Below are 57,671 nucleotides of genomic sequence, written 5' to 3'. Positions count from 1 at the left end.
GGGCGGAGCCAGCACGTGATTTCGAATGAGACCTACCGGCATATGCTGACCTTCGCGATCGTAGGGTCACTGGCCTTCGTCGTAGACGCAGGGGTGTTTACGGCTTTGGATACGCTTGGCGCTGGCACGTTTTTGTCGCGCTGCATGTCCATCCTGACGTCTGTGACCTTCACCTGGTATTTGAACCGGACGTTCACGTTTAAAACCCAAACCCCACCCAGTTTCATCGAATTTCTCAGCTATCTGGGCGGCATGCAGTTGGGCCTGATCACCAACTTCACCACGTTCTTTGTCGTGCTCTATATCTCAGAATTTGCGAATACCTATCCAATCATCGCGCTGGCGATTGCGACACTTGCCGGGATGACGATCAACTTTCTGATTTCGAGAAAGATTTTGCAGAAATAGTCACACCACTATAAAACTCAGATATTGCCACGCGAGTACGCTTAATCCACTTGAATACGCCGTTTGTCAGTTGAACTAAATTAATCAGTTGGGGAAACCCGTTCGTGCTTAAAAACTTCTTCCTCATTTGCCTTAGTACGCTGATCAGTCTGGCGGTGCTTGAAGTGGCACTGCGCATTTTTGACCCCTTGGGTTTTCAACCGCATGTCAGCCGCGATCTGGCAAATGTTCCTCTGGTCAATGACGAGAATTATTTCTGCACAGGTGGGCCAAAGCGTCTGATCCCGCATCCGGTGGTGTACTCACGCGAAACGCCCAACCAGTCCTATTTTGAGTTCCGCAACGAAATCGCCACATTCGTCAAGATCAACGAACAGGGCTTTCGCGGTGTGTTCGACCCAGGTGATGGGCAAGAGCGTGTGATCGTGCTTGGGGATTCCTTCATTCGCGGCAGCTTATCTGACGAGACGGAAACCATCCCTGCCCTATTGTCCGAATGGTCTGCAGATACACATTTTGTCAATCTGGGCACCGGCGGCCACGGCACGCTGCAACACGCGCTGACCTATGATGAGTTCAAAAGCCAAATACAGCATGAAACGGTGCTATTGTTCATCTTCAATCGCAATGATCTGGTCGACAACATACGGTTCCAAAAGTGGCAGCAAAACCCAAAGCCGATCTCGCGTGAGCCGACGGCTACACAGAGACTGAAGCGGGCCTTTGCAAAGCTATACGTCGGCAAACTGGTACTGAGTTTCAAAAACGCGCTGTTTGATCAGAACCTGTACCCGTCGGTACCGAACGAGATGGAAGAGACGCTTTTGCTTCAATCCCTTGCGGACCTTTCGCAGTCCGTCGCAGATCAAGGCGCAGAGTTGATTGTATTTTCACTGCCCGATATCTCGGAATTCCTGGGCAAGGATACAATCACCTTCCGGGATGACCCGGTTGGCTATTCTGACGCGGTGCGTCACCTGATAGCGGAGGCGGCTGAACAGAACGGATTTGCCTATCTGAACCTGAAACCGGGCCTTATAGAGATATCCGAAGATCTGAACCTACCTACAGCAGAGCTGTACGGCACACCGGACCACCATCTGCGGGAAATTGGCAGTTTTGCAGTGGCAAATCTGGTAGCCCAATTCCTTCAGGACAGCAACGTTGCCGCGTTTACCCCGGATGCTGAATTTGTGGATCGCATGCATGTCGATCCAGCCAATGTCGCCTGCCCTTAGGCCTCATCAGCTTCACCCTGCAGCGCAAATTTGCGCCCATGCAAAACGATATGCAGCGGGTATTCCGGCAGATGCATAGAATGCAGGCGGCGCTCGAACTCCTCGGCGTCAATATCCACCGGCAATTGCTGCATGGCTGAAAGCTCTTTCATCCTGCGCGCCTCACCGCGCCAGGCTTCGTTGACCGAGGCTTTGATCTGATCCGCGAGGTAAGTTTCGCCACCGGCTGCGACCCCACCAATCACCTCTTGCAGCAGGTGGTAGAGATAGAGATGCGTACGCGCCAGAACAGATCGCAGCCCATCCTTTGGCAATAACGGAAACCGCAACGCTTTTATGATCGTACCGTTATCGACCTTGGTGTTGATCAGATGGGCCGTCACACCATACTGATCCGCCCCTTCATACAGCGCGAAGTTGATACAACCGCTGCCGGGGTATTCCGGCGGGCCCGGATGGAAGTTTATCGCAGCGACCGAGGCCGCCTCGATCATCGCCTGATCCAGAATAAAGTAGCTGCGAAAACAAAAGATATACTCACCCCGCCAGTCACGCACCCAGGTCGGCAGGCCCTGCCCCAGACCTTTGGATTCAACATAGCTGACGTCAAAGCCTGCAAAGTTCAGAAATTCCAGCGCCTTTTGGGTGCCTTCACAATTCTCGCGGCCAAAGAACAGGACTTTGGCGCCATTGGTATGGGTCTTTTGCTGAGTTTCGTTCGTCATCACGTCCACGCGTCCAAATCACGCCCCGCCTTTGTTGGGGTCTTGTTGGTCGGGACTATGACATACAAAAATCGCCTGCTCTAGGGCAGGTTTGGAAAGGCCCGCACCGGTTTGGCGCGGGCCTGTTTGTTTAGTCAATGATAGCGTTCAGCGTGGCGCTGGGGCGCATTACAGTTGCCGCCTTTGCCGGGTCGGTGTGATAATACCCACCCAGATCAGCCGCAGCACCTTGGGCCGCTGCCAGTTCGGCCAGAATCTGCTCTTCCTTGGCCGCCAGTTCTCTGGCAACCGGTGCAAATTCTGCGGCCAGATCGGCATCGTCACTTTGCGCTGCCAGCGCTTCGGCCCAATAGCGGGCGAACCAGTAATGGCTGTCGCGGTTGTCAGGCTGGCCAACTTTGCGGCTGGGCGACTTGTTGTTGTCCAGAATACCCTGGGTTGCAGCCTCGGTCGCTGCGCCCAACACGCCGGCCTTGGCGTTGCCTTTGCTATCAGCCAGGAAGTTTAGCGATTCACCCAAGGCGCAGAATTCACCCATGGAATCCCAGCGCAGGTGGTTTTCCTCAACCAACTGTTGCACGTGTTTCGGGGCCGAGCCGCCGGCGCCTGTTTCGAACAGACCGCCGCCATTCATCAGCTTGACAATGGACAGCATCTTGGCCGAGGTGCCCAGTTCCAGGATCGGAAACAGGTCAGTCAGGTAGTCGCGCAGCACGTTCCCGGTAATAGCAATCGAGTCTTTGCCCGCAGTAATCGTCTCCAGCGACTGACGGGTCGCTTCTCGCGGGGCCATGATCTGGAACTTGTCGGCAACGCCTGCCGCCTCAAGCGCGGGTTCGACGTATTTGATCAGCTCGGCGTCGTGGGCGCGGTTGGCGTCCAGCCAGAAAATGGCTTCGGACTCCGTCAGGCGCTGACGGTCCATGGCCAGCTGGATCCAGTTTTCAATGGGGGCCTTCTTGACTGTGCAAGACCGCCAGATATCGCCCTGCTCGACGTCGTGCGAATGCAGCATCTCGCCATTAGCCAGAACGATACGGATAGTGCCGTCGGCAGGGGCCTGGAACGTGGTCGGGTGCGAGCCATATTCCTCGGCTTTCTGAGCCATCAGGCCAACATTGGCCACGGCTCCGGCAGTTGCTGGGTTCAGCGCACCATTGGCTTTGAAGAACTTGATCGATTCATCATAAACCGGCGCATAGCAGCGGTCGGGGATCACGCAGTTGGTGTCGCCCTTGGCACCGGTCTCGTCCCAGCCCTTGCCGCCCGCGCGGATCACGGCGGGCATCGAGGCGTCGATGATCACGTCCGACGGGACGTGCAAGTTGGTGATGCCTTTGTCGCTGTCGACCATATACATGGACGGGCGGTCGCCCTTGATCGAGTCAATGGCGGCCATGATGTCGGCATTGCCCTGAACACGCTCCAGCAGATCACCAAGGCCTGAGTTCGGGTTCACGCCCAGTTCGTCCAGCTCGGCGCCGAACTTCTCGAACACCGGGGCCAGCCACGCCTTGACCGCATAGCCAAAGATGATCGGGTCACTGACCTTCATCATGGTGGCCTTCATATGCAGCGAGAACATGGTGCCGTCTTTTTTGGTGTCCTCGATCGCGTCCGCCAGGAACGCAGACAGCGCCTTGACCGACATGAAGGTCGCGTCGGCCACGGTGCCCTCAGCGAGCGGCCAGCCGTCTTTCAGAACGGTCACGCTGCCATCCCTGCCGACAAATTCGATCTTCGCATCGCCGGCCTGAGCCGCCGTGATGGTCGCCGATTTCTCGTTTGCGTAAAAGTCGTTGCCCGGCATGGACGACACTTTGGTTTTGCTGTCCGAGGACCAATCACCCATCGAATGCGGGTTCTTCTGGGCGTAATTCTTCACCGCCCGCGCCGCACGGCGGTCGCTGTTGCCTTCACGCAGAACCGGGTTCACCGCCGAGCCCTTGATGGCATCATAGCGCGCACGGATCGCCTTTTCTTCGTCGGTTGAGGGTTCTTCGGGGTAGTTCGGAATGTCATAGCCTTGCGATTGCAACTCTTCGATGGCCGCAACCAGCTGGGGCACCGAGGCCGAGATGTTCGGCAGTTTGATCACATTGGCATCCGGCGTCTTCACCAGCTCGCCCAAAGCGGCCAAATCATCGGTGATGCGCTGCGCGTCTGTCAGGTTCTCGGGGAAGGTCGCCAGAATACGACCTGCCAGCGAAATATCCTTGGTTCCCACACTGACACCCGCCGCCGAGGCGAACTTGCGAATGATGGGCAGAAACGACGCGCTGGCCAGTTCGGGCGCTTCGTCTACAATGGTATACAATATGTCGAAGTTCGATTTATCTGCCATATTCTTTTACCTTTTTTAAGCCTTTCGGGGCGTGCGATCCAAGAGTTGTGGCCACATCATCGCGGCGAGAGAGAGGCAGATCAATGCTATTGCCCCTGGGTGACTCTGATTTGACAGGGCCTCCCTTAAATCAGGTTGTCATGGGAATCAATCACTCAAGGACGCGCGATTTGCCACGGGTGGCAGGATCAGGTCGCGAAGGACGTCGGATGCAAGCAACGGGCCCGCTGCTTACCTAAACCGAAGCCCCGTCTCAGGATCAAACACCATAACCCGGTCGGGATCGACCGTGATGCCGATCCGCTCACCGTTGGAGCTGCGCTGATCGTCGCGTTCTTCGACGATCAGTTTGTCGCCATTTGGCGTCAGCAAATAGGAATAGGAGACCCCACCCAGCGCCTCGGTCAGATCAACCGTACAGGTTTCGGCGGAACGGTCGATCTGGATATGTTCAGGCCGCATACCCAATGTCACCTTGTTCAGGCCAGCGGGAACGTTGGCTGAAACCGGCAAAGGTCGGCTCAACGCGGGATGCGTCACATGACCATCGGAGTAGTCACATTCTAGAAAGTTCATCGCGGGCGATCCGATGAACCCGGCAACAAAGCGGTTGTCAGGATCGCGGTACAGGTCCATCGGGGCACCCACCTGTTCGACCCGTCCGTCTCGTAGCACGACAATCTTGTCGGCCATGGTCATCGCTTCGACCTGATCATGGGTCACATAGATCATCGTGGCCCCGATTTCCTGATGCAGACGGGCAATTTCCACGCGCATCTCAACCCGCAATTCGGCGTCTAGGTTTGAGAGTGGTTCGTCAAACAGAAACACCTCGGGGCCGCGCACGATCGCGCGTCCGATGGCCACGCGCTGACGCTGACCGCCGGACAGGGCCTTGGGTTTGCGTTTCAGGTATTGATCCAGCTTCAGGATGTTCGAGGCTTCCTGAACCTTCTTGTCGATCTCACCCTTGGCCACACCGTTCATGCGCAGGCCAAACCCCATATTCTCGGCCACGGTCATGTGCGGGTAAAGCGCATAGGTTTGAAACACCATTGCCACGCCGCGCTTGGCCGGATCCACATGGGTCACCTCACGCGCACCGATATGGATTTGACCTTCGGACGTTTCTTCAAGCCCCGCAATCATCCGCAACAAAGTGGACTTGCCACAGCCCGAGGGGCCGACAAACACACAGAACTCTCCATCTTCGATCTGCAGATCAATGCCGTGAATGACCTGAGTCTGGCCATATCGTTTGATCGCTTGGTTCAGAGTTACACCTGTCATGTCCCTTGCATCCTGTCGTCCAGAGTGTTCGGGCGGGTCTCGGGGAACCGCCACGCCTGTGCCTCGGCCCCGATCTGTTCGGCAACGCGCCGAACCCGGGGAACCCAGGCTTCCAATTGTTCGAAATTCATTCGGTCGGTTGAGCCTGTCACAGAAATCGCACCCAACATCCGCCCACCGGTCGTGAGAATCGGGCAAGCGATACAGATGATGCCAGGCTCATGCTCTTCGTCATCCACGGCAAAACCGCGCGCGCGAATACGGTCGAGATCAGCGCGCAGGGCCTGCTCTGACGTCAACGTCTTGTCGGTGAAACGGTGGTAGCTTTGCTGCGACACCGCCTTGTTCAGCGCTTCTTCTCCTAGAAAGGCCATCATCGCTTTGCCGACGCCGGTGCAATAGGCTGGTCCGACTTTGCCGGCCTGCGAATACATCTCGACCGGCTGCGCGGCGTTGCGTTTGTCGACATACAAAACCTGGCTGGAATCGAGCTGTGCCAGATGTACTGTCTCGCCTGTTTCCCGGCTCAGAGAATCCAGGAATGGCCGCGCGATTGGGGCCAAAGAGCTTTGCGTCCAGGCCACATGGGCCAGACGCACCAACCGCAAACCGGGCGTATAGGTCTGCCGATCCGGGTCGTAGGAAAGCATGCCCTGATTGGTCAGGCTTTGCAGAAACCTGTACAGCGTCGCCTTGGGGAAATCGCTGCGGTCCAGCAGTTCCGCAAACCGAACCGGGCGTTCGAACGACGCCACCTGATCCAGCACATCACATGCTTTGCCTATTGTTCCGTCACCTGCCACGGGTGCGAGATCTCCTCCGTTTGACCCTCTCCATCCTCACGAGGGTCTTGACAAGACTAGCCGAGTCGATGTGTAGTTTTCAATATATAAAACTAGGTTTCAATATATGAAACCAAAATGGAAGCTTAAGGGAGGAAACCATGCATTCCATGTTCAAGCGCACTGCGGCTGCTCTAGCGGCTAGTGTGGCACTTGCTGCGCCCGTAGCGGCCGAGCTGACCGGCGAGCTGCGGATTTTCCTCGATACATCGAACCCGGCGCCCCGTGCGACGATGGAGGCGATGATCGAGCGGTTTGCGGCCGAGCACCCGGGGCTTGAGATCGAGACCACCGTGATCGACCGCGAAGCCTACAAGACCCAGATCCGCAACTTCCTGACGGCGGACACGCCTGATGTGGCAACATGGTACGCGGCCAACCGCATGAAGCCTTATGTCGAAGCTGGTCTGTTCGAAGACGTCTCGGACCTTTGGGCCGAGCCTGAAATTGCTGATAACCTTGCCTCGACCAAAGGCGCGATGACCATCGATGGCAAGCAATGGGGCGTACCCTATACCTACTACCAGTGGGGTGTTTACTACCGCAAAGATATCTTTGATGAGCTGGGCCTGAGCGAGCCGACCACTTGGGAAGAAGAACTGGCGAACTGCCAGAAGATCGTCGACTCCGGCCGTGCCTGCTATACCATTGGCACCAAGTTCCTGTGGACCGCCGGTGGTTGGTTCGACTACCTGAACATGCGCACCAATGGCTATGACTTCCACAATCAGCTGGCCAATGGCGAAATCAGCTGGGAAGACGACCGGGTCAAGCAGACCTTCGCCAACTGGAAGCAGTTGATCGACATGGGTGCCTTCATCGACAATCACCAGACCTATAGCTGGCAAGAGGCCCTGCCCTTCATGGTCAACGGCGAAGCCACTGCTTACCTGATGGGCAACTTTGCCGTAGCACCGCTGCGCGAGGCTGGCCTGACCGATGATCAACTGGACTTCTATCAGTTCGTTGCCATCAACCCCGATGTCGAATTGGCAGAAGACGCACCGACCGACACCTTCCACATTCCGGCCAACGCCTCGAACAAGGAAGCCGCGCGCGAGTTCCTGCGCTTCGTTGTTTCGGCGGATGAGCAGACCGAAATCAACAATGGTGCAAACCTGGGTCAGCTGCCTGTGAATGCGCAATCCTCGGTGGATGACGACAAGTTCCTGCAGCAGGGCTTCACCATGCTGTCTTCGAACAGCCCAGGCGGCGTTGCTCAGTTCTGGGATCGTGACGCGCCTGCGGAAATGGCCAAAGTGTCGATGGAAGGTTTCCAGGAGTTCATGGTCAAGCCGGACGATGCTGACCGTGTTCTGGCTAAACTGGAACGAGCGCGCCAGCGCATCTACGACAACTAAACGGATCAGGCCGGGCTGAAGCCCGGCCTACCCAAAATGCTATCGCAAGGCGGGCGTCGGCCCGCCTTCACCTCACCAAGCCCGGAATGCCGACATGACCATCGCCGCAGACGCCCCAGAGCAGGAAAGCTGGTTCCACCGCAACCAACAGCGCATCGCGCCGTGGCTGTTTCTGGCCCCGGGTCTGTTGTTCTTTATGGTCTATGTGATCATCCCGGTCTTTCAGTCCTTCAACCTGTCGCTTTATGAATGGGACGGTTTGGGCGCGGCCGAATATGTCGGCTTTCGCAACTACGAGGACCTGTATTGGGAATGGGTTGATCGGGATGCGTTTTACATCTCACTGAAGAACAACCTGATCTGGCTAATCCTCTATCTGGCTGCGATCCCGGCGGGCCTGTTCATTGCGCTGTTTCTGAACCAGACAGTCTGGGGCATCCGACTGTACAAGTCATTGTTTTTCTTTCCTTTCGTTATCTCGCAGGTTGTCGTTGGCCTTGTTTTCACATGGTTCTACGACCCGACATTCGGCTTGTTGAACGAGTTTCTAGGCTTCTTTGGCATGGGCCCTCTCAACGTGCTGGGCGATGAGAGGTTCGTGACCTATGGCATCATCTTTGCAGGCCTTTGGCCCCAGACCGCATATTGTATGATCCTCTACCTGACCGGCCTGAATGCCGTCGACCCTGAACAGATCGAAGCCGGACGTCTAGACGGTGCCAAAGGCTGGCGCATGCTGTGGCACATCATTCTGCCGCAACTGCGCCCGGCGACATTTATTGCATTCGTCGTCACCATCATTGGAGCATTGCGGTCTTTCGACCTGATCTCGATCATGACCCAGGGCGGTCCGTTCGGGTCGTCCCGCGTGCTGGCCTATTATATGTTCGAGGTCGCCCTGTCGGAATACGGTTTCCGCATGGGGTATGGCGCTGCCATCGCGGTGATCCTGTTCTTGATCATGCTCTGCTTCATCGCCTACTTCCTGTGGTCGATGTACCGCGAAGAAAAGGGGCACTGAAATGTTTCCCAAACCCATCGAAAAACAACCCCGCGCGACGCAGATCACCTATCAGGCCATGTTGCCATTGGCGTTGCTACTGTGGCTAGGGCCGCTGCTGGCAGTTGCTCTGTTCTCGGTCAAACCCGCCGCGGATTTCACCAACGCAAACTACTGGGGTATGCCCTCCAGCTTTGAAGGCGCGTTCAACTACGGGCAGGTTTTCTTCAACTCGGATATGCCGCGCTATCTGATGAACTCATTCCTGATCACGGTGCCAACGGTGATCGGGTGCGTGGCGCTCAGTAGCATGACCGGCTTTGCGCTGGGGATCTACAAGTTCAAATCGAACCTCTGGATTTTCTTCATGTTTGTTGCGGGCAACTTCGTGCCCTTCCAGATTCTGATGGTACCTGTGCGCGACCTGACGCTGGAGCTGGGTCTCTACAACACAAAAACCGGGCTTGTGCTTTTCCACATCGCCTTCCAGACCGGGTTCTGTACCCTCTTTATGCGCAACTTCATCCGCGCCCTGCCCTTTGAACTGATCGAGGCCGCACGGGTCGAGGGCATCAGCGAATGGCGCATTTTCTGGTACGTTGTGCTGCCGCTGATGAAGCCTGCAATTGCCGCGCTTAGCGTGCTGATTTTCACCTTCATCTGGAACGATTACTTCTGGGCTGTCGTGCTGACCCAAGGGGCAGAAAGCCAACCTGTCACCGCAGGCATCACCAGTTTCAACGCGCAATTCCGCGCCGCCTATCAATTGATGAGTGCCGGTTCTATCGTAGCGGCCCTGCCGCCGGTGGCCATGTTCTTTCTAATGCAGAAACACTTCATCGCGGGTTTGACCCTCGGTGCCGTAAAATAACGTCAAACCAAAGGTTTGCCTCAATGACAAAGATCGCCTTCATTGGTGCGGGCTCCACGATCTTCATGCAGAATATCGTGGGCGACGCGCTGCTCACCCCTGCGCTGGCCGATAGCCATTTCGCGCTGATGGACATCAATCCAGAACGTCTGGCCGAAAGCGAATCCGTGGCCCGCGCTATGATCCGCTCGGTCGGCACGGGTGCGACCGTTTCCACACACACCGACCGCCGCGCGGCGCTGGACGGGGCGGATTTTGTGATCACCGCCTTCCAGATTGGCGGGTACACGCCTTGCACGGTCGCCGATTTCGAGATCCCAAAACAATACGGTTTGCGCCAGACTATCGCTGATACGCTGGGTATTGGTGGCATCATGCGCGGATTGCGCACGGTTCCGGTTCTGTGGGACGTCGCGCGCGACATGATGCAGCTCTGCCCCAACGCGACACTGCTGCAATATGTAAACCCGATGGCGATCAATACATGGGCGCTGGCTGAACGTTTCCCGACCCTGAAGCATGTTGGCCTCTGCCACTCGGTCCAGAATACCGTCGAAGAACTGGCCCATGACCTGGACCTGCCCAAGGATGAATTCCGCTACAAGGTCGCGGGCGTCAATCACGTCGCGTTCTTCCTGAAACTGGAACATCAGGGCCGCGACCTTTACCCGGCTCTGCGACAAGGATATGCCAGCGGGCGCTTGCCCAAAGCTCCACTGTTGATGCCCCGCTGCCCCAACAAGGTGCGGTACGAGGTAATGGATCATCTTGGCTACTTTTGCACCGAAAGCTCAGAACATCTTGCCGAATACGTTCCGTGGTTCATCAAGGACGGACGCGAAGATCTGATCGAGCAGTTCTCGATCCCGCTGGACGAATACCCCACCCGCTGCATCGAGCAGGTTGCAAGCTGGAAAGAACAAGCCAAGACATTGACCGATGGTCGGGATATCGAAGTCTGCCGCAGCCATGAGTTCGCCGCCGACCTGATGAACGCCATCGTCACCGACGCGCCCTATGTGGCCTATGGCAACTTGCCCAACACTGGCCAAATCCCACAATTGCCCTTGGGTGCCGCGGTCGAAACCCCCTGTCTGCTAGACAGCAACGGCGTGCAGCCTTCAGTGGTTACCGATATCCCGCCTCAATTGATTGCCCTGATGCGGACCCAGATCAATGTGCAGGAACTGACGGTGCGCGCACTGGTTGAGCAAAACCCAGAACACATCTATCACGCCGCAATGATGGACCCGCACACCGCCGCCGAACTGGACTTGCGGCAAATCCGCAGCCTTGTCACCGACCTGCTGACAGCTCATGCCGACTGGCTGCCGGATTGGTGCCGCCCGGCCCGCGCCGCTTGAAAGGCCCCGCATATGACGAAGAAACGCCGTTCACAGCATTGGTACGGAAAACTCGACAAGGATGGCTTCATCCACCGATCGTGGATGAAGAACCAAGGCTTTCCCGACCACGCCTTTGACGGGCGTCCAGTTATTGGCATCTGCAACACCTGGTCCGAGCTAACCCCCTGCAATTCGGGCCTGCGTGATCTGGCCGAGGGCGTCAAACGTGGCGTTTGGGAGGCCGGGGGCTTCCCGGTCGAATTCCCGGTCATGTCGCTAGGCGAAACCCAGATGAAGCCCACCGCCATGCTGTTTCGTAACCTGCTGGCGATGGATGTCGAGGAATCGATCCGCGCCTATGGCATCGACGGCGTCGTGCTGCTGGGCGGCTGTGACAAGACCACACCGGGGCAGTTGATGGGCGCGGCCTCGGTCGATCTGCCCTCGATTGTCGTCAGCTCTGGACCGATGCTGAACGGCAAATATCGCGGTCAGAATATCGGCTCGGGCACCGATGTCTGGAAGTTTTCCGAGGCCGTCCGGGCCGGAGAGATGACCCTGCAGGACTTCATGAACGCCGAATCCGGGATGTCCCGCAGTGCAGGTGTCTGCATGACCATGGGTACGGCCTCGACCATGGCCTCTTTGGTCGAGGCGATGGGCATGTCCCTGCCCACCAACGCCGCCCTGCCCGCCGTCGATGCGCGCCGTATGGCGCTGGCGCATCTGACCGGCAAACGGATTGTCGAGATGGTGGACGAAGACCTCAAACCGTCGGACATTTTGACGAAGGAAGCATTCGAGAACGCCATTCTGGCGAACGCTGCTGTGGGCGGTTCGACCAACGCTGTGGTCCACTTGTTGGCTTTGGCGGGTCGTGTCGGTGTGGATCTAACCCTGAAAGACTTTGAAATTGGGTCGGAAATCCCACTGCTGGTCAACTGCATGCCTTCGGGAAAATACCTGATGGAGGATTTCTGCTATGCAGGCGGTGTGCCAGTTGTTCTGAACGAGCTCAAATCCTTCCTGCGACCGGCTAAGACAGTTTTGAATAGGGACATCTCGGCCCATTACGATGGGGCTGAATGCTTCAACACCGACGTCATCCGCGCCTTCAACGATCCGGTAAAACCTGCAGCAGGCTTGCGTGTTCTACGCGGCAACCTTGCACCCAACGGGGCCATCGTGAAGCCTTCGGCAGCCACTGACGAACTGCTCGAAACAGAGGCCGAGGCCTATGTGTTTGAGAACATCGAAGACCTCAAAGCCAATATCGACCGCGACGATCTACCGGTGACACCCGAGACCATTCTGGTCCTAAAAGGCTGCGGCCCAAAGGGCTATCCCGGCATGCCTGAGGTCGGCAACATGCCGATCCCGGCAAAGCTGGTGAAAGAAGGCGTGCGCGACATGATCCGCATATCCGATGCGCGCATGTCGGGCACTGCCTATGGCACCGTCATCCTGCATGTCAGCCCCGAAGCGCAGGCGGGCGGCACCTTGGCGCTGGTCAAAACCGGTGACCGCATCCGTATCTCGGCCAGCAAGGGCGAGATGGAACTGCTGGTCGATGAAAAGGAACTGGACGCCCGCCGCGCCGCGTGGCAACCGGACGAACCTCACTATACCCGCGGTTATGCGAAACTTTATGTCGACCACGTTCTGCAAGCCGATCAGGGCGCTGATCTTGATTTCCTTGTCGGCAAAGACACCCGCCTTGTGACCAGAGAGAGCCACTGATGACCCAACCCGCTACATTCCACGATCTGAACGGGGCCTCGGTCTATATCACTGGCGGCGGCTCGGGCGTTGGTGCGGCGCTGACCGATGGGTTTCTTGCGCAAGGTGCAAACGTGGCCTTTATCGGCCGCTCGGATGCCAGCGCCTTTGTTGAGGAGATGCGCGAGAAACACGGGCGCGCGCCGCTGTTTATGCAGGGTGATATGACCGACACAGAACTGCTGCATGCCACGATGCAAAAGGCAGCCGAGGCGCATGGCCCCTTGGACGTTCTGATCAACAACGCCGCCAACGACAAACGTCATTCGCTAGACGAATCCACAACCGAGTTCTGGGACTGGATGATCGAGGTGAACCTCAAAGCCTATTACTTTGCCTGCCAGGAGGCAGCACGCCAGATGCAGGACAAAGGCGGTGCGATCGTCAATTTCAGCTCGATCAGCTATATCATGGGCAATGCGGGCTATCCGATCTACACAACCTCGAATGCGGGCATCACGGGCATGACACGGTCGCTGGCGCGCGAATTGGGCCCGCAAAACATCCGCGTAAACGCGCTGGCCCCCGGCTGGGTCCTGACGCAGAAACAACTTGATATGTGGGCCACGCCCGAGGACCTTGCCGCCCATCTGGACCGCCAGTGCCTGAAAGAACATCTGACACCTGAGGACATGATTGCACCAACGCTGTTTTTGGCCTCAAACGCAAGCCGCGCCATGACCGGTCAGTGTATGGCCGTTGATGGTGGCGTGGTCGTATCGGGGTGAGGAAATGAAGTCGGAGTGGATTGCTGTCGATTGGGGAACGTCTCACCTGCGGGCTTGGGCCATACAGGGCGACAGGGTTGTGGATCAGGCGCAGTCCGATCAGGGCATGTCGCGCTTGGCGAAAAATGGGTTTCAGGCTGCACTTCTGTCTCTAGTCGAGCCATGGTTGGGCGATGCTCCGGTCGACGTCATCGCCTGCGGCATGGTCGGCGCGCGGCAAGGTTGGGTCGAGGCCCCTTATGCCACCATACCATCAGAACCGGTGGCCAGTCTTCCAGTGCGGGTGCCGGACACTGACCCTCGCATTCGCGCCTTTGTTGTACCCGGCCTGAAACAGACGACACCGCCAGATGTCATGCGCGGCGAAGAGACACAAATCGCCGGCTTTCTGGCTGCACGACCCAATTGGGATGGGGTTTTGTGCTTGCCCGGCACGCACACCAAATGGGTACAACTCAGCGCGGGTGAGGTTGTCAGCTTTCGCACCTTCATGACAGGAGAGATGTTTGAACTGCTGCGCAGGCAATCCGTTCTGAGGCACTCGGTTGGTGAAGGGTGGGATGATGCCGCCTTCGCCGAAGCGCTGGCGGACACCCTGTCTAAGCCCGAAAACCTTGCGGGTCGCCTGTTTGGGTTGCGTGCTGCGGATCTGCTGCAAGGGCAAGACGGGGCAATCGCAAGAGCGCGGTTGTCAGGCTTGCTGATCGGCGCTGAACTGGCTGCCACACGAGCCTATTGGCTGGGGCAACAAATGGCCATTATCGGCGCCGATCATATCGCCAATATCTATGCGCAAGCCCTGCAACAACAGGGCGCGTTTGTGGAAACCGCCGATGCCACAGAGGTCACCCTGGCCGGGTTGGCGCAGGCCCGCAACCTGACGAGGCAAACCGCATGAGCCGCCCTATCATCGCCATTCTGCGCGGATTGAAACCGTCCGAGGCCGAAGCGGTTGGCCGCGTTATCATCGATGCGGGTATCGACCAGATCGAGGTACCGTTGAATTCGCCCGACCCGCTTGAAAGCATCGGCCAATTGGCATCAGCCTTCGGAGACACAGCACTGGTTGGCGCCGGGACAGTCCTGACTGTCGAACAGGCCGAAGACGTTGCCCATGTGGGCGGCAAACTGATCGTTTCACCAAACTACGATGCCGAAGTGATTGCGCGCAGCGTAGCATTGAACATGCAAAGCTGGCCGGGCGTCTTCACCCCTACCGAAGCTTTTGCGGCGCTGAAGGCAGGTGCGACCGGGCTGAAACTGTTCCCCGGCGTGATGGCCGGGACAACGGGCCTGGCCGCATTGCGCCCTGTTTTGCCAAAAAGCACGCTGGTTTACGCTGTCGGCGGTGCGGGTCCTGAGAACTTCGGCGACTGGATCGCGGCTGGTGCGGATGGGTTTGGCATCGGCTCGGCGCTCTATAAACCGGGGATGAGTATCTCAGAAATTGCAGAGCGCGCGCAGCAGATCGTCAGCGCCTATGACGCGACCATCGGATGAGTCAGGTATTTGACAACCGCCCCTGTGATTTGGGGGAAGGGCCTTTATGGCACCCGGAACGGCAGCAGCTTTTCTGGTTTGATATCAACAACAAACGTCTGATGACCCGCGAGGCGGACGAACAAAACAGCTGGGATTTCGCGGAACATGTCTCGGCAGCGGGTTGGGTAGACAAAGATACTCTGCTGATCGCATCCGAGACCGGGTTGTGGCGATTTTCGCTAACTAACGGTGAGAAGAAGCACGTCTGCCCATTGGAAGCGGATAATCCCATTACCCGTTCCAATGATGGGCGCGCTGATCCGTGGGGCGGGTTCTGGATTGGAACCATGGGCAAACAGGCCGAGCCACAAGCCGGGTCGATCTATCGGTTCTGGCAGGGTGAGCTGCGCCGTCTGGTTCCAAACGTCACGATCTCAAACGCGATCTGCTTCGCGCCCGACCGCTCTTGCGCGTACTATGCCGATACGACGACACAGCAGGTCATGCGTTGGGGGCTAGACCCTGAAACCGGCTGGCCAGAGGGTGAGGCTTCGGTTTTTCTGGATCTCCGTAGTGAAGCCCTGAACCCGGATGGCGCAGTTGTCGACGCAGCGGGCCATATCTGGATCGCACAATGGGGCGCGGCGCGGGTTGCGTGCTATGATCCTTCGGGGCGGTTTCAGCGCGCGGTGACATTTGACGCCGCACATACTTCGTGTCCCGCCTTTGGCGGAGACGATTTGAACACGCTTTTCTGCACAACGGCCCGCGAAGGGCTGAGTGCCGAGGCGCTTCGAGACCAACCCACGAACGGAATGACCTTCTTTGCCCCGAATGCGGGGCAAGGCCAGGCAGAACACAGAGTCCTTTTATGAAACCCGAACTTGGCGTTTGCTATTACCCCGAACACTGGCCCGAGGCTGTTTGGGCCGAAGATGCCGCACGCATGGTTGAGACTGGCCTGCGCTGGGTCCGGATCGGAGAATTCGCCTGGAGCCGGATGGAGCCGCAGCCCGGCAATCTGCAGTTCGACTGGCTGGACCGCGCAATCGAAACACTGGGTGCGGCAGGGTTGAAGGTAGTTCTTGGCACACCGACGGCCACGCCACCCCGCTGGATGTTGGACAAGCACCCCGACATGCTGGCGGTCGATGCGCAAGGCCAGCCGCGCAAGTTCGGGTCGCGCAGGCATTATTGTTTCAGCCATGCGGGCTATATCGACGAATGCGCCCGCATTGCCCAGATCATGGGTGAACGCTACGGTCAAAATCCGCATATCGCCGCCTGGCAGATCGACAATGAATATGGTTGCCATGACACGACGCTCAGCTACAGCGCGTCTGCTCTGGGTGCGTTTCAGCGATGGCTGGCAGATCAGTACGGCACAATCGAAGCGCTGAACGAGGCGTGGGGCAATGTGTTCTGGTCGATGGAGTATAACCACTTCAACCAGATCGACCTGCCCAACCTGACCGTGACCGACCCAAATCCGGCTCATGTGCTCGCCTTCCGCCGTTTCAGCTCGGATCAGGTTGTGGCCTTCAACAAGGCTCAGGTGGATGTGCTTAGGCCGCTAACGGATGCATCTTTGCTGCACAATTACATGGGCCGCGTGTTGGAGTTTGATCATTTTGATGTCGGGGCTGATTTGGATATCGCCACATGGGACAGCTACCCGATTGGGTTCCTTTCGGATCGGCTGGAGGATGATCTGGACCACAAGACCAGATATCTGCAACAGGGTGATCCCGATATGCAAGCGTTTCACCATGACCTGTATCGCACAGTCGGGCACGGACGCTGGTGGGTGATGGAACAACAGCCCGGCCCTGTGAATTGGGCCCCCTACAACCCCGCGCCCCTGCCCGGAATGGTCCGCCTATGGTCGCTGGAGGCTGTGGCGCACGGGGCCGAGGTGGTCAGCTATTTCCGCTGGCGGCAGGCCCCCTTTGCGCAGGAACAGATGCATGCGGGTCTGTTGACTTCAAACAATGCGGATGCGCCTGCGTTGGCCGAAGCGCGCCAGACCGCCGATGATCTGACCGCGTTGGGCGCGGTGGAACAACAGCAGGGGCAGGTTGCCATTCTGTTCGATTATACCTCGGACTGGGCCTGGACAGCACAGCCGCAAGGGGCTGGGTTTGACTATTTCTGGCTTGTGTTCTCGGCCTATCGTGCTCTGCGACGGGCTGGGCTGTCGGTGGATTTTGTCTCGACGGCAGAAGTTCCGCACGGCTACAAGCTGATCCTCGCACCGGGTCTCGCGACATTCGATGGGGATCTGGAACAGCGCCTGACAGATGCTTGCGATCTTGCCATCCTTGGCCCCCGCAGCGGAGCGATTACCCGCGACTTTCAAATCCCCACAACCGGACGGCCCGGCTTGGCAGGTTTGGATTGCGAAGTGGAACTGGTCGAGACAATTCCGCCCAACATACACCGGCCCGTGGCCGGAGGCGGCACCGCGCAGCATTGGATCGACCGACTGACGGGGAACGCCACGGATGTGCTGATTTTCGAGGATGGCAGCCCCGCGCTGAAAGGGAAAGGCGGATTGTGGTATCTGGGCGGGTTCCCGGATACCGAGCTTTGGGACCGTGTTGTAGCGATGGCCGCCGATCAAACCGGCCTGACCCTTATACCCATGCCAAAAGGGCTGCGCCGCCGCGACACGACGGAACACACGTTCCTGATCAACTACAATTCCGATGCGGTGGAATGGGACGGGCACGACATCGCGGGTTGCGATGTGGCGATCCTGAAACGCATACCGCCCGAACAGAGCTAAATCCATTCGGGCGGCAGCAGGTTTGCTTAGGCTCCGCGCCTAGTCGTTCTGCAGGCTGTTGGGGTCAAAGACCCCACCAAACCCATCGTTATTCGACGGCTCACTTTCGGAATCAGAGCTTTCTTCACCACCCAGCGTGTTGGGGGCAAAGACATTCCCAAAACCACTGTTGTTCGATGGTTTCGGTGCGGTTTGCGTGCCGCCTTGCTCGGCCTCGTCCGCCTCGCGCTGCTTGCGACGCTCCTCGCGTTCCTGACGCAGCTTTTGGATACGCTGTTCGGCCTCCAACTGCTTTTGCGCACGCACGTCGGCGATACACTGACCCGGATCATAGGCGGTTGCGGTACCAACCACAGTGATCGTCGCCACCGCAAACACCACAACCAGAACCGCAGCCATATTCCCCGAGAAGAAGCCCGGCAATTTGATCTTGCCTGCCAGTTCTTCCACAGTGGCCTTTTTGCGCGCTGCTGCCACCAGTTCCTGACGTTTCAGCTTGGCTTCGTTCAGCAGGGCGAAGAACACGGTCAGCGCCACGATGATAAAGGCCAAGGCCGAGATCGAAGGCGTAATACCGTACCGTACCTTCTGGGCCAGCTCGATAGTCAGCGTCGGATATTCACCAAAGGTGAATGTGGTGGTGTTGTAGTTCTCGAACGAAGCGAGGAACGCCAGCACCGCCGCTGATGCAATCGCCGGGCGCATGAACGGCAGTAAGATCTTACGAAACGCCTGTGCATGGCTGGCACCCAGGTCCAGTGCGGCCTCGGTCAGCGCGATGTCATAACGCTGCAGCCGCGCCACCAGCACCAGCATGCAATAGCTGGCGATAAAGGTGGATTGGCCAATCACCGTCAGGAAGATGCCATTGGACAGGAAGCTATCCGCCCCAAGCCCCAGCATCCGGTTGATCCGGTCCCAAAAGACCAGTGTCGAGATACCCAAGACAACGCCCGGTATCAGGATCGGTGCGATGATGACCGTGTAATAGGTCGCGCGCAGCTTGGGCCAAATCTGCGTCAACATCAACGCGCCCGCCAGACCCATCGCCACCGACAGAACAACTGTCCCGGCCCCAATGATCAGCGAGTTCTTGATGCCGTTCAGGATACGTTGATCCTGAAACAGCTCACTGAACCACTGGAAGGTCAGGCATTCCCACGGGGTCATCCTTGGAAAGCTGGGAGAGTTGAAGGCTGTGATCGACATGATCACCAGCGGCCCCAGCAGGTACAGGAAGAAGATTGCCAGATAGACCCAGATGCTTATGCGGAGGAAGGAATTGTTCATTTCCCGATATCCCCCATATTCACCTTGAACAGGCGCATCACCGCCAGCACGAACAGGATACAGGTCACCAGCAGCACGATGGCGTAGGCGGCCCCTTGCGGCCAGTCATTGTTGTCGTTGAACTGCTGATAGATCAGTTGCGTGAACCACAGACTGGACGGCCCGCCCAAGATTTGTGGTGCGGCCAGCGCCCCCGCAGACAGCATGAACACCATGGTACAGCCCGAACTGATCCCTGGCTTGGCATAAGGAATGACTACACGCCAATGTATCCGCCACCAGGGCGCGCCCAGATCCCGTGCAGCCTCGATCTGATTGCCGTCTAGGCTTTCGATCACGTTGTACATCGGGAAGATCATCAACAGGATGTAGGCGTAGCCCAGCCCGGCATAGAGCGCGATGTCGTTGCGGATGAAATCGAACGGCGTATCCCAGATGCCCAGACCCATGAACAATGTGTTCAGTACGCCGGTTTCACCGAAGATAATCCGCAGAGCAAAAGCCCGCAGAATCTCGTTAATCCAGTAGGGAATGATGAGCATGATCGCAAAGATGCGGATGTGATTGCCTTTGGATTGCCCCAGATAATAGGCAATCGGATAGCAGATGATCAGGTTAAAGATCGTCACGCAGACCGCGGCCAGCAAGGTGCGGAAAAACACCCTTAGGTCGACTGCGTTGTAATCCTGGCTACCACCTTCTGGCCCGTAGATCAGGTACTTGTAGTTCTCAAGCGTGTAAACGTCCTTGGGCCCACCGATCTCGGGCGGGGGCAGGTTTGGACGGAACGAAAAGTCCAACATCGACAGTTGGGGCAGGATGATCAGGCCGATGGTCCAGAACAGGACCAGACCCAGGATCATCAACCCCATGCCGGTGCCATTGCGGTTGAAGAATTCTTTCAGAAACTGGGGCATTTGTCTGACCCCTTACTCTGCTGCCAATTCACCCGCTGGAACCAGAACCGCGTTGCGGGTCTCGTATTCCAGCGTGATCATCTGGCCGGTGTGGTCTTCGAAGGACTGGCCCAGGTTGGGCAGCGAGACTTTGATCTCTTTACCGCCATCCCCTTCGGTGAAGATGTTGAAGACATTGCCTTCAAATTCTTCATGCTTCACTTGCGCGGTCACGAAATGATTGCCAGTGCTTCCTTCAGGCGCGATGGCAAACGCCTCGGGCCGGACGAACATCATTGCGTCGTCCCCCTCTTTCAGCTTACCCTGATTTGCGGTCGAGATGCGGGCCACCAGATCGCCGGACCGGTTGGTCGCGATCATCGCCTCATTGCCCATGACCTGCTTGATCTTACCACGGAACACATTGTTTTCGCCGACAAAAGAAGCCGCAAAAGCCGTGTTGGGATCATTGTAGATGGTCTTGCCATCCGCGATCTGGTCGATCACTCCGGCACGCATGACGGCGATATTGTCCGACATGGTCAGCGCTTCACCTTGGTCATGAGTGATATAGATAAAGGTAATGCCGACGCGCTGCTGAATTTCGCGCAACTCCGTCCGCATATGTTGGCGCAGCTTCAGGTCCAGCGCAGAAAGCGGTTCGTCCAACAGCAGAACATCAGGTTCCGCGCACAGCGCGCGCGCGATGGCAACCCGTTGGCGCTGACCACCGGAAAGCTCACTTGGCAGCTTGTCGCCCTGCCCCGGCAGAGCAATCATGTCCAGCAGCTCATCCGCGCGCTTGCGGCGTTCGGCGGCGCTGGCGCCATTGATCTCCATCGAAAAGGTGATGTTCTCCCAGACTTTCATCAAGGGAAACAGCGCGAGGTTCTGAAAGATCAGAGCGGTCGGGCGCTTGTTCGGCCCGATACCGCGCATGTCATTGCCACCGATCAGAACCTTGCCTTCGCTGGGGTCCAAAAACCCCGAAACCGCGCGCAGTATCGTGGTCTTGCCACAGCCCGAGGGGCCAAGGAACGAAAAGAAATCGCCCCCGTTGATATTCACATTGGCATCACGCACGGCGACAAAATCACCGAAACGGATCCACAGGTTTTCCAGATCTACTCCGACCCCTGCACTCATCTTAGATATCTCCGACTGGCGCGCGTCGTGCTGGCACGCGGATAGGGCCTGAGGCGACATAGCGACGCTCAGGGGTTAGTCCCTCGCCCAATGGCGAGGGACCAGATGTTACGCAATCAGGCGCTTTTGAACTTGTTGACGAACTCGGTCCGCGTTTCTGCGTACCAGGGTGCTTCGGCCGGCCACGGGTTAAGGTTAGCAAGCGAGTCACCCGGATAGGCTTCTGCAAAGTTCTTCTTATAGGTGTCACCCGAATACTGGTCGGCACCCAGAACAGGCGAATTGTAGCCGTGGCTATCAATCGCAACGCCTGCTGGTTTCGCCTGATAGGCAAAATCGATGAAGGCATAAACCTGTTCGACATTCTGTGCACCGGTCGGCATCGAGATACCATCGACCCAGGCCATCGCACCTTCGACCGGTGCCTGATAATGCACAGGCTCACCTGCGGATTTCAACGCCAGCGGCGGACCGTCCCAGGTCTGGCCAACGACCACACCTTCGTTCAGTAGGCCGTTCTTTTGGGTATCGGCGTCGTTCCAGATCAGTTTGATGCGATCCTTGCGGGCAACGCACCAGTCCGTGATCTGACCCCAGACCTTGCGCATGGTGTCTTCGTCACCATAAGCCGCCCAGACCGAACCAGGCTCCATCTCGCCCGCGCGCTCCATGTAAAGACCAGCGCCCAGCATCATCGAATGCGCGCGGCCCATGGTTTTGCCCGCATTCGCTTCGGACCAGACATCGCCATAAGATGGCGCATCACCTTCCGGCAGCCACAGGTCGGTGCGGTAAGCGATACCTTCCGTTCCCCAGATATGCGGCAGCCAATGCGCACCGCTGTCGCCGAAGTTCCACGCATCCGTACCAATTTGCGCCATCGCCGGGTTCACCAGATCAACCGGCACCTTATTCATGTCGAATGGCTGCAGCAGCTCCAGCGGCTCCCACTGAAGCGAGCGGTTGTTGGTGGGCGACACGATGTCAAAGCCCTGACCTTTGGTGGCCTTCATCTTGTTGATGATTTCTTCGTTCGATCCGATACCGGTATAGTTCACCTTGATTCCGGTGAGCGTTTCAAACTCTTGAATGAAGCTGGGCGGCAGGTAGTCCGACCACATCAGAATGTTTATTTCGCCCGACGATGCAAGCGCAGATTTGCTGTAAAGCGGGGCAGCCAAAGCAGCAGCGCCTGCGCCTTTCAGCACCGTACGTCTGGAAAGATTTTTCCGATCGACCATTTTGTATCTCCCATGGTTAGTCGTTAGATTTTTTTGTTTTGATTGCAGGCCAGAACTTCGCGGCAGAGCTGTCTACTCAAAAGTGACAGTTGGAAATTTTAATAAGTCCAGTTTGCAACCCCGTCCTGCTTCTTTCGCTTCCGAGTATGAAAATACACCGGACGGCCTCACCTTAGGCTGTGATTGTGAAAGCACCAACAAGATACTTATGTGTTGTAAAAAATGAGGGGTATTGCAGCCTTGATAAAGGTCTGGCACTCGCGCGGGCCATCCCACCATCAAGCTGCCCCGACATATAAATCATTGAAAATAAATGGGTAAATACTATAGTCTGATAGCGCTGCGGCCAGATGCCTCAATCTGCACCGATTTTTCGAATCGATTCACGCGAAAAGCGCTCAAGTGTGGTGGCTCACCATATATTGGTAGCTTTAGTGGGCACATGCTTGAAATCGACCGTGAAGTCTCGTGCCGACAACTCGCTCCCATGCGCTCGATCTGGCACTAAAAAAGCGTCGGCACCCCACAAATCAGCGCGCTATCGCGATGCGTTACAAGATCAGGCTGAATGCCGGCGCATCGACACGCCATTGTGGAACAGATGCACCTTGTCCGGCGCCGCCGTTACTGAAACGGACTGACCACGCAGATTACGCTGCACGCCGGGAAGCTTTGCAATGACAGACTCGACCCCCTCGGATTTCTCGAAATAAAGCAATGTCACCTCACCCAACGCTTCGGTGAAGTCTACGGTACCAGTCAGAATCGGAGACTCTTCGGTCAGCACAAAATCTTCGGGACGTACGCCGATATTCACTTCTCGTCCTTCGTCACTGGCCTCAGTCGGGATCGATGAAACTGCAGTGCCCCCTGACGCCAAAGCAATCGTGGTTGTTGCCCCGGTGCCGGTGATCCGCCCAGGAAGCAGGTTCATCGAGGGCGATCCAATGAATTGCGCGACGAATTCATTGTCCGGTGTCTCATACAGCTCCAGCGGCGTACCAACCTGTGCGATACCCTTGTTTGCCAGCACAACGATGCGACTGGCCAAGGTCATCGCCTCAACCTGATCATGGGTCACATAGATCATCGTGCTGTCTGGCATCGCCTCTTTCAGACGTGCGATCTCGATCCGGGTGGCCACACGCAGCGCGGCATCAAGGTTCGAAAGCGGCTCGTCAAACAGATAGACCTTTGGGTCGCGCACAATCGCACGGCCAATGGCAACACGTTGGCGCTGACCACCCGACAGGGCCTTGGGCAGACGATCCAGGAACGGTTCAAGCTGCAAGATCTGCGCGGCACGCTCGACCGAGGCATCAATTTCCGACGCGGGCATCTTGGCGATCTTCAGGGCAAAGGCCATGTTTTCGCGCACCGTCATATGCGGATAAAGCGCGTAGCTTTGAAACACCATGGCAATGCCGCGCTGCGCGGGCGGGACATCGTTCATGACCTGCCCTTCAATTTCCAGCGTGCCGCCAGTGATCTTTTCCAGCCCGGCGATCATCCGTAGCAACGTGGATTTCCCGCAACCCGAGGGACCGACAAAAACGATCAGCTCGCCTTGATCGATATCCAGATCGATATGTTTCAGGACATCAATGGGGCCATAGGATTTGGCAACATCCGTCAGTTTGAGTTCAGACATGGTTTACCCCTTTTCCTTGACCATCAGGCAGAATTGCGCTGCATCCAGTGTGATCTGACCTTCGCCCTCGACCGCGCCCAGATCCTGACCAATGGCGTGCCATTGGCCCTGAGGCAGCGAGATTTCCGCAGCCTCCGATCCCAGATTGAAGGCGCAAAACACCTGTTCAGTCTCATTTTCGCGCAGGAAGGTCAGAACCGTTCCGGTCTGCTCCATCTGTGTCTGTGCGCCGGTCGCCAGGGCCGGATGCGCGTGGCGCAAAGCAATGGCACGGCGATAATGGTTGAGCATCGAGTGCGGATCAGCTTCTAACCGGTCAACAGCCTGTTCGGCCTGTGCAGCGCTGACCGGCAACCAAGGCTCGCCTGCGCTGAACCCGGATTGCTCATCCTGTGACACCCAGACCATCGGTGTGCGGCAGCCGTCACGTCCTTTGTATTCAGGCCAAAATTCGATTCCATAAGGGTCTTGCAGCTTCTCGAATGGAACATCTGCTTCGTGCAGGCCCAGCTCCTCGCCCTGATACAGGCAGGCCGAACCGCGCAGGCACATCATCAGCACCGCATATTGCCGGGCCGCAGCCTCACTGAGGTCCCAGCGCGACGCATGGCGCGCAACATCGTGGTTCGAAAACGCCCAGCAGGGCCAGGCATCCCGCGCCTTTGCGGATAATTGGTCAAAAACCTGCTTGGCATAGCTTGCCGTCAGCACCCGTTTCTCAAGAAACTCGAACGCGTAGCACATGTGCATCCGCTTATCGCCGGTGGTGTATTCTCCCATAATCTCAAGCCCACGCTGCGCGTCGCCGATCTCACCCAGACAGGCACGGCCCTCGTATTCATTCGTCAAGGCGCGCAGGCGTTCCAGAAACGCGATGTTTTCCGGCTGGCTTTTGGAATACAGATGGTTTTGGTGATTATAGGGGTTTACGGCTGGCGCGATCGAGGCATTGCGTTGCTCGATCGAAAGGGCTGGGTTGTCCCGCAGCTCTTTGTCGTGAAAGTAAAAGTTGATCGTATCCAGACGGAAGCCATCAACCCCCAGTTCCAACCAGAACCGTGCCATATCCAGCAGGGCATCTTGCACCTCACGGCAATGAAAATTCAAATCGGGCTGTGAGGTCAGGAAGTTATGCAGGTAATACTGCAGACGGCGAGAATCCCATTGCCAGGCCGAACCGCCAAAGATCGACAGCCAATTGTTCGGCGGCGTCCCATCAGGCTTGGGATCGGCCCAGACGAACCAATCGGATTTCGGATTGTCCCGGCTGGCACGGCTTTCACTGAACCAAGGGTGTTGATCCGACGTATGCGACAGGACCAGATCGATCATGACCTTCAGTCCCTTGGCATGCGCCTTGTCCAAAAGCTCCTGAAAATCAGCCAAGGTGCCGAACATCGGGTCCACGTCCCGATAGTCACTGACATCATAGCCAAAATCCTTCATCGGAGATTTAAAGAACGGCGATATCCAGATCGCATCCACGCCAAGCGACGCGATATAATCGAGCCGTTGCGTGATGCCTTTCAGGTCGCCAATACCATCGCCATTGCTGTCCTGAAAGCTGCGCGGGTAGATCTGATAGATCACCCCACCGCGCCACCACTCGGACGACACTTTGGTAGCTTTGGAAAGTTCTGTGGTGTTCTGCACGTTCATCAGACGCCTCTATTTGACAGATCCGGCCAGCAGGCCCCGGACCAGGTATTTTTGCATTGCGAAGAAGACAGCCAGCGGAACGGCAATCGAAACAAAGGCCGCCGTGGCAAGAATTTCCCAATTACCGCCGCGTGTGCCCAGCAGCTCGACGATGCGGTTGGTCATCACCGTTGTCTGACCGGATGAGTCGATCAGGAATACCTTGGCAACCAGCAGATCGTTCCATGTCCACAGGAATTGGAAGATCGCAAAGGACGCCAGCGCCGGAAAGCTGAGCGGCAGGATGAGTTTGGTGAAAATCTGGAACTCAGTCGCCCCATCTACCCGCGCATTTTCGATCAGATCGCGTGGCAATCCGGCCATGTAGTTGCGCAACAGGTAGATCGCCAATGGCATCCCAAAACCGGTATGGGCCATCCAAACCCCCAGATATCCTTTGCCGATCCCGATATTGAGGTGCAGTTTCAGCAGCGGGATCAAAGCCAGCTGCAACGGCACCACCAACAGACCAACAACGGCAGCGATCAACAATGCCCGCCCCGGGAAATCCATCCAAGCCAGCGCGTAAGCCGCAAAGGCCGCAACTAGGATTGGGATGATCGTCGCCGGTATCGTCACCGTCAACGTATTGAAAAACGCCTTAGCCATGCTGTCGGCACTGTTCGCGTTGAACAGAACATGGGCATAATTCTCGGTCGTGAACTCGGGCGGCAAGGTGGTGGTCACAAACACTCGGGGACCGCGATTGCCAGAAAACTCCTCCGTGTTCTCCATCCGGTAGTCGCCGTTGGCCTGAACCGTTATTGTGCCACCGCGGCGCAGCTCGGCCGTTTCGCCGGGGGCAAAGGCATCGATGGCCCGAGAGTTGACCCCCCATCTGCTGATGTCCGAGGCCTTCTCACCGTCAAAAACGTTGCCTTCGATGACATACATCCCGTCGGTTGAGACCTGCGCACCTGGCCCGGCAGCGCGTAGGGTCAGGTTCTGTTCTGACGGAAACAAAGCCCGCCACCAGCCGCTGCTGGCAATCTGATCCCCCGTTCGGAAAGACGAGATCAACAAGCCCAGCGTCGGGAACACCCAAAGCACGACAAGAAACACCACCGAGGCATGAACAACCCAGCGAAGGGCTGGCCGGGTTCCTGCAATATCGCTCATATCCCCAACCTCCTACTGCATTTCTTTGCGCGCATTGCGCACGTTCCAGACAAGGATCGGAGTGACCAGCAACATGATCACCATCGCCGAGGCCGACCCCACGCCCCAGTCATTGGCACGGAACATCTTGTCGTACATGTAATTGGCCAGAACCTGCGTCTCCCACTGACCGTTGGTCATGGCAAAGACGATGTCAAAGACCTTGAGAACGACGATTGTGATGGTGGTCCAGACAACCATGATCGTGGTTTTGATCTGCGGCACTTTGATCTTGAAGAAGATCTGGAAAGGGTTGGCCCCGTCCAGAATGGCGGCCTCGATGGTCTCTTCCGGGATACCGCGCAGGGCGGCAGACAGGATCACCATGGCAAAGCCGGTTTGAATCCAGACCAGAACGACCATCAAGAAGAAATTGTTCCAGAACGGAAGCGTCAGCCAGGTGTGCGTCTCGGTGCCACCGAAGAAGATATAAATCGCGTTCAGGACGCCGATCTGATCCTGATCGATGGGCCGCGCATCGTAGACCAGTTTCCAGATCACCGAGGCACCGACGAATGAAATTGCCATCGGCATGAAGATCAGCGATTTGGCGACGTTGCCCCAGCGGATGCGGTCGGTCAGCTGTGCAACCAGCAAACCAAATGCTGTGGACATGGCCGGAACCACAATCAGCCATAGCATATTGTTGCGCATCGCCTCCCAGAACTTGGGTTCGGCAACCATTTGCACGTAATTGTCGAATCCGGCCCATACATAGCCGCCACCCGCAACGCGGTCTGTCAGCGACAGGCGTAGGGTTTCAACAACCGGATAGGCCAGGTACACACCCAGTGCGAGCAAGGCGGGCAACAGAAACAGCCAGGGCCGGATCATGTTGGCGCGGTTGATATTGCGCCCTGCATTTGGGCCACGCGCTGGAAACAGAAATTTATCCAGAACTTGGTTGGATAGGTAGAAGTAGCCCACACATCCCGACACACCAATGGCGATCGTCAGCAGGCCTTGTATTGCCGGATGCATGCTATCCTCCCTCGCGGCGACAGGCATGGGCACCCCGGCGTGCGGGATGCCCAAAGGGTTGTCAGATTATTTGATGGCGTCCCAGGAGGACTGGATCTCACCCGTGACCTCTTCGGCGGATTTGCCGCCTGTATAGTCAACCATGCCAGTCCAGAACGTGCCTGCACCGACCGCACCTGGCATCAGGTCCGACCCGTCAAAACGGAACGTGGTCGCGCCCAGCAGGATGTCCCCGAGACCGCGCAGCGTGTCATCCTTATAAGCTTCGGTGTTGACGCCCTTGTGCGGTGTCAGGAAGCCGGTCTGCGCCATCATGATCTCATGCGCGATAGGTTGTTTGAGGAACTCCATGAACGCGGTTGTCGCGTCGGAGGGGTTGCTCACAGCCATCAATGTCCCGCCACCCAGAACCGGGTTGCCCAAGTCCTTGTCAGCAAAGGCCGGCATATAGAAGAAATCTGCATCCAGACCAAACTCGACATCTTCCGGGAAGAAGGCCGGAACGAAGGACGCCTGACGATGCATGTAGCATTCAGGCGGTGAGGCAAACATGCCCTTGGGACTGTCGCGGAAATCGGTGGAGGCCACGGCACCTGCACCGCCGGACACTTTGGCATCATCGCGCGCAAACCAACCGAATTCGTCGATTGCAGCGATAACGCGTGGGTCGTTGAACGGAATCTCGTTGGTGACCCATTGGTCATAGACTTCCGGCGGCTGGGTGCGCAGCATCATATCCTCGACCCAGTCGGTCGCAGGCCAACCGGTTGCGGCACCCGACCCAAGGCCGATACACCACGGCGTTTCACCATCGGCGACGATCTGTTCAGTCAGAGCCTTGAGCTCTTCCATCGTCGTCGGCACTTCATATCCGGCATCCTCGAAGTTCTCGGGGTTGTACCAAACCAGAGACTTGACGTTCACATTGTAGAAGAAGCCGTACATCTGGTCGTTGCCGTCAGCGTCTTTGTAGGTGCCCAGATCAACCCAGGAATCACCTGCGGCGTAGTTGTCACCAACCCAGGCGGCCATGTCGTCGCCCAGTGGAGACAGCTGTCCTTTCGACGCCATGATCGAGGCCAGACCAGGCTGCGGGAACACCGCAACATTGGGGGCCGAGCCAGCCTCGGCATCGATAACGATCTGCTGCTCGAAACTGTCCGAGCCGGTGTAGATCACATCCGCGCCCGTGGCTGCTTCGAAATAGGCGGTCATGTTGTTGAAATAGCCATCTTCCGGCGTAAGCCAGGGACCCGAGACGGTAACGGTCTGGCCGCTCAAATCCGGCGCGCTTTCTGCCCAGGCATTGTAGCTGTCCCAATTGAACGGGCCTTCGCCCGGCGTGAATGCCAGATCAGCCTGCGCCAATCCCGTCCCCGCACTCAGCGCCAATGCCGCAGCACTGGCGTAAAACGACTTCTTCATGATGTCCTCCCACAGCTTATCAAGCTTTTAGTTGTTCGGGCCCGACCCGATCCGCGACGTAACTGCCACGCGTTCCGACACGAGAATCACGGCAATATAGCTTACTACCGCAATCCAAAGCGCTTTGGATAGATGTAAAGTTGCGCGTTTGCGCGTCAAAGTCAACGATTCCGAATACTCTTGGATTTATCACTCATTAATCTTTACTTTTATGGCTCTTTTTATGAGTATGGCGAAACGCAAAAGATGAGTTCAAAGAATTCAAAGCGCTTGCAGTATATGAGCACCTTATGACGCTAAAAGAACTTTCGGATATGCTTGGGTTGTCGCCGACCACCGTCAGTCGCGCGCTAAACGGCTATCCGGAAGTGAATGAGACCACGCGCGCGCGCGTTCAGGCAGCAGCTGCCAAACATGGCTATCGTCCAAACAGCCGCGCCAAAGGGTTGGCAACAGGCAAATCCATGGTCATCGGTCATGTGATCCCCAGCTCGTCTCAGCACGAGATGGTGAACCCCATCTTTGGAGATTTCGTTGCGGGTGCCGTGAAAACATATGCCGAGCATGGCTATGACATGATGTTCACCAACGCCGATGACACCTCGATCGAAGAAGCCTATCGCAGCCTGTTCCAGCGCGGTGCAGTTGATGGCGTGGTTCTGCAGGGCCCCAAAGTGAACGAGCATCGAATCTCGGTACTCAGCAAGATGTCAGTTCCGTTCATTGTGCATGGCCGTTCGACCGGTGTTGACCTGCCCTATGACTGGATTGATGTGAACAACAAAAGCTCGTTCCTGCGGGCGACCCAATTCCTGCTGGATCTGGGCCATCGGCGCATCGCATTGATCAACGGCCTTGAAGACATGGATTTCGCCCAGCGCCGCCGTGATGGCTATCTTGCTGCACTGGCGCAGGCAGGGATCGCACCTGAACCTAATCTGATGCGCAGCGCCGAGATGACCGAAGTCTATGGTCACCACGAAACACGCACGATGCTTGCCCTTGATGATCCACCAACCGCAATCCTGATTTCTTCGATGATTTCTGCTATCGGCGTTCGGCGCGCGATTGACGAAGCGGGCTTGCAAATAGGGCGCGATGTATCCGTCATCGCCCATGACGATGATCTGTCCTATCTTAAGAACGGGCAAGATGTTCCGATCTTCACCGCCACCCGCTCCTCTGTTCGCAAGGCCGGAGAGATAGCGGCCAATATGCTGATCGAACGCATCAAATCCCCGGATGCGCCGACCAAAACTAGATTGCTGGAAGCTGAACTGGTAGTAGGCAGATCAACAGGCCCGGCGCCCAACAGGTACTAGCAATGAAATATACTCGTTCTGACTTTCCCAAAGACTTCCTCTTTGGTGTGGCAACCTCTGCTTATCAGATAGAAGGCCACGCCCAGGGCGGGGCTGGTCAGACCCATTGGGATACCTTCGCCGCCTCGCCCGGTAATGTCGTGCGGCAGGAAAACGGTGATCGGGCCTGCGATCATCTGAACAGGTTTCCGGAAGATTTCGATCTCGTGCGCGAGGCTGGTTTCGATTGCTACCGCTTTTCCACCAGCTGGGCTCGGGTGCTGCCCGATGGGCGCGGCTCGGTGAACCAATCCGGGCTGGACTATTACGACCGCCTCACCGATGCCTTGCTAGAGCGCAATATCCGCCCCTGTGCCACGCTTTATCACTGGGAATTGCCCTCGGCCCTTGCTGATCTGGGTGGCTGGCGCAACCGTGATATCGCCGGGTGGTTTGCAGATTTCACCGAGATCATCATGGGCCGGATCGGGGATCGCATGTATAGCGTCGCCCCCATCAACGAGCCCTGGTGCGTCAGCTGGCTGAGCCATTTCGAAGGCCACCACGCCCCCGGCATGCGCGATATCCGAGCTGCTGCGCGCGCCATGCATCACGTGCTGCTGGCCCATGGCCGCGCCATTCAGGCGATGCGCGGGCTTGGAATGTCCAATCTTGGTGCGGTGTTCAATCTGGAATGGGCCGAACCCGCCGATGACAGCCCCGAGGCTCGCAAGGCCGCGGATCTGTATGATGGGATCTATAACCGGTTCTTTCTGGGCGGTGCGTTCAAGAAAGCTTATCCAGCGAATGTTCTGGAGGGGCTCGCGCCTCATTTGCCCACGGGCTGGCAGGACGACTTTGACACCATAGGCGCACCCGTCGATTGGTGTGGGCTGAACTATTACACCCGCAAGCTGATTGCCCCGTCTGATACCGCCTGGCCCAGCCTGAAAGAGGTTCCCGGAGCTTTGCCCAAAACCCAAATGGAATGGGAGATCGAACCAGCCGCCCTCACCCGCTTTTTGACCCGAACGGCGCAGGAATACACTGGCGACCTTCCCCTATTTGTGACCGAAAACGGCATGGCAAGTCCTAAACGGGATCAGGACGATGATCGGATCGACTACCTAAACCAGCATCTTGCGGCCGTTCAGGATGCATTGGATCAGGGCGCCCCAGTCAAAGGCTATTTTGCCTGGTCTCTGCTCGACAACTACGAATGGGCCTTTGGGTATGAAAAGCGGTTCGGTCTGGTCGACGTGGATTTCGAGACGCTGGAGCGTAAGCCTAAAGCCTCATATCTCGCCCTAAAAGCCGCGCTGGCCAAAGGGAACCCTGTTGCCCTGCCGCTCGCGCAGCCAGCAGGGGCAGTCCACGAGCATTGGAACCTGGTGGCCGATATCGGTGGCACCAATACCCGGCTTGGGGTTGTCGAGAACGGTGCGCTAACAGAATTGCGCAAACATCCAACCGGCTCCTTGTCCGACTTACTTAACGCATTTCACAGTTTGCGAGATGACGTCGGAACTGATCCTCAGGCAGTTGTTGCCGCAGGTGCAGGCCCGGTTCAGGCTGGCGTGATTCAACTCACAAACGCAAATCTGGACTTGTCCGAGGCTGAGCTGGCCGAAGCCACCGGTGCCCGGCACACTTATGTCATCAACGACTTCACCGCCGCTGCATGGTCGGTGGCCGAGGTTACGTCCGATGATGTTACCGTCTTGCAGGGGGCGCCCACGCCGCCACTCGGCACGCGGCTGGTGGTCGGACCCGGAACTGGGCTGGGCGTCGGGGCGTTGCTGTATTCCGAAGGGCATTATCACACCGTCTCGGGCGAAGGAGGCCATGTCGGCCTTGCGCCGCGCCACCGGGATGAGGTTGATATCTTTGACGCGGCCCGGCGTATTGCACCCGAATGCTTCTTTGGCGACAGCCTGAGTTTGGAAGCTGAGATGTTCCTCAGCGGCACCGGATTACCGATCTTGTACCGAGCAGTAGCAATCGCGGCGGGTCAAACCAATATCTCCGCGCGCCCGGCGCGGGATATCCTGCAGGATGCGCGATCCGGCACTGATCCGCACGCGGTTCAAACCGCATCTCTGTTCACAACGCATCTGGGCGCTTTGCTAGGGGATATGGCTGTCACATTGATGCCAATTGGCGGCGTCTTTCTGGTCGGTGGCGTGGCGGAAAAAAACCGCTGGCTGTTCGGAGACAGTTTTCTGGATGCCTTCAACAATGGTGGCCGGTTCAGCGAGCTGCGGCGTGGAATGGATCTCTATGTCTCAGAACAGGTCGAATTTGGCATTGTTGGCGCTAACAACTTCTGCAAAAATGCCCTCATGCGGTAGAACCGCCTGACAATTCTCAATGAAGGAACGCGGGATGATCCTGTGCTGCGGAGAAGCGCTGATCGATATGATCACCGAGCCTACAGTCTCGGGTGCCCAAGGGTATGTACCCCATTCTGGAGGTGCAATTTTCAACACGGCGATCGCGTTGGGGAGATTGGGCGCGCCTGTTGGCATGTTGACCGGCCTGTCGTCCGATATGTTTGGTGAACAATTGGCGGATACGCTGAAAGCGAGCCATGTGGATACCTCCCATGTGATCACCAGCGACCGCCCAACCACTTTGGCGTTTGTGAAACTGGTCGATGGTCATGCATCGTACAACTTCGTTGACGAGAACACTGCCGGGCGCATGCTTCAGCCCGAGGATATGCCCGACCAACTGCCCGCCATCTCGACCCTGTATCTAGGCGGTATCAGTCTTGCCTGCGAACCCTGCGCCGATGCTTATGCTGCCTTGCTAAGCCATCACGGGACGGATCGAGCGGTGATGTTGGACCCCAACATCCGACCGGGGTTTATCCAGGATCAGACCAGATACCGCACCCGTTTGAATGCCATGATTGCGCAGACCGATATCCTCAAAGTCTCGGATGAAGATCTGGACTGGATCATTCCGGGGCCCGAAACCCATGCCGAGAAAGTGCCTTTGTTGCTGCAAGCCGGTCCCGCGGTTGTGATTGTTACACGTGGGAGCCAGGGGGCTTCGGGTTATCTACGCGATGGCTCGGAAACCACGATACCGGTTAAAGCGGTTCAGGTTGTCGATACGGTGGGGGCGGGCGATACGTTCAACGCTGGCGTGCTGGCGGAACTTCACCGTTCCGGATATCTGACCAAAGCCGGGCTGCGCGATCTGACAAAAGAAAGCCTGCGTGCAGCTTTAGCGTTGGGTTCAGATGTTGCAGCAGTCACCGTATCGCGTGCCGGGGCCAACCCGCCCTGGGCGCACGAGCTCTAGTCCCAAAAAGGGAAGTCACATGAAACGTTCCGACATCAACCACATCAAGACCGATGCACAGGCCTTTATCCAGTCTTTCGGTTTCATCCTGCCCCCCTTTGCCGACTGGTCTCCGGATCAGATGCGCAGCGCCAAGGCCGACACGATCCGCGCCCGGGGACTGGGATGGGACATCACCGACTACGGGCAAGGCAAATTTGATGAGCTTGGCCTGTTCCTGTTCACCCTGCGCAATGGGGATGAGAACGATCTGAGCCAGGGTCGTGGGATGCTTTATGCAGAAAAACTGCTGATCTCGCGCGACAAGCAGCTGTCGCCGATGCATCGTCATATCGTCAAAGCCGAGGATATCATCAACCGGGGCGGCGGCGATCTGGTGATGGAGATCTATGCCTCGAACCCCGATGGCAGCGTAGACCGCGACACACCGGTTGTGGTGCCCAGCGACGGATGCGATATCACCATCACTCCGGGCGAATTGCTGCGCCTGAAACCCGGCGAAAGTGTAACCCTTATGCCCGGAATCTGGCACGCCTTCTGGGCCGAGCGCGGGGATTGCCTGATCGGCGAGGTCTCAACCGTAAACGACGACCGCACCGATAACGTGTTCGAACAACCCATCCCCCGCTTTGCCACGATCGAAGAAGATACCGAGGCCGAGTTCCTGCTGGTTGCGGATTACTGATCTACCCCGAGATTGACCCGAGCCTCTCAGCGATTGCTTGACAAGCGTGTCTTGTCCAGAATAGCTGACCTGTGATGGTTCCCGCAGCTTTGGGTGCGGGATGAAAATGGGAATACGGTGCGGCCCCCGGAATATCGGAACAGGCCAAGTCCGTAACTGCCCCCGCAACTGTAAGCGGAGAGCGACGCCAAATCACCACTGGCCCGAACAGGCCGGGAAGGTTGGCCAAGCAACGACCCGCAAGTCAGGAGACCTGCCATCACCTGTGAAACCAACCCGGGACGGGGCGTCCTGGAAGGAGGATTGATGGCACATATGCGTCCTATCGGGACTGGCACTTTCGACACGGGCATTCTGCGCGTTGAGGATGGCCATGCATCGCGCGGCTGATCATTTTGTGCTGATCTGCTCGACCTGTCAGGGTGAGATCGAGGCCAGCGCCGCCCAAAGTCTGCTGGACGCGTTGCTACCCGACGGGTTCGCTACGCGACTGATCCCATGCATGGCAGGATGCGAACGTCCCATGGCCATCGGTCTGCAAGCCGAAGGCAAGGCGCAATACCTGTTTGGCGATATTCAAAGTACCGCCGATCTGAATGCAATCGCCGCCTTCGCCCATCAGTACCGCGACAGCGAGAGCGGCTGGACCAGCGCAACGGATCGCCCCCCCGCCTTGCTATTCAAAACACTGGCGCGTCTGCCCCGTCTTCCAAAGGCGGGTAAGGCATGAGCTTTCTGGTCGCAGAGAATCTGGAATACTACGCCCTGAATGGCGATGTGTTGCTGCAAGACGTCTCGTTCTCTTTGGAAGAAGGTGCCATACTTGCCATCGCCGGTCCGAACGGTGCCGGTAAAACAACGCTGCTGAACCTGCTCTGTGGGGTCGAACGTCTGGCGCTGGGGGACGTACGGATCAACGGTCAAAGCCTGCGCAGCCTGTCTGCGCAGGAACGCGCCAGGACCATTGCGGTTGTTGGTCAGCAGGAACTGCCCGATGGCCGCCTAAAGCTGCGCGACTACGTTGCGCTGGGTCAGATTCCCATTCAAAGCGACCGCTCGACAGAAGACCACAAGATGGACCTTGCGCGCGTTCTGCGCACGACCGAGCTAACCCATCTGGCGGATAAGCCGATGCAGCGGCTCTCGGGCGGCGAACGCCAACGCGCTCATATCGCGCGTGCATTGGCGCAGAACCCCTCGCTTTTGTTTCTGGACGAGCCCACCAATCATCTGGACCCTGATGCCAAGGGGCACATGCTGTCGCTGGTGGCCGAGCTGGGCGTGACGGTGGTGATGATCGTGCATGACCTTGTCATGATCCCGGAATTCGCCAGCCATGTCGCGCTGATGAAATCCACACGCATGACGGGCTTTGGGCCAGTCGACCAGATACTAACGCCGGATCATGTGCGCGACACGTTTGGTGTTGACTACCTGTGCTTCCAGCACGAAGGGCGCGTGATCCCGGCGCTGGATATCCGAAAACGAACGCTTTCATCTTAACAGGAGACATTGATGAAACAGAAAATTTGGTCAGCTTTGATGATCACCGGCTTGGCCAGCGGCGCGGCGGCCCATGAAGTAACCGTGGACAATTGCGGCGAACCGCTGGTGTTCGACGCCAAGCCGGAACGGCTGGTTGTGCATGACATGAACATGACAGACATGGCCTTTGCGCTGGGCCTGCAAGAACACATCGTTGGCCTGACCGGTATCACAGGTTGGTATAAGACCAGCCCTGATTTCGATAAGCTGCGCGGTGACATCCCGGAACTGGCGCCGAAATACCCAACCGTCGAAAACCTGGTTGCGGCCGAGCCCGATCTGTTCTTCGCGGGCTGGTATTATGGCATGAAGCCCGGCGGCGACGTGACCCCGGACACTCTGGCCCCGTTCGGCATCAAGACAATGATCCTGACCGAAAGCTGCGTGCATCTAGACAAGGACCGCCCTGAGGCCAGCATGGACCTGCTGTTCAACGATGTGCTGCGTCTGGGTCAGGTCATGCATGTCGAGGAAAAGGCCGAGGAACTGGTAGCAGGCTGGAAAGAACAGCTGTCTGCCATCGAAGCCAAGACCGCCGATCTGGCCAAACCCCGTGTATTCTTACTGGACGGCCCGGCAGATGCGCCCTTTACCGCTGGCAAATTCGCCATCCCCGATGCGATGATCGCAGCGGCTGGCGGCGAAAACGTCACCCATGACATGGATACCAGCTGGGGCCGCACCTCGTGGGAAGCGGTTGCTGCATCGAACCCGGAATTTCTAGTGCTGCTTGACTATCAGACCGGCAACGGGGCAGAGGACACGTTCAAGTTTCTGCAAGAGCATCCAGTGATGTCCCAAACCGATGCGGTAAAGAACGAACGTTGGATCGGCCTGCACTACGAAGAGCTGACGCCCGGACCGGCGAACATCGATGCGATCCAGAAGATGGCGGATGCGATGCACCCGACGGCGACCAACTGATATGGTCCATACGGGCCGGATAGTTGTGCTGGGGGCGGTCGTTTTGACCGCCCTTTTGCTGCTGTCGACAGTCTACGGTACAACCCCGATCCCAGTGTCGGATGTCATTGCTGCCATCGGCCTGGGCACAGGTCTGTCAGAAGGCGAGATGTCACCGCTGCATCGGATCGTGTTTGATCTGCGCCTGCCGCGTGCGCTGTTCGCCGCTGTCATCGGTGCAGGGCTTGGTGTCGTTGGGGTGGTTCTGCAAACCACCACGCGCAACGACTTGGCAGATCCGTTTCTATTCGGTCTCTCGTCGGGCGCGGCTGCGGGCGCTGTTCTGGTCATCACGGTCACCGGCGATGTGCTGGGCATATGGACCCTACCGCTGGCTGCGTTTTGCGGCGGCCTGATCGCATCAGGCATCGTGCTGGCCTTGGTCCAGGGGTTGCGCACAAGTGCACCGGAAAAACTGATCCTGGCGGGGCTTGCCGTGTCTTTCCTGTTCTCCGCCATCACCAACTATCTGATCTTTTCCGGAGACAACCGCGCCGCCCATTCGGTGATCTTCTGGATGCTGGGCGGACTGGGCCTTGCCCGGTGGGAGACGTTTCCACTGGTCTTGATCGGGCTGGCCCTGATCCTGGGCTATGCACTCTATCGCAGCCGCTGGCTTGACGCCCTTCTGACCGGAGATTTCACCGCCGCCACGTTGGGTATCCCGGTGCAGGGCCTGCGCTTTCGTATGTTCTTTGTTGCAGCCCTCGCCACGGCAAGCTTCGTGTCAGTCGCGGGTGTCATCGGTTTTGTCGGTCTGATGGTCCCTCATATCGCGCGTGGAATAGCGGGAACGCTCCATCGCAACCTGTTGATCACCTCGGCCATTGTGGGGGCCATCCTGCTGACCGCCTCTGACATTGTGTCCCGACTGTTGCTGGCCCCTCAGGAGTTACCAGTCGGCATCGTGACCACATCGATCGGGTCGCTTTTCGTATTCCTGTACCTGTTCAAATCGGCGCGAAACGTTTGACCTAATGCGTTCCACGCGGGACGAAAAACGGATCGATCATAATGGTTTCGCTTTGCTTGCCCGGCTCTGCCAGCCTGCGTTCAAGCAACGCAATAACTTGATCAACCGCATCATCAATCGGGTTGTTGACGGTACTGAGATCGAAATTTGGCCATCTGGCCATTTCGATATCGTCAAACCCGATCAGTGAAAGATCACTCGGAACGTCCAAACCCAACTCTCGCGCGGCGGTCAGCGCGCCGATCGCACTGGCGTCGTTGGCACAAACCAACGCGTCCAGCTTATGCTCGGCCAACAGTTTCAACGCAATCTCGTGCCCTGTCTCAACAGTGAAATCGCCTGTGGCTTCGGCAATCAAGTTTAACCCCGCTTTGTCCAAAACACCGATTACACCCAATCTGCGCTCAGCCGATGACGAGAAACTCGGTGCGCCGCCTAGATACCCAAACCGTGTGCGCCCCTTGTCGACCAGCACCTGGGCCGCAAGCCCCGTACCGTCGGCATTGCGGCAACAGACATTGTCGACACCCGGTGCCTGGACGATTCGGCCTGTGGAAATCATCGGCACACCGAACTTGGTGCACCGCGTGACCAATGCGCGCGGCATGCTACCACCACGCAGGATCAAAGCGTCCAATGGATAGCGCAGAACCTGCTCAATCGCGTCTTCTGCACGCTGATCCCCGCCATCGATGAGAATCGGCCATTTGTTCAAAGCGTTCAGTTTCCCGACCAAAGCGCTCACGAATTCGGAATCATATGTGCTGCGCATATTACCGACAAAGACGGCCACCAGATGCGAGCGCCCGTCCTTCAGCCCGGCAGCCAATGCATTTGGTTGATAGCCCATGTGATGGGCTACTTTCTCGATGATTCTTCTTTTGCTTTCATCAAGATACGCACCTGGCGTAAAAGCGCGTGATACCGCTGAACGCGACACGCCAGCCGCATCTGCAACGGCTTGCGCGGTCACCCGGCGGCGCCTATCGGCAGGTTTGTCATGATCCTGAGCCACGCTCATCCTGTCCTTCGATTTGGTAGAATTTGTCAATATTGCTAGAAATCTTTCACTGAACTGTCATACGTTAACATTATGTGGGCACGTGTGCAGAATCCAGACGTGCCTATACAATGCAGGACGGAGGCTGCGCGCGACACACGCCGCAGGGGAGCCTGCACAATAAACTGGCACAAGGTGCCAACGGTCTCTTAGCTGCAAGGGGCCGACACCGAACCGGAGGAAAACATGACCAAACTGAAGTTTTGCGCAACGGCTGCTGCCCTCGCGTTTACCGCGACTACGGCTTTTGCAGAAACAGAAATTACCTGGTGGCACGCCCATGGCGGGCAATTGGGGGAAACCGTCAACAAGGTCGCCGAAAAGTTCAACGCGTCGCAAGACGAGTACACAATTACTCCGATCTACAAAGGCAGCTACGAAGAGACGCTTACTGCTGGTATCGCGGCCTTCCGCGCTGGTGAGCAACCGAACATAATGCAGGTCTTTGATGCCGGGGCCGCGACCGTGATCGCGGCAAAAGGCGCGACCGTTCCGGTTCAGGACCTTCTGGCTGACAATGGTGTTGAGTTCGACATCAACGACTACATCGCCGGTGTGCGTTACTTCTATGCTGACAGCGACGGCAAGATGATCGGGATGCCCTTCAACTCGTCGACGCCGATCCTGTATTACAACGTCGACGCGCTGGAAGCCGCTGGCGTTACGCCCCCGAAGACATGGGAAGAGTTCCAGTCCACCACCGCTCCGGCGTTGAAAGAAGCGGGCTATATCCCGCTCAGCCAGTCGCACCTGCCTTGGATATTCACCGAAAACTTCATGTCGCGTCACAACCTGCCGTTTGCGACCAACAACAACGGCTATGACGGCATGGACACCGAGATTCTGGTCAACAACGACGCCATTAAGGCTCATTTCCAGGCCGTGAGCGACTGGAAAGAAGACGGGTTGTTTGAATGGTACGGCACCGGCTGGGGCGACAACGCCAAGCCTTTCGAAGAAGGCAAAGTTGCCATGTGGCTGGGGTCTTCGGGCTCGTTTGGTGGACTTCTGCAGAAAGATTTGGGTTTTGAGTTCAGCGCAACCGAGCTGCCTTATTGGGAAGCCGTGACGCCTGAGCCGACACAAACCTTCATCGGCGGTGCTGCTCTGTTCGCGATGGCTGGAAAATCGGACGAAGAAAACAAAGCCACGGCCGAGTTCTTCCGCTTCCTGACCGCGCCCGATACCCAGTATTTCTGGCATCAGGAGACTGGCTACGTTCCGATCACCGAAGCTGCTTATGACGTTGCCAAGAAAGATGGCCACTATGACCGCTTCCCGGCAGCTGAAGTTGGCGTGAACCAGCTGCAGGCGAAAGCCGGTGACAACACCAAAGGCTACCGCATGGGCTTCTACGTCCAGATCCGCGACATCATGAACCGCGAATATGGCCGTATCCTGACCGGTGAAACCGACGTGGAAACCGCGTTCCAGAACATCGAAGCAGAAGCCAACGAATTGCTGGCCCGCTTTGCAAAGACTCAGGGTTAATCCCTGGGATCACCCCCAGGATGGTCGCGCCTTCGGGCGCGGCCATCCCCCATTTCTACAACTGGACGACCTATGAAACGCGCGGGTTTTGATAATATCTGGCTTCCTGTGGCTTTGCTGCTGCCACAGTTGATGATCATCGCCATCTTCTTTTACTGGCCTGCGGGATGGGCGCTGCAATCGTCCTTCTTTCTGCAAGACCCTTTCGGATTTGGGTCAACCTTTGTCGGGGCCGACAACTATACGTCGTTGATTGGCAATGATCAGTATAAACGCATTGCTTGGTTTACGATTGTCTTCTCGGTTCTGGTTACTTTCTTCTCACTGGCCATCGCGCTGCTGCTGGCGGTCAAGGCCGATAAGGTTCTGCGCGGCGCCAAGACCTATCGAACGTTGCTGATGTGGGTCTACGCCATCGCGCCTCCGGTTGCCGGATTTCTGGGCATCCTGTTCTTTGACCAAAGCACCGGTCCAATGACCAAGTTCTTCCAGATGTTTGGCTGGGATTTCAAACTGGGCGTAGACTACAACGCCACCGCAACCGCGATGATCATCGTATCGGTCTGGAAGCAAATCCCTGTCAATTTCATCTTCTTCCTGTCCGGCCTGCAATCGATCCCGCGCTCGGTGCGCGAGGCGGCAATGATCGACAACCGCTCGGCCACTGGGCGGTTCTGGCAGGTCACCTTCCCTTTGCTCGCCCCCACCGCGTTCTTCCTGCTGATCATCAATATCACCTATGCGCTGTTCGACACGTTCGGCGTGATTGACGCGCTGATGAAGGGTGAGCCGGGAAACAATCCGATGACTCTGGTTTACAAGGTCTATCTGGACGGGTTCCGAGGCAACGACCTGGGCGGCTCTTCTGCGCAATCCGTCATTCTTATGGGTCTGGTTCTAATCCTGACCGTCTTTCAGTTCCGGCTCGTTGAACGCCGGATCCACTATACCTGAGGGGGCGAACCATGGCTGATACCACCCTTGAAACGACCGAAACCGCCCGCCGCCCCCGCAAAATCCGCTGGGAAACCATCGGCGATCACTTTGTGCTGATCCTGGGATCATTGCTGATGATCCTGCCACCCTTGCTGGCGCTGACCACAGCCAGCCATGATGCCGTGACCATCCACCGACAGGGCATTCAGGTGGGCCTAGGCGACGATCTGGGCAAGAACTTCCACGCCGCCATGTTCGAGAAAGGCGGATTTACCCAAACCGTTGACGGCACATTGATGCTGATGAATTCGTTCATCCTGGGGATCGGCTTTGCCGTCGGCAAGATCATCATCTCGATGATGGCCGCCTATGCCATCGTCTATTTCCGCCTGCGCTTTGCAACGCTGGCCTTCTGGGTTATCTTCACCACCCTGTTGCTGCCGCTCGAAGTCCGCATTCTGCCTTCCTATGAGGCGATCCAGAAGCTGGGCCTGACCAACACCTACACCGGCCTGATCGTTCCCCTGATCGCGTCGGCCACCGGTACATTCTTCTTCCGACAGTTCTTTATGTCCGTCCCCGAGGAATTGGCCGAGGCTGCGCGGATCGATGGTGCAGGTCCGTGGAAGTTCTTTGTCGACATCCTCGTTCCGCTCAGCCGGACGATGATCGCGGCGATCTTCATTATCATGTTTGTCTTTGGCTGGAACCAGTATCTGTGGCCAACGCTGATCACCACAGATGAAAGCTTCTTCACACTGGTCCGTGGGATCAAACAGATCGTGCTGACCTATACCGACAGTCAGATCCCCGAGCATGGACAGGCGCTTGCCCTGGCTATCGTTGCGATGATCCCGCCGGTGGCGATCGTCATCTTCTTCCAGAATTGGTTCGTCAAGGGCCTCACAGAATCCGATAAATAAGGAATACGCGCATGGCTCAGGTCTCATTGGAGGGCATCCGCAAGGTCTATCCCAACGGCTTCAAAGCGGTTGAGACCACCAGTTTCACCATTCAGGATGGCGAGTTCGTCGTGCTGGTCGGCCCTTCGGGATGCGGCAAATCCACTTTGTTGCGCATGATCGCGGGGCTGGAGGATATCACCGAAGGGACGCTAAAAATCGGTGACCGGGTGGTCAACAACGTGGACCCGGCAGACCGGGACATCGCGATGGTGTTCCAGAACTACGCTTTGTATCCGCATATGACTGTCCGCAAGAATATTGGCTACGGGTTGAAAAACCGCGGCACACCCGCGTCCGAGATCGCAGCCAAGGTCGAAGACGCCGCCAAGATGCTGAACCTGACCGAATATCTGGACCGTAAACCGGCGCAATTGTCGGGCGGCCAGCGTCAGCGCGTCGCCATGGGCCGCGCGGTTGTGCGTGATCCGGCGTTGTTCCTGTTTGACGAACCGCTGTCCAACCTCGACGCCAAGCTGCGCAACCAGATGCGGATCGAAATCAAGGCCTTGCAACGCCGCCTTGGCACGACGGCCGTCTACGTAACCCACGATCAGGTCGAAGCCATGACCATGGCAGACCGCATCATCGTGCTGAACGCTGGCCAGATCGAACAGATCGGCACGCCTTCGGAGATCTATCACAACCCGGCCTCGACCTTTGTCGCCTCGTTCATGGGTGCGCCGCCGATGAATTTGATTGAGGCACAGGTCGATCAAGGCCAGGTGCGGATCAACGGCTATGACGGGATCATGACCGCTCCCGCTTCGGCCAACGGGCCGGTGACACTCGGCATCCGACCCGAAGATATCGAACTGGATGGTCAGGGTTTCGTGCCGTTTCAGGTGGATATCCTTGAAGAACTGGGCGCGCATCGGTTGCTGCACGGTCAGCTTGGTGGCCAGCCCTTCACCGTTCTGGTCAGCAAAGATCACGCGGCCCAAACAGGCGAGACCCAGATCACCCTGAAACCTGACGCGTTGCGTCTGTTTGATGTGGAAACAGGAAAAGTCATTTGATCACAGACGTTTTGGATGTGCTTCCCGCTGTGACACCGGATCAGCGGATAGGCATATTGTCCGCCCCGCGAACCGCCGCTGCACATCGAGAGTTGTTGCGCGATATTCCAGCGATGAATGCCCTGCAGCTTGGTGGGCGGGCGCAGGCCTCCACTTTGCCCGCGCAGTTCACCGTGGCCGCATGGAATGTGGAACGCTGCCTGTTCCCCGAGGCAACCGCCGCGCATCTTGGTCAGATCAGCCCCGATGTTGTTCTGCTGTCCGAGGTCGATCACGGCATGGCACGCACCTCGCAAAGACATACAACCGAGGTGATGGCAGATGCCCTTGAAATGGTCTACGCCTTTGGGGTCGAGTTTCACGAGCTCGATCTGGGTGGCCCGACCGAGCGCCATTTCTGCAAAGACGACTTCAACACGCTGGGATGGCACGGCAACGCGATCCTGTCTTCGGTGCCATTTGAACGCACCGCCCTGATCCGGCTGGACGATCATGGCCACTGGTTTTCCTGCGACGAAGGTGCCGCAGATCCCGACCAGCCGCGCGTTGGTGGCCGAATGGCCATTGCTGCTGTTTTGCCAACGGAAAGTGGCCCCGTTTGCGTCGTTTCCACCCATCTGGAAAGCAACGCCGACGCAGCGCATCGCCACACGCAGTTCGATGTCTTGCTAGGTGCTATCGACAGCTTCGCGCCGGGACTGCCGGTTCTGATCGGTGGGGATTTGAACACCGGTAACCACCTGCCGCCGGATTTTAACTGGCAGAACGAGAGTCTTTTTGGTTTGGCCGAAACACGCGGTTATAATTGGGGTTTCACAATCGACGGAACGACCACGCGCCCCAGCCTGATCACCCCACATCCTCAGCGTGTGATGAAGCTGGATTGGCTGGCAGGTCGCGATCTGCGATGTGAAGAGAAGGGGCTTTTGACCTCGATCTCGGATGAGGGAACACCGCTTTCCGACCACGATTGCGTCTGGTGCCGCGCGGCGCTGTCGTCGGTCTGATCACTTGAGCCGGGTCTGGCTCAGCCCGGCTCTCTTGCATGTGATCAATCCAGAATACCCGGCAAACGCAGCCCATGTTCGCGGGCGCACTCCTTGGCGATGTCATACCCCGCATCCGCATGGCGCCACACGCCGGATGCCGGGTCATTCCACAGCACCCGCTTAAGACGTTTTGCTGCTGCGTCGGTGCCGTCAGCACAGATCACTACGCCCGCATGCTGGCTAAAGCCCATACCGACCCCTCCGCCATGGTGCAGGCTGACCCAGGTCGCGCCCGAGGCCGTATTGACCAGTGCGTTCAGCAACGGCCAATCCGACACTGCGTCCGAGCCATCTTTCATCGCCTCAGTCTCGCGGTTGGGCGAGGCGACTGAGCCACTGTCCAAATGGTCCCGACCAATCACCACGGGTGCTTTTAACTCGCCGTTCCGAACCATTTCATTGAAGGCCAATCCGGCCTTGTGACGATCACCCAATCCGATCCAGCAGATACGCGCTGGCAGGCCCTGGAAGGCGATCCGCTCCTGCGCCATGTCGAGCCAATTGTGCAGATGGGTGTTCTCTGGGAACAGCTCTTTCATCTTGGCATCGGTTTTGTAGATATCTTCCGGGTCGCCCGACAGCGCGCACCAGCGGAACGGGCCGATGCCACGGCAAAATAGCGGGCGGATATAGGCGGGGACAAAGCCGGGGAAGGCAAAGGCGTTCTCCAGCCCCTCATCCTGCGCCACCTGCCGGATGTTGTTGCCATAATCCAAAGTCGGAACGCCTGCGTTCCAGAAATCGACCATCGCGGCCACATGCTGTTTCATCGATGCGCGCGAAGCTTTTTCCACCGCCTTGGGGTCGCTTTCGCGCTTTTCCTTCCACTGCGCCATGGTCCAGCCGATGGGCAGATAACCGTTGACCGGGTCATGCGCGCTGGTCTGATCGGTGACGATGTCGGGCCGCATGCCACCGGCCTGCATTCGCGCGTAAATTTCGGGAAAAATCTCGGCGGCATTGCCCAGCAGTCCGACCGACTTGGCTTCTCCCGCCTTGGTCCAGCGGTCGATCATCTCAAGCGCCTCGTCCAGCGTTTCGGCCTTTTCGTCCAGGTATTTGGTGCGCAGGCGGAAATCGATGCTGTCCGGGTTGCACTCGACCGCCAGACAGCAGGCACCGGCGAATACAGCGGCCAGCGGCTGCGCGCCCCCCATGCCGCCCAGACCCCCCGTTAGAATCCACTTGCCGGTCAGGTCGCCGTCATAATGCTGACGCCCGGCCTCGGCAAAGGTCTCATAGGTGCCCTGAACGATGCCCTGCGTGCCAATGTAAATCCACGAGCCAGCGGTCATCTGGCCGTACATCATCAAACCCTTCTTATCGAGCTCGTTGAAATGATCCCAGTTGGCCCAATGCGGCACGAGGTTTGAATTGGCGATCAGCACCCGAGGCGCATCCGTATGCGTCCGCACAATGGCCACCGGTTTGCCGGATTGCACCACCAGCGTCTCATCTTCCTCAAGATCCTTGAGACTGGCGACGATGGTGTCAAAATCCTTCCACGTCCGTGCCGCGCGGCCAATGCCACCGTAGACCACCAGCTCATGTGGGTTCTCGGCCACATCCGGGTGCAGGTTGTTCATCATCATCCGCAGGGGCGCCTCGGTCATCCAGCTTTTGGCGTTCAGCTCAGACCCGGTGGGCGGATAGATATCACGGGTGTTTTTGCGAGGGTCGGTCATCGGGCAAGCTCCAATGCAGTGTCGTGGATAGCGTCGAGTAGGTCTTTGAGCCAACGTCGCAGACGGTCGGCTTTTTGGGTGTCATAGCTCCATGGTGCCGTTTCGGCGCGCAGATAAGTGGACTGGGCCAGTTCCATCTGGATGGCGTGCAGCCCCTCGGCAGGGCGGCCATAATGCCGGGTGGTCCACCCGCCTTTGAAACGTTCGTTCAGGACGGTGCCATAGGGGGACGAGGCGGCAAATTCATGGGCAATGGCCTCAATCTGCGGCGCGCATGTGACGCCGCCATTTGTGCCGAGATTCATGTCTGGCAGAGTGCCGTGGAACAGGAACGGGATGTGGCTGCGGATCGAATGGCAGTCATACAATACCGCCACCCCGTGGATCGCCTTGACCCGCGCCAGCTCAGCCTCAAGGGCGGCGTGATACGGCGCGTGGAACATCGCCCTGCGTTCGGCGATTTCAGGCTCGGACGGCGGCTGATCCCAGATGCCGTGGCCGTCAAAATCCGTAAGCGGCACCAGCGTTGTGGTATTCTGACCGGGATAGAGCGACACGCCCGCCGGATCGCGATTGGCATCGATCACATAGCGATGGAATGTGGCACGCACGATCGTGGCATCGGGGATCAGCCCATAATAGAGCCGGTCAATATGCCAGTCGGTGTCTGCCAGCCCCCTGCCCTGGTTGTTCAGCTTGGCTTCGATCTGAGGCGGCACATAAGTGCCAGTATGAGGCAGGCCCAGCACGATGGGGCTGTCGCCTTGAGTGACCGCAACTGGATCAATCATGCGCCCAGTTCCGGCATATCGACGCCTGTGTTGTGTGCAATCTCACCACTGGCAATCAGTCTATAGGCTACCTCGATATCGGGCGCGGTATAGCGGTCCTCACCAAGCGGCGGCACTAAGGCGCGCAGCCGCGCCATCACGCCCTGCAAGGTCTGGCTGGTGGGCAAAGGCGCGCGGAACTCGACCCCTTGCGTGGCGCATAACAATTCGACACCCAGAATACGTTCCAGATTGGTCACCATCTGCCCCAGGCGCCGCGCGCCATGGGCCGCCATGCTGACATGGTCCTCCTGATTGGCCGAGGTCGGTGTGCTATCCGTCACACAGGGGTTGGCCAGATGTTTGTTTTCACTCATCAGGGCCGCCGTGGTGACCTCGGCGATCATCAGGCCCGAGTTCAGACCCGGATTGGGTGTCAGGAAGGGCGGCAGATCAAAGCTGAGTACCGGATCGACGATCAGCGCGATACGGCGTTGGGCAATCGCCCCGATCTCGGCCACGGCCAGCGCGATCATGTCAGCAGCAAAACCCACCGGTTCCGCATGGAAGTTACCACCTGAAACGATCAGACCAGCCTCGGACAGGACCAGAGGGTTATCGGTGGCTGCATTCGCCTCAATCTCAAGCGTCACAGAGGCCTGACGCAGCACATCCATCGCCGCGCCGACGACCTGTGGTTGACAGCGAATGCAATACGGGTCCTGAACGCGCGTATCGCCCTCGCGGTGGCTTTCGCGGATCACCGATCCAGCCAATAGTGCGCGCATGGTTGCCCCTGCTTCGATCTGGCCGCGATGGCCGCGCAGAGTATGAATCTCGGGCTGCAAAGGCGCCGTCGAGCCCATGATGCCATCGGTGGTGAGCGCCGACGTGACCAACGCGCTTTGCGCCGCCTGCCATGCTCCAAACAAACCCGCCAGTGCAAACGCGGTCGAAAACTGGGTGCCATTGATCAGCGCCAGACCTTCTTTCGGGCCCAGTTCCACCGGCGTCAGACCGGCAGCCACCAATGCCGGACCGCCCGCCATGACCTGACCGTCAAACTCTGCCTCACCCGCACCCATCATGACCGCCGCCATATGCGACAACGGGGCGAGATCGCCCGAAGCACCGACCGACCCCTGCGCGGGAATCACCGGGGTCACGCCTTTGTCCAGCATCGCCTCCAGCAGATCGATCAGCTCCAGCCGCACGCCAGATGCGCCGCGCCCAAGACTGAGCAGTTTCAGTGCCATCATCAACCGCGCATGCGCCCGCGGGATGGCAGGCCCAACGCCACAGCAATGCGACAGGATCAGGTTGCGCTGGAGGGTCGCCGTGTCCTCGGCCGCGATCTTGACGCTGGCCAGTTTGCCAAAGCCGGTATTGACCCCGTAAACCGCCGCCTCACCCGCCGCCGCATCGGCAATGCGGGCATGGGCGGCTTTGATATCAGGCCGGCACGCCGGGTCCAGCCTGACAGCGCATTCTTCGCGATAGACCTGTTCCAGCTGCGCCAGTGAAACAGCGCCGGGCGTGAGTGTCAGGGTGGTCAAACTGCACCTCCGATGATGCGGGCATGAAGCGGGTTAAATCCGATGCGATAGGCCAGCTCGGCCGGGTGGGCCACATCCCAAACGGCCAGATCTGCGCGCAAGCCGGGGGCAATCTGGCCGCAGTCCTTTAGCCCCAAGGCACGGGCGGCATGGGTGGTTACACCCCGCAATGCCTCTTCGGGTGTCATGCGGAACAGGGTGCAACCCATATTCATGGTCAACAGCAACGAGGTCATCGGAGCCGAGCCAGGATTGCAATCCGTTGCCAGGGCCATCAGCACATTGTGTTTGCGCAGCAAGTCGATGGGTGGGGCCTGCGTCTCGCGCAGGGTGTAGAAGGCGCCGGGCAGGATCACACCGACGGTGCCCGCCTGGGCCATGGCGAGCGCCCCGTCTTCGTCCAGATATTCAATGTGATCCGCCGACAGAGCACCATTTGAGGCTGCCAGCTTAGCCCCGCCTAGATTGGACAACTGCTCGGCATGGAGTTTGATCGGCAGGCCAAGCTCCTGCGCCGCATCGAATAAAGGCACCAGCTGGTAAGGTTGAAAGGCAATGCCCTCACAGAACGCATCCACCGCATCCACCAGCCCTTCGGCTTGGGCCGCACGCAGCGTCGGGATACAGACCTCGGCAATATAGGCGTCGGGGCGTCCGTTATACTCTGCTGGCACAGCATGTGCACCCAGAAAACTGGTCACAACCCTCACTGGACGATGCTGCGGCAATGCACGGGCGGCGCGCAGCATGTTCAGTTCGGTGTCTCGATCCAGCCCATAGCCTGATTTAACCTCGATTACCGCCACACCTTCGCCCATCATGGCGTCCACGCGCGGCAAGGCCTGCGCGATTAGATCGGCAACGCTGGCGGTACGGGTTGCAGTCACGGTCGAAATGATACCGCCACCCGCGCGCGCAACCTCTTCATAGCTGGCCCCGTTCAGGCGCATCTCAAACTCAACCGCGCGATGGCCGCCATGCACCACATGAGTGTGACAATCGATCAGCGCAGGGGTTACCAATCGACCTTCGAGCGCGCGCTGAGGCAGTGCCGCATAGGCATCTGGCACATCCGCTCGCGGACCAACCCAAGCGATTTTTCCCGCCTGAACGGCAATCGCGGCATCGTCAATCAACCCATAGGCATCCGCGCCTGACATCGTCGCGGCACGCAAATCAATCAAAAGATGATCCTGGGGCTGCATGGGACTCTCACATCACAATTTCTCTCTTTTCCAGTATATGCATTTATGTTTATTGTCTATCCATATTTAGGAGAGTCTCATGACTGCCGTTTTCGCACAGAACGCCTTGCTGGGTTCGGGCTGGGTCCGAAATCTGAGGGTGCAGATCAAGGATGGAAGGATCAGAACGCTAACGCAGGACACCACGCCGCAAGCTGGCGACTCGTGTGTCGACACTCTGCTGCCTGCGCTTTCCAACCTGCACAGCCATGCGTTTCAACGCGCCATGGCCGGGATGACCGAATACCGGCTCGCAGGGCGCGACAGCTTCTGGACGTGGCGCGATCTGATGTATCGCTTTACTGCACATTTGAACCCGGATCAGGTTCAGGCGATCGCAGCACTTGTCTATCTGGAGATGCAAGAGGCCGGTTATGCGGCAGTCGGCGAATTCCACTACTTGCATCATCAGCCGGATGGCCAACCCTATGATCACCTGGCTGAGCTAAGCGACCGCATCATGGCTGCCGCCGAAGAAACAGGCATCGGCCTGACTCATCTGCCCGTGCTCTATACCTATGCAGGCGTCGGAGGGCACCCTTTGGAGCAAGGCCAGAAACGGTTTGGCAATGATGTTAATCGGTTCTGCACACTGGTCGATCAGGCGCACGCGGCGGCCACGAACCTGCCCGGTGATTGCCGGGTTGGCATCGCCCCACACTCTTTGCGCGCCACCAGCCCGCGCGATCTGGCAGAAGTCCTGCAGGCGCAGGGCCAGGGCCCAATCCATATTCATATAGCAGAACAGCCCAAAGAAGTGGCCGAAGTACAGGCCGGGCTAGGCGCCCGCCCGGTCGAATGGTTGCTGGCCAATGCTCCGGTTGATGCCAACTGGTGCTTGATCCACGCCACCCATATGACCGATGCCGAAACACAGGCCATGGCCCGGTCCGGCGCTGTGGCCGGGCTGTGCCCGGTGACAGAGGCCAATTTGGGCGACGGGCCTTTCAATGGCCCACGCTTTCTGGCAGCGGATGGTGCATTTGGCGTTGGCTCGGATTCGAATGTGCTGATCTCATTGACCGAGGAATTAAGGACACTGGAGTACTCGCAACGCTTGCGCGATCTGTCACGCAATGTGTTGGTGACGGGCGAAGGATCGGTCGGGCAGTCGCTGTATTCCAAAGCCGCTTTAGGCGGGGCGCAAGCGCTTGCCCGTGATGCAGGGCAGATCGCACCGGGTAATCTGGCTGATCTGGTCGCCATTGACAGCCAGCATCCGTCGCTTTGCGCGCTGCGGCCTGATCAACTGTTGGATGGTTTGGTATTTGCCGCCAAAGATCATGTTGTCACTGACCTGTGGTCCGCAGGTCGACATCAGGTTCAAAGCGGGTGGCATGTTCAACGTGACAGGATCATCGCGAACTACCGCAACGCGATGCGCACCCTTTTGGCTGCGCTTTAGGCAATTGACGGCCAAATTCTCTGCCTATGCAAATACACAGACATAAATTACTTATGAATATCACTAAGGACCGAACAAGCTGTGAGCGCACAAAAGAACATGGGATTTCAGGATATTCGGGATGAGGTGCTGAACCGCATTCAAACACGCATCTGGCCACAGGGCAGTCTGTTACCAACCGAACTGGAACTCGCGGCCGAGTTTGGCTGTGCCCGCGCCACTGTCAACCGTGCCCTGCGCGAACTGGCCAATGAGGGCATCATCACGCGTCGGCGCAAAGGTGGTACCCGTGTTGTGACCACCCCAGTCAAACAGGCAAAACTGCCGATCACCGTGGTACGCCAGACCATCGAGGATATGAATGCGGAATACCGCTATGCTCTGGTCAGTCGCAATATGATCAACTGCCCACCCTGGCTGCAGGCCAAGCTGGGGCTGCAAGAGGGGGCACAGGTGTTGCATCTGAACTGCATGCATCACGCGGACAACCGCCCTTTTCAGTTCGAAGAACGCTGGATCAACACGGATACGGTGCCCCATGTGGTCGATCAGGATTTTCTGACTGTCGGCCCGAACGAATGGCTTTTATCCGAAATTCCGTTCTCAAATGCAGAAATCGCATTCTCTGCGGTACCTGCCACGGGCCAGCTACAGGAGTTTCTGTCAGTGCCGCCCGGAACGCCTCTGTTTCAGTTGGAACGCACCACTTGGTTTCAGAACAAACCCGTGACCTTTGTCAGGATGACATTTCATCAGGGCTATCAGATGCGGACAAAATATTGACGCCGGTTTAGCTTTCAGGCTCCGTAGCGCGCAAGGAACATATCGACCGCGTGCAATGCAACCTCATCAATCTCGTCCTGACTGAACTCTTTCTGGATCCCGAAAGCGGCACGCAGCCACAAGCGTACCTTACATAGTTCAGCAAACTGTTCTGCGGCAATCTGAATATCCTCGATCGCCAGCTCGCCCTTGGCCACGGCCTTATCCAGATACTCGGCCATCCTGCGTTGCCCGTTTTGTGGCCCGGCCTCATAAAACGCCCGGCCCAATTCAGGGAAACGATCACGTTCAGCAACGCAGACCCGGAAGACCTGTTGGTTGAAATCGGAAACAAAAAAGCTGACCAACTGAGTTGCCGCAATCGTCAGAACCTCACGTACGGGTTTGGTCTCATCGACCATGGCGATAACGCGCTCTGCCATCCGGCTGCACTCGGTCTGCGCCACTTCGACAAACAGCAGGCGCTTATCGGGAAAATAGCTGTACAGCGTTGCCTTTGATACGCCCGCCGCCCGAGCGATATCATCCACACTGGCCCCTTCAAACCCATCCGCCATAAAAACCTCTCGGGCCCCGCTCAGAACCTGTTCAAATTTTCGGCCTGTGCGCAGGATCGTAGCGGTCTGGGTCATGTCGTCTCCTAGTCTGAGGTGCTCCGAGTTTATAAACCGTTCGGTTTAGATACAAGGATTCTCGGCATGCTCAAGTGAATTGACCTCACAATTCTGTTGAAACACCACTTTGCACGACCCGCTTCACTAAGGGTGGTAAACCAAATGTCCGTACTTGCGACGGACCAAAACCATGTTAGGACAGGCCATGGTCGAGATCTTTCTGCGCACCCTGCCCTTCTTTGCGATCATCGGCCTGGGCTATTGGGCCGGACGCAGCCGGTTTTTCAGCGCCGAAGCCACGGCTTACCTGACCAAATTTGTGTTCTTCTTTGCCCTCTCGGCGATGCTGTTTCGCTTTGCCGCGACCCTGCCATTTGCTGAGATCTTCAATGGTCGCCTGATCATTGGCTATCTGATCGGAACGCTGGCCGTTTATCTGATTGCGACCTTGATCGCCTGGTTCCGAGGGCTGGACATCCCCACAGCAGCGGTCGAGGCACAATGCGCCGCAATCGGCAATGTCGGGTTTCTGGGCCTGCCGATGCTGGCGTTACTGCTGACCGAAGCTGCTATTGGACCGGTAATGTTGGTTCTGGCCGTTGATCTTGTGGTGTTTTCCTCGCTCATCGTGATCCTGATCAATGGGGGGCGAGATGGTAAACTGACCCCAGCCACTCTGCACCTGATTGGAGTAGGGCTGCTCAAGAATCCCATGATCGTATCGATTTCCGCCGGTCTGATTTGGTCCGCCTTTCAGGTACCAGTCCCCGGCCCACTGAACGATTTTCTCACCATTCTGGGCGGCGCGGCAACGCCCGGCGCGTTGTTTGCAATCGGGGCGTCTCTGGCTGGCAAATCCGCCGAGCGTATTCAGGTCGCTGCCTGGTTGAGCTTTTGTAAACTGGTAGTCCACCCGGCCTGCGTCGCGATTGCGGTACTCTGGCTGGTGCCCATCGACACGTTCCCGGCTGCCGTAGCAATTGCCGCCGCCGCCCTGCCAGTGGCGGGCAATGTCTACATGCTGGCCGCCCATTATGGCGTCGCACCCCATCGCGCCTCGGCAGCGATCCTGTTGTCGACCGTAGCCAGCATCCTGACCGTACCGCTTGTAATTGCTTGGGTCACTGCGCTCTGATTTTCATCCTTTAAAAAATACGTGCGCCGAACGCACCCGGGCTTTACGTGAAGCCCTTGGATCGTTAGCCCTTAGCCGACCCTAATGCGAGGATAAGACTAGATGGAAACCGTTTCGGAGAACGCCTGTTTCGGTGGCGTGCAAGGCGTCTATCGCCATGCGTCAACAGCTTGCCAATGTGATATGACCTTTGGCCTGTTCCTTCCAGCCGAGGCAAAGGACGGCCCGGTTCCGATCCTGTGGTACCTATCCGGCCTGACCTGCACCCATGAAAACGCGATGACCAAAGCCGGGGCACAGGCCTGGGCGGCCGAGCAAGGGATTGCCGTGGTCTTTCCTGACACCTCGCCCCGTGGCGAAGCCGTGGCCGATCACGAAGACTACGATCTGGGTCAGGGCGCCGGGTTCTATGTGAATGCAACGCAATCCCCATGGGCCCCGCATTTCAACATGTGGGACTACGTAGCCGAGGAACTGCCCGCCCTTCTGGCCGAGAATTTCGCCATCGACATGGATCGTCAGGCCATCACGGGCCATTCCATGGGGGGCCATGGCGCCCTGACGCTGGCGATGAACCTTCCGGGTCGGTTCCGCTCGGTTTCAGCCTTCGCTCCGATCTCGAACCCGACCGGTGCGGATTGGGGTCGCAAACAGCTGGCTGCTTATCTGGGTGAGGATGAAGGGCTTTGGAAAAAGCACGATGCGTCCCTGATGATGAGAGAGGTTGGGTTTGACGGCCCGGTCCTGATCGATACGGGCGCCAATGATCAGTTTATCGATCTGCTGCGCCCCGAAGCTCTGGCAAGTGCCATTGCTGAACGCCGCCAGCAGGCCAGCTATCGTCTGCAACCGGGCTATGATCATTCCTATTTCTTTGTCTCCACCTTCATGGAAGACCACATCACCTTCCACGCCGAAGCACTGTACGGAGAGTAACGCATGAGCAAATATGACTATGACCTGATCATCATCGGGTCGGGCCCTTCGGGGCGGTCTGCGGCAATCCAGGCTGGTAAGCTGAAGCGTCGTGTGCTGGTGATCGACCGCAAGGACCGGCTTGGTGGTGTTTCGGTCCACACGGGCACAATCCCTTCGAAAACCCTGCGCGAAACAGTTCTGAACCTTTCTGGCTGGCGTGAACGCAGTTTCTACGGTCGTTCCTACCGGGTCAAAGACCAGATCCGCGCCGAGGACCTCAAGGCGCGTTTGCACATGACACTGGATCATGAAGTTGACGTGTTGGAACATCAGTTCAACCGCAACCATGTGGAAACCCTGAACGGGCTGGCAACATTCACTGGCCCGCACGAGATCGAAGTCGCGACGGATGCGGGCGAAAAAACCCGCCTGACTGCAGCCAAATTCCTGATCGCCACCGGAACTAAGACCTATCGCCCCGATTATGTGCCTTTCAACGGCAAGACCGTTGTGGATGGCGATGATTTTCTGGAAATGGCAGAGATTCCACGCTCACTGATCGTGATCGGTGCCGGGGTGATCGGTGTGGAATACGCGACCATGTTCTCGGCCCTGGACGTGCGGGTCACGCTGATTGAACCCCGCGAGAGCTTTCTAGATTTCATTGACAGCCGCCTGATCCATGAATTCACCCATCAGATACGCGAAAACGGTGTCGATCTGCGCCTCGGCTCTGCTGTTGAGACAATCGAAGATGCGGGTGAACATGTCGAGGTCACGCTGGAGAACGGCCGCCATGTCCGGGCCGAGATGCTGCTGTTTGCCGCCGGTCGCATGGGCGCAACCTCGGCGTTGAACCTGGATGCAGTCGGGCTGGAAACCGATCATCGCAACCGGATCAACGTGGATCGCAAGACCTATCAGACCGACGTGCCGCATATCTATGCGACAGGTGACGTGATCGGGCATCCGTCACTCGCCTCAACGTCGCTGCAGCAGGGCCGTGTCGCTGCTTGCCACGCGCTGGAAACGCCGACACTGCCGGAAAGCCCCTGGTACCCTTATGGCATCTACTCGGTGCCCGAGATTTCCACCTGTGGCATGTCCGAAGAGGAATTACAGGAGCGCGGCATTCCCTACGAGGTTGGCGTGGCGCGATTCCGCGAAACCTCGCGTGGGCATATCATGGGGTTGGAACATGGCATGCTGAAGATGCTGTTCTCGCTGAAAACCCGCCGAGTTCTGGGGGTGCAGATTGTGGGTGAAGGGGCAACAGAGTTGATCCATATCGCTCAGGCTGTGCTGAACCTGAAAGGCACAGTTGACTACTTTGTCCAGAACACCTTCAATTACCCAACGCTGGCCGAAGCCTACAAGATCGCCGGTCTGGACGCGTTCAACCGGATGCCGATCCCGGAAGAATTCAAGGTAAAGAAAAAGCCAACAGCCAAAGAGGCCAAGAAAGCGTGACCACGCTCTATGTCGATGGCGACGCCTGCCCTGTGAAGGCCGAGGCCGAGCGGGTCGCAACCCGCCACAAAGTACCGATGGCGCTGGTCTCGAATGGCGGGCTGCGACCTTCGGCGAACCCGTTGGTGCAAGTGGTCATCGTCTCGGAAGGGGCCGATGAGGCCGACAAATGGATTGCCGAGCGTTGCGGGCAGGGCGATGTGGTGGTCACATCCGACATCCCGCTGGCCGCAAAATGTGTTGACGCCGGGGCCCGCGTGCTACGCCCCAATGGTGAGGCCTTCACAGCCGCCAATATCGGCCAGCAATTGGCCATGCGCGACCTGATGACCGATCTGCGCGCGGCCAACCCTTTGGGCGCAGGTGGTGGCGGTAAACCATTTGGCAAAGCCGACCGGTCCCGGTTTCTGGATACGTTGGAACGGGAACTCAGGGCTGCAAAACGGGCATAAGGCTCCCGCCCGGCGGCGACGCATCGCAGATGCGCCGTCTCCGGTTGGGCTGGGCAGCGCTGCGCGCTGCGGTTGGTGCTTGAACTTGAGCGCTTAGCTTGGTTCAGTCGGCGCGCAGAACGAACTCAGCACAGGATCACGACATGTCCATTCAAGCGGTCATCTTTGATATCGGCAATGTCCTGATCGAATGGCAACCCGAGCGCTATTATGATCGCGTGATCGGCGAAGATCGCCGTCGGGCCATGTTCGAAGAGGTTGATTTGCACGGCATGAACGATCTGGTGGATCAGGGCTATCATTTCACCGATACGATCTACGACTGGGCTGAGAAATACCCCAAATGGCGCGATGAGATCCGCATGTGGCACGACAAATGGATCGAGCTTGCTGCACCTGAAATCCCACATTCGGTCCGGTTGCAGCGGGCGTTGCGAGCCAAAGGCGTGCCGGTGTTCGCATTGACAAATTTCGGCGTGCAGAATTTCGACTATGCCACCACCGTCTACCCGTTCCTGAACGAGTTCGACCGGCAATATGTTTCGGGCCGGATGAAGATGGTGAAGCCTCATATTCCGATCTATGAGCAGGTCGAAGCGGATTGTGGCCTGCCGCCCGCGTCACTTTTGTTTGCAGATGATCGGATCGACAATAT

The 57,671-nt window shown here is 57.7% G+C and carries 51 protein-coding genes, 1 pseudogene and 1 riboswitch (2 of these 53 cut by a window edge); of the genes and pseudogenes, 33 read left to right on the top strand and 19 right to left on the bottom strand.

Annotated features, from left to right (window positions below; all coding sequences use genetic code 11):
• On the top strand, window positions 1–408 hold the 3' portion of the coding sequence (locus ACR0JX_RS12105; protein WP_480544042.1) for a GtrA family protein. It extends 15 nt beyond the left edge of the window; only the last 408 of its 423 coding nucleotides appear in the window; the start codon falls outside the window, past its left edge; it ends in the stop codon at window positions 406–408.
• 164 nt (window positions 409–572) lie between these two features.
• Window positions 573–1,646, top strand: a complete 1,074-nt coding sequence (locus ACR0JX_RS12100) for an alginate O-acetyltransferase AlgX-related protein (protein ID WP_480544041.1) — start codon at window positions 573–575, stop codon at window positions 1,644–1,646.
• On the opposite strand, the gene ACR0JX_RS12095 is transcribed toward ACR0JX_RS12100, so the two are convergent.
• From ACR0JX_RS12095 to ACR0JX_RS12080, 4 genes are all read right to left on the bottom strand, one after another.
• On the bottom strand, window positions 1,643–2,371 hold the full coding sequence (locus tag ACR0JX_RS12095; protein WP_480544040.1) for a formyltransferase family protein: 729 nt from the start codon (window positions 2,369–2,371) through the stop codon (window positions 1,643–1,645). The genes ACR0JX_RS12100 and ACR0JX_RS12095 overlap by 4 nt on opposite strands.
• Before the next feature lie 130 nt (window positions 2,372–2,501).
• Window positions 2,502–4,715 carry an NADP-dependent isocitrate dehydrogenase gene (locus tag ACR0JX_RS12090; RefSeq protein ID WP_480544039.1) on the bottom strand — a complete coding sequence of 738 codons (2,214 nt, stop codon included), beginning with the start codon at window positions 4,713–4,715 and terminating at the stop codon, window positions 2,502–2,504.
• 231 nt (window positions 4,716–4,946) lie between these two features.
• Entirely contained in the window at window positions 4,947–6,005 is a 1,059-nt protein-coding gene (locus ACR0JX_RS12085; RefSeq protein ID WP_480544038.1) for an ABC transporter ATP-binding protein, read from the bottom strand.
• The gene (locus ACR0JX_RS12080) at window positions 6,002–6,808 is read right to left on the bottom strand and encodes an IclR family transcriptional regulator (RefSeq protein WP_480544037.1); all 807 of its coding nucleotides are present in this window, start codon (window positions 6,806–6,808) and stop codon (window positions 6,002–6,004) included. The genes ACR0JX_RS12085 and ACR0JX_RS12080 overlap by 4 nt, the downstream gene beginning before the upstream one ends.
• Window positions 6,809–6,948: 140 nt before the next feature.
• Here ACR0JX_RS12080 and ACR0JX_RS12075 point away from each other — a divergent pair, with 140 nt between their 5' ends.
• The 10 genes from ACR0JX_RS12075 (at window position 6,949) to ACR0JX_RS12030 (ending at window position 18,202) form a co-directional block, all read left to right on the top strand.
• A complete protein-coding gene (locus tag ACR0JX_RS12075; RefSeq protein ID WP_170534866.1) occupies window positions 6,949–8,208 on the top strand; it encodes an ABC transporter substrate-binding protein in 1,260 nt (419 codons plus the stop codon).
• Between the two features lie 94 nt (window positions 8,209–8,302).
• On the top strand, window positions 8,303–9,229 hold the full coding sequence (locus ACR0JX_RS12070; protein ID WP_480544036.1) for a carbohydrate ABC transporter permease: 927 nt from the start codon (window positions 8,303–8,305) through the stop codon (window positions 9,227–9,229).
• Window position 9,230: 1 nt separating this feature from the next.
• On the top strand, window positions 9,231–10,079 hold the full coding sequence (locus ACR0JX_RS12065) for a carbohydrate ABC transporter permease (protein ID WP_480544035.1): 849 nt from the start codon (window positions 9,231–9,233) through the stop codon (window positions 10,077–10,079).
• A gap of 23 nt (window positions 10,080–10,102) precedes the next feature.
• Window positions 10,103–11,443 (top strand): alpha-galactosidase, encoded by a 1,341-nt coding sequence (melA, locus tag ACR0JX_RS12060; RefSeq protein WP_480544034.1) that lies wholly within the window; start codon window positions 10,103–10,105, stop codon window positions 11,441–11,443.
• A gap of 12 nt (window positions 11,444–11,455) precedes the next feature.
• Complete coding sequence (locus ACR0JX_RS12055) at window positions 11,456–13,165, top strand: IlvD/Edd family dehydratase (protein ID WP_480544033.1); 1,710 nt, start codon at window positions 11,456–11,458, stop codon at window positions 13,163–13,165.
• On the top strand, window positions 13,165–13,932 hold the full coding sequence (locus tag ACR0JX_RS12050) for an SDR family NAD(P)-dependent oxidoreductase (protein WP_480544032.1): 768 nt from the start codon (window positions 13,165–13,167) through the stop codon (window positions 13,930–13,932). The genes ACR0JX_RS12055 and ACR0JX_RS12050 overlap by 1 nt, the downstream gene beginning before the upstream one ends.
• Before the next feature lie 4 nt (window positions 13,933–13,936).
• Window positions 13,937–14,830 (top strand): 2-dehydro-3-deoxygalactonokinase, encoded by an 894-nt coding sequence (locus ACR0JX_RS12045; RefSeq protein ID WP_480544031.1) that lies wholly within the window; start codon window positions 13,937–13,939, stop codon window positions 14,828–14,830.
• Window positions 14,827–15,432, top strand: a complete 606-nt coding sequence (locus tag ACR0JX_RS12040) for a 2-dehydro-3-deoxy-6-phosphogalactonate aldolase (protein ID WP_480544030.1) — start codon at window positions 14,827–14,829, stop codon at window positions 15,430–15,432. The genes ACR0JX_RS12045 and ACR0JX_RS12040 overlap by 4 nt, the downstream gene beginning before the upstream one ends.
• Complete coding sequence (locus ACR0JX_RS12035; protein ID WP_480544029.1) at window positions 15,429–16,289, top strand: SMP-30/gluconolactonase/LRE family protein; 861 nt, start codon at window positions 15,429–15,431, stop codon at window positions 16,287–16,289. Before ACR0JX_RS12040 ends, ACR0JX_RS12035 begins: the two co-directional genes overlap by 4 nt.
• Window positions 16,286–18,202, top strand: a complete 1,917-nt coding sequence (locus ACR0JX_RS12030) for a beta-galactosidase (RefSeq protein WP_480544028.1) — start codon at window positions 16,286–16,288, stop codon at window positions 18,200–18,202. Before ACR0JX_RS12035 ends, ACR0JX_RS12030 begins: the two co-directional genes overlap by 4 nt.
• A 39-nt stretch (window positions 18,203–18,241) precedes the next feature.
• Here ACR0JX_RS12030 and ACR0JX_RS12025 read toward each other — a convergent pair whose 3' ends face one another.
• The 9 genes from ACR0JX_RS12025 to ACR0JX_RS11985 form a co-directional block, all read right to left on the bottom strand.
• Complete coding sequence (locus tag ACR0JX_RS12025) at window positions 18,242–19,492, bottom strand: ABC transporter permease (protein WP_480544027.1); 1,251 nt, start codon at window positions 19,490–19,492, stop codon at window positions 18,242–18,244.
• The gene (locus ACR0JX_RS12020; protein WP_480544026.1) at window positions 19,489–20,409 is read right to left on the bottom strand and encodes an ABC transporter permease; all 921 of its coding nucleotides are present in this window, start codon (window positions 20,407–20,409) and stop codon (window positions 19,489–19,491) included. Before ACR0JX_RS12020 ends, ACR0JX_RS12025 begins: the two co-directional genes overlap by 4 nt.
• Window positions 20,410–20,421: 12 nt before the next feature.
• Window positions 20,422–21,534, bottom strand: coding sequence for an ABC transporter ATP-binding protein (locus ACR0JX_RS12015; protein WP_480544025.1), 1,113 nt, complete (start codon window positions 21,532–21,534; stop codon window positions 20,422–20,424).
• Window positions 21,535–21,650: 116 nt separating this feature from the next.
• Window positions 21,651–22,775, bottom strand: coding sequence for an extracellular solute-binding protein (locus tag ACR0JX_RS12010; protein WP_480544024.1), 1,125 nt, complete (start codon window positions 22,773–22,775; stop codon window positions 21,651–21,653).
• Between the two features lie 559 nt (window positions 22,776–23,334).
• The gene (locus tag ACR0JX_RS12005) at window positions 23,335–24,426 is read right to left on the bottom strand and encodes a sn-glycerol-3-phosphate ABC transporter ATP-binding protein UgpC (RefSeq protein WP_170534840.1); all 1,092 of its coding nucleotides are present in this window, start codon (window positions 24,424–24,426) and stop codon (window positions 23,335–23,337) included.
• Between the two features lie 3 nt (window positions 24,427–24,429).
• Window positions 24,430–26,085 (bottom strand): alpha-glucosidase, encoded by a 1,656-nt coding sequence (locus tag ACR0JX_RS12000; protein WP_480544023.1) that lies wholly within the window; start codon window positions 26,083–26,085, stop codon window positions 24,430–24,432.
• Window positions 26,086–26,094: 9 nt separating this feature from the next.
• Window positions 26,095–27,243, bottom strand: coding sequence for a carbohydrate ABC transporter permease (locus ACR0JX_RS11995; RefSeq protein ID WP_480544022.1), 1,149 nt, complete (start codon window positions 27,241–27,243; stop codon window positions 26,095–26,097).
• Between the two features lie 12 nt (window positions 27,244–27,255).
• A complete protein-coding gene (locus ACR0JX_RS11990) occupies window positions 27,256–28,263 on the bottom strand; it encodes a carbohydrate ABC transporter permease (protein WP_480499858.1) in 1,008 nt (335 codons plus the stop codon).
• A gap of 66 nt (window positions 28,264–28,329) precedes the next feature.
• A complete protein-coding gene (locus ACR0JX_RS11985; RefSeq protein WP_170534832.1) occupies window positions 28,330–29,688 on the bottom strand; it encodes an ABC transporter substrate-binding protein in 1,359 nt (452 codons plus the stop codon).
• A 290-nt stretch (window positions 29,689–29,978) separates the two neighbouring features.
• Between ACR0JX_RS11985 and ACR0JX_RS11980 the strand changes: the two genes are divergently transcribed.
• The 9 genes and pseudogenes from ACR0JX_RS11980 (at window position 29,979) to ACR0JX_RS11940 (ending at window position 38,467) form a co-directional block, all read left to right on the top strand.
• Window positions 29,979–31,010 carry a LacI family DNA-binding transcriptional regulator gene (locus ACR0JX_RS11980; RefSeq protein WP_480544021.1) on the top strand — a complete coding sequence of 344 codons (1,032 nt, stop codon included), beginning with the start codon at window positions 29,979–29,981 and terminating at the stop codon, window positions 31,008–31,010.
• Between the two features lie 2 nt (window positions 31,011–31,012).
• A pseudogene (locus ACR0JX_RS11975) lies at window positions 31,013–32,317 on the top strand (GH1 family beta-glucosidase); the annotation flags it as partial.
• A 63-nt stretch (window positions 32,318–32,380) separates the two neighbouring features.
• Window positions 32,381–33,340, top strand: coding sequence for a glucokinase (locus ACR0JX_RS11970; RefSeq protein ID WP_480544127.1), 960 nt, complete (start codon window positions 32,381–32,383; stop codon window positions 33,338–33,340).
• Between the two features lie 34 nt (window positions 33,341–33,374).
• On the top strand, window positions 33,375–34,301 hold the full coding sequence (locus ACR0JX_RS11965; protein WP_480544126.1) for a carbohydrate kinase family protein: 927 nt from the start codon (window positions 33,375–33,377) through the stop codon (window positions 34,299–34,301).
• Between the two features lie 19 nt (window positions 34,302–34,320).
• The gene (locus tag ACR0JX_RS11960) at window positions 34,321–34,986 is read left to right on the top strand and encodes a D-lyxose/D-mannose family sugar isomerase (RefSeq protein WP_480544020.1); all 666 of its coding nucleotides are present in this window, start codon (window positions 34,321–34,323) and stop codon (window positions 34,984–34,986) included.
• Window positions 34,987–35,044: 58 nt separating this feature from the next.
• Window positions 35,045–35,261: riboswitch (cobalamin riboswitch) on the top strand.
• A 98-nt stretch (window positions 35,262–35,359) separates the two neighbouring features.
• The gene (locus ACR0JX_RS11955) at window positions 35,360–35,716 is read left to right on the top strand and encodes a DUF1636 family protein (protein WP_480544019.1); all 357 of its coding nucleotides are present in this window, start codon (window positions 35,360–35,362) and stop codon (window positions 35,714–35,716) included.
• Window positions 35,713–36,489 carry an ABC transporter ATP-binding protein gene (locus tag ACR0JX_RS11950; protein WP_480544018.1) on the top strand — a complete coding sequence of 259 codons (777 nt, stop codon included), beginning with the start codon at window positions 35,713–35,715 and terminating at the stop codon, window positions 36,487–36,489. The genes ACR0JX_RS11955 and ACR0JX_RS11950 overlap by 4 nt, the downstream gene beginning before the upstream one ends.
• A 12-nt stretch (window positions 36,490–36,501) precedes the next feature.
• Window positions 36,502–37,455 (top strand): ABC transporter substrate-binding protein, encoded by a 954-nt coding sequence (locus ACR0JX_RS11945; protein WP_480544017.1) that lies wholly within the window; start codon window positions 36,502–36,504, stop codon window positions 37,453–37,455.
• A gap of 1 nt (window position 37,456) precedes the next feature.
• Window positions 37,457–38,467, top strand: a complete 1,011-nt coding sequence (locus tag ACR0JX_RS11940) for a FecCD family ABC transporter permease (protein WP_480544016.1) — start codon at window positions 37,457–37,459, stop codon at window positions 38,465–38,467.
• Window position 38,468: 1 nt separating this feature from the next.
• Here the strand turns inward: ACR0JX_RS11940 and ACR0JX_RS11935 are convergent, their stop codons facing one another.
• Window positions 38,469–39,488, bottom strand: a complete 1,020-nt coding sequence (locus ACR0JX_RS11935) for a LacI family DNA-binding transcriptional regulator (RefSeq protein ID WP_480544015.1) — start codon at window positions 39,486–39,488, stop codon at window positions 38,469–38,471.
• A gap of 225 nt (window positions 39,489–39,713) precedes the next feature.
• On the opposite strand from ACR0JX_RS11935, the gene ACR0JX_RS11930 reads away from it, so the two are divergent.
• The 5 genes from ACR0JX_RS11930 (at window position 39,714) to ACR0JX_RS11910 (ending at window position 44,942) form a co-directional block, all read left to right on the top strand.
• A complete protein-coding gene (locus ACR0JX_RS11930; RefSeq protein WP_480544014.1) occupies window positions 39,714–41,018 on the top strand; it encodes an extracellular solute-binding protein in 1,305 nt (434 codons plus the stop codon).
• Window positions 41,019–41,090: 72 nt separating this feature from the next.
• Window positions 41,091–41,972 (top strand): ABC transporter permease subunit, encoded by an 882-nt coding sequence (locus tag ACR0JX_RS11925; protein WP_170534813.1) that lies wholly within the window; start codon window positions 41,091–41,093, stop codon window positions 41,970–41,972.
• Window positions 41,973–41,983: 11 nt separating this feature from the next.
• A complete protein-coding gene (locus ACR0JX_RS11920; RefSeq protein ID WP_480544013.1) occupies window positions 41,984–42,877 on the top strand; it encodes an ABC transporter permease subunit in 894 nt (297 codons plus the stop codon).
• Window positions 42,878–42,888: 11 nt separating this feature from the next.
• The gene (locus tag ACR0JX_RS11915) at window positions 42,889–43,935 is read left to right on the top strand and encodes an ABC transporter ATP-binding protein (RefSeq protein ID WP_480544012.1); all 1,047 of its coding nucleotides are present in this window, start codon (window positions 42,889–42,891) and stop codon (window positions 43,933–43,935) included.
• On the top strand, window positions 43,935–44,942 hold the full coding sequence (locus tag ACR0JX_RS11910; RefSeq protein ID WP_480544125.1) for an endonuclease/exonuclease/phosphatase family protein: 1,008 nt from the start codon (window positions 43,935–43,937) through the stop codon (window positions 44,940–44,942). Before ACR0JX_RS11915 ends, ACR0JX_RS11910 begins: the two co-directional genes overlap by 1 nt.
• A gap of 44 nt (window positions 44,943–44,986) precedes the next feature.
• Here ACR0JX_RS11910 and hutU read toward each other — a convergent pair whose 3' ends face one another.
• Genes hutU through hutI form a run of 4 tightly spaced genes read right to left on the bottom strand, consistent with a single transcriptional unit; the run spans window position 44,987 to window position 50,200 of the window.
• Window positions 44,987–46,669: a urocanate hydratase gene (gene hutU / locus ACR0JX_RS11905; protein ID WP_480544011.1), complete on the bottom strand. Its 1,683-nt coding sequence runs from the start codon at window positions 46,667–46,669 to the stop codon at window positions 44,987–44,989.
• Window positions 46,666–47,460, bottom strand: a complete 795-nt coding sequence (hutG, locus tag ACR0JX_RS11900; RefSeq protein WP_480544010.1) for an N-formylglutamate deformylase — start codon at window positions 47,458–47,460, stop codon at window positions 46,666–46,668. The genes hutU and hutG overlap by 4 nt, the downstream gene beginning before the upstream one ends.
• Complete coding sequence (hutH, locus tag ACR0JX_RS11895; RefSeq protein ID WP_480544009.1) at window positions 47,457–48,995, bottom strand: histidine ammonia-lyase; 1,539 nt, start codon at window positions 48,993–48,995, stop codon at window positions 47,457–47,459. Before hutH ends, hutG begins: the two co-directional genes overlap by 4 nt.
• A complete protein-coding gene (gene hutI / locus ACR0JX_RS11890; RefSeq protein ID WP_480544008.1) occupies window positions 48,992–50,200 on the bottom strand; it encodes an imidazolonepropionase in 1,209 nt (402 codons plus the stop codon). The genes hutH and hutI overlap by 4 nt, the downstream gene beginning before the upstream one ends.
• A gap of 79 nt (window positions 50,201–50,279) precedes the next feature.
• Between hutI and ACR0JX_RS11885 the strand changes: the two genes are divergently transcribed.
• On the top strand, window positions 50,280–51,644 hold the full coding sequence (locus ACR0JX_RS11885; RefSeq protein WP_480544007.1) for a formimidoylglutamate deiminase: 1,365 nt from the start codon (window positions 50,280–50,282) through the stop codon (window positions 51,642–51,644).
• A gap of 81 nt (window positions 51,645–51,725) precedes the next feature.
• A complete protein-coding gene (locus ACR0JX_RS11880) occupies window positions 51,726–52,427 on the top strand; it encodes a GntR family transcriptional regulator (protein ID WP_480544006.1) in 702 nt (233 codons plus the stop codon).
• 14 nt (window positions 52,428–52,441) lie between these two features.
• Here the strand turns inward: ACR0JX_RS11880 and ACR0JX_RS11875 are convergent, their stop codons facing one another.
• Window positions 52,442–53,059, bottom strand: a complete 618-nt coding sequence (locus tag ACR0JX_RS11875; protein ID WP_170534794.1) for a TetR/AcrR family transcriptional regulator — start codon at window positions 53,057–53,059, stop codon at window positions 52,442–52,444.
• Between the two features lie 187 nt (window positions 53,060–53,246).
• Here ACR0JX_RS11875 and ACR0JX_RS11870 point away from each other — a divergent pair, with 187 nt between their 5' ends.
• From ACR0JX_RS11870 to ACR0JX_RS11850, 5 genes are all read left to right on the top strand, one after another.
• Window positions 53,247–54,176 carry an AEC family transporter gene (locus tag ACR0JX_RS11870; protein ID WP_480544005.1) on the top strand — a complete coding sequence of 310 codons (930 nt, stop codon included), beginning with the start codon at window positions 53,247–53,249 and terminating at the stop codon, window positions 54,174–54,176.
• A 102-nt stretch (window positions 54,177–54,278) separates the two neighbouring features.
• Window positions 54,279–55,112, top strand: coding sequence for an S-formylglutathione hydrolase (gene fghA / locus ACR0JX_RS11865; RefSeq protein WP_480544004.1), 834 nt, complete (start codon window positions 54,279–54,281; stop codon window positions 55,110–55,112).
• A 3-nt stretch (window positions 55,113–55,115) separates the two neighbouring features.
• On the top strand, window positions 55,116–56,564 hold the full coding sequence (gene sthA / locus ACR0JX_RS11860; protein WP_480544003.1) for a Si-specific NAD(P)(+) transhydrogenase: 1,449 nt from the start codon (window positions 55,116–55,118) through the stop codon (window positions 56,562–56,564).
• On the top strand, window positions 56,561–57,016 hold the full coding sequence (locus ACR0JX_RS11855; protein ID WP_480544002.1) for a YaiI/YqxD family protein: 456 nt from the start codon (window positions 56,561–56,563) through the stop codon (window positions 57,014–57,016). The genes sthA and ACR0JX_RS11855 overlap by 4 nt, the downstream gene beginning before the upstream one ends.
• Before the next feature lie 143 nt (window positions 57,017–57,159).
• A protein-coding gene (locus ACR0JX_RS11850; protein WP_480544001.1) for an HAD family hydrolase crosses the window boundary here: on the top strand, window positions 57,160–57,671 show its 5' portion. The gene runs 109 nt beyond the window's last position; the window shows 512 of its 621 coding nt (coding positions 1–512); the start codon lies at window positions 57,160–57,162; its stop codon lies off the right edge, out of view.

The organism is Ruegeria sp. AH7, from assembly GCF_056541325.1.
The sequence above is the reverse complement of the archived record's forward strand: the minus strand, read 5'-3'. Positions and strand labels throughout refer to the sequence as shown.

Excerpts from the sequence above, each read along its gene's own strand:
- ACR0JX_RS12095 (WP_480544040.1), bottom strand. The coding sequence starts at position 2,371 with ATGACGAACGAAACTCAGCAAAAGACCCATACCAATGGCGCCAAAGTC.
- ACR0JX_RS12090 (WP_480544039.1), bottom strand. The coding sequence starts at position 4,715 with ATGGCAGATAAATCGAACTTCGACATATTGTATACCATTGTAGACGAA.
- ACR0JX_RS12085 (WP_480544038.1), bottom strand. The coding sequence starts at position 6,005 with ATGACAGGTGTAACTCTGAACCAAGCGATCAAACGATATGGCCAGACT.
- ACR0JX_RS12075 (WP_170534866.1), top strand. The coding sequence starts at position 6,949 with ATGCATTCCATGTTCAAGCGCACTGCGGCTGCTCTAGCGGCTAGTGTG.
- ACR0JX_RS12070 (WP_480544036.1), top strand. The coding sequence starts at position 8,303 with ATGACCATCGCCGCAGACGCCCCAGAGCAGGAAAGCTGGTTCCACCGC.
- ACR0JX_RS12065 (WP_480544035.1), top strand. The coding sequence starts at position 9,231 with ATGTTTCCCAAACCCATCGAAAAACAACCCCGCGCGACGCAGATCACC.
- melA (WP_480544034.1), top strand. The coding sequence starts at position 10,103 with ATGACAAAGATCGCCTTCATTGGTGCGGGCTCCACGATCTTCATGCAG.
- ACR0JX_RS12055 (WP_480544033.1), top strand. The coding sequence starts at position 11,456 with ATGACGAAGAAACGCCGTTCACAGCATTGGTACGGAAAACTCGACAAG.
- ACR0JX_RS12050 (WP_480544032.1), top strand. The coding sequence starts at position 13,165 with ATGACCCAACCCGCTACATTCCACGATCTGAACGGGGCCTCGGTCTAT.
- ACR0JX_RS12045 (WP_480544031.1), top strand. The coding sequence starts at position 13,937 with ATGAAGTCGGAGTGGATTGCTGTCGATTGGGGAACGTCTCACCTGCGG.
- ACR0JX_RS12040 (WP_480544030.1), top strand. The coding sequence starts at position 14,827 with ATGAGCCGCCCTATCATCGCCATTCTGCGCGGATTGAAACCGTCCGAG.
- ACR0JX_RS12035 (WP_480544029.1), top strand. The coding sequence starts at position 15,429 with ATGAGTCAGGTATTTGACAACCGCCCCTGTGATTTGGGGGAAGGGCCT.
- ACR0JX_RS12030 (WP_480544028.1), top strand. The coding sequence starts at position 16,286 with ATGAAACCCGAACTTGGCGTTTGCTATTACCCCGAACACTGGCCCGAG.
- ACR0JX_RS12025 (WP_480544027.1), bottom strand. The coding sequence starts at position 19,492 with ATGAACAATTCCTTCCTCCGCATAAGCATCTGGGTCTATCTGGCAATC.
- ACR0JX_RS12020 (WP_480544026.1), bottom strand. The coding sequence starts at position 20,409 with ATGCCCCAGTTTCTGAAAGAATTCTTCAACCGCAATGGCACCGGCATG.
- ACR0JX_RS12015 (WP_480544025.1), bottom strand. The coding sequence starts at position 21,534 with ATGAGTGCAGGGGTCGGAGTAGATCTGGAAAACCTGTGGATCCGTTTC.
- ACR0JX_RS12010 (WP_480544024.1), bottom strand. The coding sequence starts at position 22,775 with ATGGTCGATCGGAAAAATCTTTCCAGACGTACGGTGCTGAAAGGCGCA.
- ACR0JX_RS12005 (WP_170534840.1), bottom strand. The coding sequence starts at position 24,426 with ATGTCTGAACTCAAACTGACGGATGTTGCCAAATCCTATGGCCCCATT.
- ACR0JX_RS12000 (WP_480544023.1), bottom strand. The coding sequence starts at position 26,085 with ATGAACGTGCAGAACACCACAGAACTTTCCAAAGCTACCAAAGTGTCG.
- ACR0JX_RS11995 (WP_480544022.1), bottom strand. The coding sequence starts at position 27,243 with ATGAGCGATATTGCAGGAACCCGGCCAGCCCTTCGCTGGGTTGTTCAT.
- ACR0JX_RS11990 (WP_480499858.1), bottom strand. The coding sequence starts at position 28,263 with ATGCATCCGGCAATACAAGGCCTGCTGACGATCGCCATTGGTGTGTCG.
- ACR0JX_RS11985 (WP_170534832.1), bottom strand. The coding sequence starts at position 29,688 with ATGAAGAAGTCGTTTTACGCCAGTGCTGCGGCATTGGCGCTGAGTGCG.
- ACR0JX_RS11980 (WP_480544021.1), top strand. The coding sequence starts at position 29,979 with ATGACGCTAAAAGAACTTTCGGATATGCTTGGGTTGTCGCCGACCACC.
- ACR0JX_RS11965 (WP_480544126.1), top strand. The coding sequence starts at position 33,375 with ATGATCCTGTGCTGCGGAGAAGCGCTGATCGATATGATCACCGAGCCT.
- ACR0JX_RS11960 (WP_480544020.1), top strand. The coding sequence starts at position 34,321 with ATGAAACGTTCCGACATCAACCACATCAAGACCGATGCACAGGCCTTT.
- ACR0JX_RS11955 (WP_480544019.1), top strand. The coding sequence starts at position 35,360 with ATGCATCGCGCGGCTGATCATTTTGTGCTGATCTGCTCGACCTGTCAG.
- ACR0JX_RS11950 (WP_480544018.1), top strand. The coding sequence starts at position 35,713 with ATGAGCTTTCTGGTCGCAGAGAATCTGGAATACTACGCCCTGAATGGC.
- ACR0JX_RS11945 (WP_480544017.1), top strand. The coding sequence starts at position 36,502 with ATGAAACAGAAAATTTGGTCAGCTTTGATGATCACCGGCTTGGCCAGC.
- ACR0JX_RS11940 (WP_480544016.1), top strand. The coding sequence starts at position 37,457 with ATGGTCCATACGGGCCGGATAGTTGTGCTGGGGGCGGTCGTTTTGACC.
- ACR0JX_RS11935 (WP_480544015.1), bottom strand. The coding sequence starts at position 39,488 with ATGAGCGTGGCTCAGGATCATGACAAACCTGCCGATAGGCGCCGCCGG.
- ACR0JX_RS11930 (WP_480544014.1), top strand. The coding sequence starts at position 39,714 with ATGACCAAACTGAAGTTTTGCGCAACGGCTGCTGCCCTCGCGTTTACC.
- ACR0JX_RS11925 (WP_170534813.1), top strand. The coding sequence starts at position 41,091 with ATGAAACGCGCGGGTTTTGATAATATCTGGCTTCCTGTGGCTTTGCTG.
- ACR0JX_RS11920 (WP_480544013.1), top strand. The coding sequence starts at position 41,984 with ATGGCTGATACCACCCTTGAAACGACCGAAACCGCCCGCCGCCCCCGC.
- ACR0JX_RS11915 (WP_480544012.1), top strand. The coding sequence starts at position 42,889 with ATGGCTCAGGTCTCATTGGAGGGCATCCGCAAGGTCTATCCCAACGGC.
- hutU (WP_480544011.1), bottom strand. The coding sequence starts at position 46,669 with ATGACCGACCCTCGCAAAAACACCCGTGATATCTATCCGCCCACCGGG.
- hutG (WP_480544010.1), bottom strand. The coding sequence starts at position 47,460 with ATGATTGATCCAGTTGCGGTCACTCAAGGCGACAGCCCCATCGTGCTG.
- hutI (WP_480544008.1), bottom strand. The coding sequence starts at position 50,200 with ATGCAGCCCCAGGATCATCTTTTGATTGATTTGCGTGCCGCGACGATG.
- ACR0JX_RS11885 (WP_480544007.1), top strand. The coding sequence starts at position 50,280 with ATGACTGCCGTTTTCGCACAGAACGCCTTGCTGGGTTCGGGCTGGGTC.
- ACR0JX_RS11875 (WP_170534794.1), bottom strand. The coding sequence starts at position 53,059 with ATGACCCAGACCGCTACGATCCTGCGCACAGGCCGAAAATTTGAACAG.
- ACR0JX_RS11870 (WP_480544005.1), top strand. The coding sequence starts at position 53,247 with ATGGTCGAGATCTTTCTGCGCACCCTGCCCTTCTTTGCGATCATCGGC.
- fghA (WP_480544004.1), top strand. The coding sequence starts at position 54,279 with ATGGAAACCGTTTCGGAGAACGCCTGTTTCGGTGGCGTGCAAGGCGTC.
- sthA (WP_480544003.1), top strand. The coding sequence starts at position 55,116 with ATGAGCAAATATGACTATGACCTGATCATCATCGGGTCGGGCCCTTCG.